The sequence below is a fragment of the Planococcus sp. TJ-201 genome (assembly GCF_058268495.1).
This window is the reverse complement of record NZ_JBZDOG010000001.1, coordinates 857,366-915,036: the sequence shown is the minus strand read 5'-3', so window position 1 is coordinate 915,036 and position 57,671 is coordinate 857,366. Positions and strand designations below refer to the sequence as shown.

General features: G+C 42.0%; 55 protein-coding genes (2 of these 55 running past the window's edge). 39 read left to right on the top strand and 16 right to left on the bottom strand.

Annotated elements, in window-relative coordinates; translation table 11 throughout:
• Nucleotides 1-944 carry the end of a DUF8508 domain-containing protein gene (locus AC4EG4_RS04705; protein WP_490987061.1) on the top strand. The gene continues 2,551 nt to the left of window position 1, outside the view, so 944 of the gene's 3,495 nt are visible here — the last part of the coding sequence; its start codon lies beyond the left edge, outside the window; the stop codon is at nt 942-944.
• Nucleotides 945-1,093: 149 nt separating this feature from the next.
• On the top strand, nt 1,094-2,254 hold the full coding sequence (locus tag AC4EG4_RS04700) for a S1C family serine protease (RefSeq protein WP_490987060.1): 1,161 nt from the start codon (nt 1,094-1,096) through the stop codon (nt 2,252-2,254).
• A 425-nt stretch (nt 2,255-2,679) separates the two neighbouring features.
• Here the strand turns inward: AC4EG4_RS04700 and AC4EG4_RS04695 are convergent, their stop codons facing one another.
• Nucleotides 2,680-3,423, bottom strand: a complete 744-nt coding sequence (locus tag AC4EG4_RS04695; protein ID WP_490977456.1) for a C40 family peptidase — start codon at nt 3,421-3,423, stop codon at nt 2,680-2,682.
• A gap of 493 nt (nt 3,424-3,916) precedes the next feature.
• On the opposite strand from AC4EG4_RS04695, the gene AC4EG4_RS04690 reads away from it, so the two are divergent.
• The 3 genes from AC4EG4_RS04690 (at nt 3,917) to AC4EG4_RS04680 (ending at nt 8,237) form a co-directional block, all read left to right on the top strand.
• Complete coding sequence (locus tag AC4EG4_RS04690) at nt 3,917-4,879, top strand: CBASS cGAMP-activated phospholipase (RefSeq protein WP_490987059.1); 963 nt, start codon at nt 3,917-3,919, stop codon at nt 4,877-4,879.
• A gap of 110 nt (nt 4,880-4,989) precedes the next feature.
• Nucleotides 4,990-6,015, top strand: a complete 1,026-nt coding sequence (locus AC4EG4_RS04685) for an acyltransferase (RefSeq protein ID WP_490977458.1) — start codon at nt 4,990-4,992, stop codon at nt 6,013-6,015.
• Between the two features lie 320 nt (nt 6,016-6,335).
• Nucleotides 6,336-8,237 carry a S8 family serine peptidase gene (locus tag AC4EG4_RS04680; RefSeq protein WP_490987181.1) on the top strand — a complete coding sequence of 634 codons (1,902 nt, stop codon included), beginning with the start codon at nt 6,336-6,338 and terminating at the stop codon, nt 8,235-8,237.
• A 115-nt stretch (nt 8,238-8,352) separates the two neighbouring features.
• On the opposite strand, the gene AC4EG4_RS04675 is transcribed toward AC4EG4_RS04680, so the two are convergent.
• Nucleotides 8,353-9,447, bottom strand: a complete 1,095-nt coding sequence (locus tag AC4EG4_RS04675; RefSeq protein WP_490987058.1) for an S-layer homology domain-containing protein — start codon at nt 9,445-9,447, stop codon at nt 8,353-8,355.
• A gap of 219 nt (nt 9,448-9,666) precedes the next feature.
• Here AC4EG4_RS04675 and AC4EG4_RS04670 point away from each other — a divergent pair, with 219 nt between their 5' ends.
• Nucleotides 9,667-12,027 carry a bifunctional 2',3'-cyclic-nucleotide 2'-phosphodiesterase/3'-nucleotidase gene (locus AC4EG4_RS04670; RefSeq protein WP_490987057.1) on the top strand — a complete coding sequence of 787 codons (2,361 nt, stop codon included), beginning with the start codon at nt 9,667-9,669 and terminating at the stop codon, nt 12,025-12,027.
• 111 nt (nt 12,028-12,138) lie between these two features.
• Here AC4EG4_RS04670 and AC4EG4_RS04665 read toward each other — a convergent pair whose 3' ends face one another.
• Together AC4EG4_RS04665 and AC4EG4_RS04660 are read right to left on the bottom strand one after the other, a co-directional pair.
• Nucleotides 12,139-13,182, bottom strand: coding sequence for a hypothetical protein (locus AC4EG4_RS04665; protein ID WP_490987056.1), 1,044 nt, complete (start codon nt 13,180-13,182; stop codon nt 12,139-12,141).
• 11 nt (nt 13,183-13,193) lie between these two features.
• Complete coding sequence (locus AC4EG4_RS04660) at nt 13,194-14,636, bottom strand: MBOAT family O-acyltransferase (RefSeq protein WP_490987055.1); 1,443 nt, start codon at nt 14,634-14,636, stop codon at nt 13,194-13,196.
• Between the two features lie 325 nt (nt 14,637-14,961).
• Here AC4EG4_RS04660 and AC4EG4_RS04655 point away from each other — a divergent pair, with 325 nt between their 5' ends.
• The 7 genes from AC4EG4_RS04655 (at nt 14,962) to AC4EG4_RS04625 (ending at nt 21,379) form a co-directional block, all read left to right on the top strand.
• Nucleotides 14,962-15,903 (top strand): glycosyltransferase family 2 protein, encoded by a 942-nt coding sequence (locus tag AC4EG4_RS04655; protein ID WP_490977461.1) that lies wholly within the window; start codon nt 14,962-14,964, stop codon nt 15,901-15,903.
• The gene (locus tag AC4EG4_RS04650; RefSeq protein WP_490977462.1) at nt 15,900-17,642 is read left to right on the top strand and encodes a DUF6020 family protein; all 1,743 of its coding nucleotides are present in this window, start codon (nt 15,900-15,902) and stop codon (nt 17,640-17,642) included. Before AC4EG4_RS04655 ends, AC4EG4_RS04650 begins: the two co-directional genes overlap by 4 nt.
• Nucleotides 17,635-17,973 (top strand): EamA/RhaT family transporter, encoded by a 339-nt coding sequence (locus tag AC4EG4_RS04645; protein ID WP_490977463.1) that lies wholly within the window; start codon nt 17,635-17,637, stop codon nt 17,971-17,973. The genes AC4EG4_RS04650 and AC4EG4_RS04645 overlap by 8 nt, the downstream gene beginning before the upstream one ends.
• Entirely contained in the window at nt 17,960-18,304 is a 345-nt protein-coding gene (locus AC4EG4_RS04640) for an EamA family transporter (protein WP_490987054.1), read from the top strand. Before AC4EG4_RS04645 ends, AC4EG4_RS04640 begins: the two co-directional genes overlap by 14 nt.
• 522 nt (nt 18,305-18,826) lie before the next feature.
• On the top strand, nt 18,827-19,768 hold the full coding sequence (locus AC4EG4_RS04635; protein ID WP_490987180.1) for a GDP-mannose 4,6-dehydratase: 942 nt from the start codon (nt 18,827-18,829) through the stop codon (nt 19,766-19,768).
• 28 nt (nt 19,769-19,796) lie between these two features.
• Nucleotides 19,797-20,960 (top strand): glycosyltransferase, encoded by a 1,164-nt coding sequence (locus AC4EG4_RS04630; protein ID WP_490987053.1) that lies wholly within the window; start codon nt 19,797-19,799, stop codon nt 20,958-20,960.
• Between the two features lie 179 nt (nt 20,961-21,139).
• Complete coding sequence (locus AC4EG4_RS04625; protein WP_490987052.1) at nt 21,140-21,379, top strand: hypothetical protein; 240 nt, start codon at nt 21,140-21,142, stop codon at nt 21,377-21,379.
• A gap of 169 nt (nt 21,380-21,548) precedes the next feature.
• Here AC4EG4_RS04625 and AC4EG4_RS04620 read toward each other — a convergent pair whose 3' ends face one another.
• A complete protein-coding gene (locus AC4EG4_RS04620; protein ID WP_490987051.1) occupies nt 21,549-22,472 on the bottom strand; it encodes an LCP family glycopolymer transferase in 924 nt (307 codons plus the stop codon).
• 15 nt (nt 22,473-22,487) lie between these two features.
• Nucleotides 22,488-23,270 carry an SGNH/GDSL hydrolase family protein gene (locus AC4EG4_RS04615; RefSeq protein ID WP_490987050.1) on the bottom strand — a complete coding sequence of 261 codons (783 nt, stop codon included), beginning with the start codon at nt 23,268-23,270 and terminating at the stop codon, nt 22,488-22,490.
• Between the two features lie 181 nt (nt 23,271-23,451).
• On the opposite strand from AC4EG4_RS04615, the gene AC4EG4_RS04610 reads away from it, so the two are divergent.
• The 15 genes from AC4EG4_RS04610 to AC4EG4_RS04540 all read left to right on the top strand — a co-directional run bounded on the left by AC4EG4_RS04610 (nt 23,452) and on the right by AC4EG4_RS04540 (nt 38,810).
• Nucleotides 23,452-24,174, top strand: a complete 723-nt coding sequence (locus tag AC4EG4_RS04610; RefSeq protein ID WP_490987049.1) for a YveK family protein — start codon at nt 23,452-23,454, stop codon at nt 24,172-24,174.
• A gap of 4 nt (nt 24,175-24,178) precedes the next feature.
• Entirely contained in the window at nt 24,179-24,880 is a 702-nt protein-coding gene (locus AC4EG4_RS04605) for a CpsD/CapB family tyrosine-protein kinase (protein WP_490977470.1), read from the top strand.
• Nucleotides 24,881-24,928: 48 nt separating this feature from the next.
• The gene (locus tag AC4EG4_RS04600) at nt 24,929-25,696 is read left to right on the top strand and encodes a tyrosine-protein phosphatase (protein ID WP_490987048.1); all 768 of its coding nucleotides are present in this window, start codon (nt 24,929-24,931) and stop codon (nt 25,694-25,696) included.
• A 125-nt stretch (nt 25,697-25,821) separates the two neighbouring features.
• Complete coding sequence (locus tag AC4EG4_RS04595) at nt 25,822-27,657, top strand: polysaccharide biosynthesis protein (RefSeq protein ID WP_490987047.1); 1,836 nt, start codon at nt 25,822-25,824, stop codon at nt 27,655-27,657.
• A 183-nt stretch (nt 27,658-27,840) separates the two neighbouring features.
• Nucleotides 27,841-29,205, top strand: a complete 1,365-nt coding sequence (gene wzy / locus AC4EG4_RS04590; protein ID WP_490987046.1) for an O-antigen polysaccharide polymerase Wzy — start codon at nt 27,841-27,843, stop codon at nt 29,203-29,205.
• Between the two features lie 23 nt (nt 29,206-29,228).
• Nucleotides 29,229-30,461 carry an oligosaccharide flippase family protein gene (locus tag AC4EG4_RS04585; RefSeq protein WP_490987045.1) on the top strand — a complete coding sequence of 411 codons (1,233 nt, stop codon included), beginning with the start codon at nt 29,229-29,231 and terminating at the stop codon, nt 30,459-30,461.
• Complete coding sequence (locus AC4EG4_RS04580; protein ID WP_490987044.1) at nt 30,458-30,994, top strand: acyltransferase; 537 nt, start codon at nt 30,458-30,460, stop codon at nt 30,992-30,994. Before AC4EG4_RS04585 ends, AC4EG4_RS04580 begins: the two co-directional genes overlap by 4 nt.
• On the top strand, nt 30,991-32,118 hold the full coding sequence (locus AC4EG4_RS04575; RefSeq protein ID WP_490987043.1) for a glycosyltransferase: 1,128 nt from the start codon (nt 30,991-30,993) through the stop codon (nt 32,116-32,118). Before AC4EG4_RS04580 ends, AC4EG4_RS04575 begins: the two co-directional genes overlap by 4 nt.
• Before the next feature lie 8 nt (nt 32,119-32,126).
• Nucleotides 32,127-32,681, top strand: coding sequence for an acyltransferase (locus tag AC4EG4_RS04570; RefSeq protein WP_490987042.1), 555 nt, complete (start codon nt 32,127-32,129; stop codon nt 32,679-32,681).
• Between the two features lie 4 nt (nt 32,682-32,685).
• Nucleotides 32,686-33,864, top strand: a complete 1,179-nt coding sequence (locus tag AC4EG4_RS04565; protein WP_490987041.1) for a glycosyltransferase — start codon at nt 32,686-32,688, stop codon at nt 33,862-33,864.
• A complete protein-coding gene (locus tag AC4EG4_RS04560) occupies nt 33,861-34,868 on the top strand; it encodes an NAD-dependent epimerase (RefSeq protein WP_490987040.1) in 1,008 nt (335 codons plus the stop codon). Before AC4EG4_RS04565 ends, AC4EG4_RS04560 begins: the two co-directional genes overlap by 4 nt.
• A gap of 3 nt (nt 34,869-34,871) precedes the next feature.
• Nucleotides 34,872-36,152 carry a nucleotide sugar dehydrogenase gene (locus tag AC4EG4_RS04555; RefSeq protein ID WP_490987039.1) on the top strand — a complete coding sequence of 427 codons (1,281 nt, stop codon included), beginning with the start codon at nt 34,872-34,874 and terminating at the stop codon, nt 36,150-36,152.
• Complete coding sequence (locus AC4EG4_RS04550) at nt 36,140-37,330, top strand: glycosyltransferase family 4 protein (RefSeq protein ID WP_490987038.1); 1,191 nt, start codon at nt 36,140-36,142, stop codon at nt 37,328-37,330. The genes AC4EG4_RS04555 and AC4EG4_RS04550 overlap by 13 nt, the downstream gene beginning before the upstream one ends.
• Nucleotides 37,331-37,361: 31 nt before the next feature.
• Entirely contained in the window at nt 37,362-38,228 is an 867-nt protein-coding gene (locus AC4EG4_RS04545) for an NAD-dependent epimerase/dehydratase family protein (RefSeq protein ID WP_490987037.1), read from the top strand.
• A 6-nt stretch (nt 38,229-38,234) separates the two neighbouring features.
• Complete coding sequence (locus tag AC4EG4_RS04540; protein ID WP_490987036.1) at nt 38,235-38,810, top strand: sugar transferase; 576 nt, start codon at nt 38,235-38,237, stop codon at nt 38,808-38,810.
• 322 nt (nt 38,811-39,132) lie between these two features.
• On the opposite strand, the gene AC4EG4_RS04535 is transcribed toward AC4EG4_RS04540, so the two are convergent.
• Nucleotides 39,133-39,411, bottom strand: a complete 279-nt coding sequence (locus AC4EG4_RS04535) for an S-layer homology domain-containing protein (protein WP_490987035.1) — start codon at nt 39,409-39,411, stop codon at nt 39,133-39,135.
• Nucleotides 39,404-39,706 (bottom strand): S-layer homology domain-containing protein, encoded by a 303-nt coding sequence (locus AC4EG4_RS04530; protein ID WP_490987034.1) that lies wholly within the window; start codon nt 39,704-39,706, stop codon nt 39,404-39,406. The genes AC4EG4_RS04535 and AC4EG4_RS04530 overlap by 8 nt, the downstream gene beginning before the upstream one ends.
• A 770-nt stretch (nt 39,707-40,476) precedes the next feature.
• On the opposite strand from AC4EG4_RS04530, the gene AC4EG4_RS04525 reads away from it, so the two are divergent.
• Nucleotides 40,477-41,073 (top strand): competence protein ComK, encoded by a 597-nt coding sequence (locus AC4EG4_RS04525; RefSeq protein WP_490987033.1) that lies wholly within the window; start codon nt 40,477-40,479, stop codon nt 41,071-41,073.
• Nucleotides 41,074-41,522: 449 nt separating this feature from the next.
• Complete coding sequence (locus AC4EG4_RS04520) at nt 41,523-41,729, top strand: excalibur calcium-binding domain-containing protein (RefSeq protein WP_490987179.1); 207 nt, start codon at nt 41,523-41,525, stop codon at nt 41,727-41,729.
• A gap of 109 nt (nt 41,730-41,838) precedes the next feature.
• Here the strand turns inward: AC4EG4_RS04520 and AC4EG4_RS04515 are convergent, their stop codons facing one another.
• The 3 genes from AC4EG4_RS04515 to AC4EG4_RS04505 all read right to left on the bottom strand — a co-directional run bounded on the left by AC4EG4_RS04515 (nt 41,839) and on the right by AC4EG4_RS04505 (nt 42,740).
• Nucleotides 41,839-42,003, bottom strand: coding sequence for a hypothetical protein (locus AC4EG4_RS04515; protein ID WP_490987032.1), 165 nt, complete (start codon nt 42,001-42,003; stop codon nt 41,839-41,841).
• Nucleotides 42,004-42,010: 7 nt separating this feature from the next.
• Entirely contained in the window at nt 42,011-42,322 is a 312-nt protein-coding gene (locus tag AC4EG4_RS04510) for a GRAM domain-containing protein (protein WP_490987031.1), read from the bottom strand.
• A gap of 67 nt (nt 42,323-42,389) precedes the next feature.
• Nucleotides 42,390-42,740 carry a winged helix-turn-helix transcriptional regulator gene (locus AC4EG4_RS04505; protein ID WP_490977505.1) on the bottom strand — a complete coding sequence of 117 codons (351 nt, stop codon included), beginning with the start codon at nt 42,738-42,740 and terminating at the stop codon, nt 42,390-42,392.
• A gap of 123 nt (nt 42,741-42,863) precedes the next feature.
• On the opposite strand from AC4EG4_RS04505, the gene AC4EG4_RS04500 reads away from it, so the two are divergent.
• A complete protein-coding gene (locus tag AC4EG4_RS04500) occupies nt 42,864-43,922 on the top strand; it encodes an LLM class flavin-dependent oxidoreductase (protein ID WP_490987030.1) in 1,059 nt (352 codons plus the stop codon).
• 12 nt (nt 43,923-43,934) lie between these two features.
• Nucleotides 43,935-44,501, top strand: a complete 567-nt coding sequence (locus tag AC4EG4_RS04495; protein WP_490987029.1) for an NADPH-dependent FMN reductase — start codon at nt 43,935-43,937, stop codon at nt 44,499-44,501.
• A gap of 183 nt (nt 44,502-44,684) precedes the next feature.
• Here AC4EG4_RS04495 and AC4EG4_RS04490 read toward each other — a convergent pair whose 3' ends face one another.
• Entirely contained in the window at nt 44,685-45,773 is a 1,089-nt protein-coding gene (locus AC4EG4_RS04490) for an S-layer homology domain-containing protein (protein WP_490987028.1), read from the bottom strand.
• A 394-nt stretch (nt 45,774-46,167) separates the two neighbouring features.
• Nucleotides 46,168-47,541 (bottom strand): LA2681 family HEPN domain-containing protein, encoded by a 1,374-nt coding sequence (locus AC4EG4_RS04485; RefSeq protein ID WP_490987027.1) that lies wholly within the window; start codon nt 47,539-47,541, stop codon nt 46,168-46,170.
• Nucleotides 47,542-47,767: 226 nt separating this feature from the next.
• Here AC4EG4_RS04485 and AC4EG4_RS04480 point away from each other — a divergent pair, with 226 nt between their 5' ends.
• The gene (locus AC4EG4_RS04480) at nt 47,768-48,829 is read left to right on the top strand and encodes an S-layer homology domain-containing protein (RefSeq protein ID WP_490987026.1); all 1,062 of its coding nucleotides are present in this window, start codon (nt 47,768-47,770) and stop codon (nt 48,827-48,829) included.
• 32 nt (nt 48,830-48,861) lie between these two features.
• Nucleotides 48,862-49,929, top strand: coding sequence for an S-layer homology domain-containing protein (locus tag AC4EG4_RS04475; protein ID WP_490987025.1), 1,068 nt, complete (start codon nt 48,862-48,864; stop codon nt 49,927-49,929).
• Between the two features lie 78 nt (nt 49,930-50,007).
• Here the strand turns inward: AC4EG4_RS04475 and AC4EG4_RS04470 are convergent, their stop codons facing one another.
• The 3 genes from AC4EG4_RS04470 to AC4EG4_RS04460 are packed head-to-tail and all read right to left on the bottom strand — an operon-like array spanning nt 50,008 to nt 52,939.
• Complete coding sequence (locus AC4EG4_RS04470) at nt 50,008-50,955, bottom strand: hypothetical protein (protein ID WP_490987024.1); 948 nt, start codon at nt 50,953-50,955, stop codon at nt 50,008-50,010.
• Nucleotides 50,955-52,184, bottom strand: coding sequence for a glycosyltransferase family 2 protein (locus tag AC4EG4_RS04465; protein ID WP_490987023.1), 1,230 nt, complete (start codon nt 52,182-52,184; stop codon nt 50,955-50,957). Before AC4EG4_RS04465 ends, AC4EG4_RS04470 begins: the two co-directional genes overlap by 1 nt.
• Nucleotides 52,181-52,939, bottom strand: coding sequence for a hypothetical protein (locus AC4EG4_RS04460; RefSeq protein ID WP_490987022.1), 759 nt, complete (start codon nt 52,937-52,939; stop codon nt 52,181-52,183). Before AC4EG4_RS04460 ends, AC4EG4_RS04465 begins: the two co-directional genes overlap by 4 nt.
• A gap of 314 nt (nt 52,940-53,253) precedes the next feature.
• Here AC4EG4_RS04460 and AC4EG4_RS04455 point away from each other — a divergent pair, with 314 nt between their 5' ends.
• The 5 genes from AC4EG4_RS04455 to AC4EG4_RS04435 all read left to right on the top strand — a co-directional run.
• Nucleotides 53,254-53,892, top strand: coding sequence for a nitroreductase family protein (locus AC4EG4_RS04455; RefSeq protein WP_490987021.1), 639 nt, complete (start codon nt 53,254-53,256; stop codon nt 53,890-53,892).
• 106 nt (nt 53,893-53,998) lie between these two features.
• Complete coding sequence (locus AC4EG4_RS04450) at nt 53,999-54,427, top strand: MarR family winged helix-turn-helix transcriptional regulator (protein WP_490987020.1); 429 nt, start codon at nt 53,999-54,001, stop codon at nt 54,425-54,427.
• 36 nt (nt 54,428-54,463) lie between these two features.
• Nucleotides 54,464-54,760 carry a putative quinol monooxygenase gene (locus AC4EG4_RS04445; RefSeq protein ID WP_490987019.1) on the top strand — a complete coding sequence of 99 codons (297 nt, stop codon included), beginning with the start codon at nt 54,464-54,466 and terminating at the stop codon, nt 54,758-54,760.
• Nucleotides 54,761-54,952: 192 nt separating this feature from the next.
• Nucleotides 54,953-55,426: a VanZ family protein gene (locus tag AC4EG4_RS04440; protein WP_490977517.1), complete on the top strand. Its 474-nt coding sequence runs from the start codon at nt 54,953-54,955 to the stop codon at nt 55,424-55,426.
• Nucleotides 55,427-55,598: 172 nt separating this feature from the next.
• Nucleotides 55,599-57,671, top strand: the beginning of a protein-coding gene (locus AC4EG4_RS04435) for a tetratricopeptide repeat protein (protein WP_490987018.1). 2,085 nt of this gene lie beyond the right edge of the window; only the first 2,073 of its 4,158 coding nucleotides appear in the window; the start codon lies at nt 55,599-55,601; its stop codon lies off the right edge, out of view.

The following is a 57,671-nucleotide window of genomic DNA, read 5'->3' as shown; positions in this document are numbered from 1 at the left end:
AAGGCGGAGACCAGCCCTTATTCGGCCAGAACCAGCCGCCAGTACTTGGCTCTGAACCTGAGCGCATCGAATTAGCAAAAGCCATCAACGGCTTTATTGCAGAAGGACTTGAACAAGATCCAGACTTGAACGTCGTGGTTGCAGGCGACATGAACGATTTCGAGTTCACGCCGGCAATGAACGCATTAAAAGGCGATATTTTGACGAATAAAGTCGAAGATGTGCCGCTTGAAGACCGCTACTCGTATTATTACCAGGGCAATTCTCAAGTGCTTGACCACTTATTGGTAACCAATAACTTGGCAGACCGCACAGAATTGGATATGGTCCACATCAATGCGATGTTTATGGAACAGCATGGCCGCGCATCGGATCACGATCCGCTGCTGGCACAAATTGCCTTTGAAAAACCCGCAACGCCAGGTAAACAGCAAGCAAATCCTGATTTTTCTGGAGACCAAGCTGTCGTAATTGCTGGGGAACCGGATAAAAAAGGCGAGCTCGCTATTACTTTCACAGAAAAAACAGTAGCTGAATTGTTGGAGAGCGGAAAAGACCTGTTGATCGACATGCCGACAGTGGATATGATGCTTTCAACTAAAAACCTTCAGCAACTGGCAACGGCTGCATCACAAGGGTTTGTTTTAGAAGTGGCAGTTGATGACGCTAAAGAAGTCGATAAACGCCCAACCTTAACAAATCAAAGCGATTTGGCATTGACCGACTTAAAAGGCAAACAACTGCCGTTGAAATTTAAATCACACCTTACACTGGCATTCGATACTACCAATGCGATTAAAGTCCAGTTTGGTGCATATGAAGACCATAAAGGAAAATGGAAAATTATCCAGGGAAAACTGAATAATGATGTTTTCACGCTTAACGTCAACGAACTGGGGAATTACACCGTCGTTACAAATAAAGGACAGATAAAGAAAAAGTAAGCTAGTGAAAAGTATTCGATTTGAACAGCCGCTCTCAGCAAGCGCTGTTCAAAAAGAATGCTTTTTTCTTTTTGTCCAAAGACCTTTGGAGCTGAAGTTGATATAATGAACACAAATCAACTGACAAGTCATAAAAGTGGGTGATATAGATGACAGGACAAAAACAAAACCAAATAGGAAGCTTTCCAAAAAGAGGATTGATGCCGCTGTTACTTCTTCTGATGCTGCTTTTAGGGGTTAGTGGATGCCAAGGAGGGGAATCAGCACCAGCAGAAAGTGAAATCGATTCGAACGTCGAAGAGGAAGAAGTAGTGGACGTAGAGGAGGAACTAAGCGAAGCCTCCATGATTGCGAATGCCAAGACACATGTGTATACCGTGTATACCGACTTGGAACAAGGGTCTGGCTTTTTGATCAACACGGAGGGGGACATTCTGACCAATGCCCATGTGGTTTTGGACGCATCTTACATCACCGTCAAAAACAGCGATGGCCAGGAATTTAATGGCCGGATCATCGGCATGTCCGACACGCAAGACCTTGCGCTAATCCGTGTCGACGAACTCGCCGGAAAAGAGCCGTTGGAAATTGAAATGGAGCCGGTTCCCATCGGCACGCCGGTTGTTGCCATCGGCAGTCCTAACGACCAAAGCAATACGGCCACTACCGGTGAAATCACTGGCACCGAGCTTGATTTTCTGGACGTGTACGAATACACCGGCTTGTACGAAATGAGCGCAGACATTGCTCAAGGTTCCAGCGGCGGTCCGCTAATTGCAACCGACACCGGCAAAATTCTTGGCATCAACTCAATCATTCTGGAAGAAAAACCAGGATCCGGCTATACCATTCCAATCTACAGTGTCTGGGATCTCTTGGTAGAATGGGTGGAAAACCCAATTGCTGCGGAAGCCCAGGAAGTTGTGCTGCAAGATGTGAGAGATGCCTATTTTGCTGATGACCTGTTGGCAAATTTCATCTCTGCTTATTATGAATTAATTCCTTATTCATTGAACGAAGCTGAATCTTCCTTTTACTTGTCTTATATTTTGCCAGACAGCGAAGCAGAGCAGGAAGCTACTGAATTGATTAAAGAACATGCTGAACAGGACCGGATTTACGGCGCGGTCGAGACGGCTGTCACCCGCGTGGAAATCCACGAAGATAGCGCAACGATCGAAGCGGAAGCTGAGTTTACGTACGAGGAAACCGAGAGTGGAGAGACGGCCACGGTTATGCACGAAGGCATTTATACGGTGGTGATTGACGAGTACGGAGATTACCAAATTGAGGACATTGTGAATGAATAACAGGCAGGCTCCTAGTGAGTCTGCTTTTTTTCTATGGTCTTCGTGTTTTAAAGCAGCTTCGGCCGCTTGGAGAGGACGCGCCTCAGCTTGAGTATAGCTTATATAGAAGAAACTCCATCTTTTATGGTTTGAAAAGGGAACGTGAAGTTTTGAAGTCGCTGGAAATGGGTTGTAGTGAGGATGTGTTCGTGTGATTTTAAAAGGAGCTTCGAAGAAGACTCACGCAATAAGCCAAGCAGCAATCTTATTTTTGATTACCGTCCTTTTATTCGGGGTAAAAAGAAGAAAGCGCATGCAACAGCAATATACGCTTCAGAATCAATTGGTCACGGAGCAGTGACCAATCTTTAGGAAAAGAAAAAAGGGGACCGGCAAATGCCTGCTATAGCAGACATTCGGGTCACCCTTTTGAAAATCCTATTTGATTAGAAACGTTTGTAGCTGTGGAACTTCTTGCCCCAGTAAGAGTCGTTCATGCTCTTGACTTCAGCTTTCGCTCCGCCAGAGTGGATGAACTGGTTGTTGCCAATGTAAATCCCAACGTGTGAAATTCCAGCCTTGTACGTGTTAGCGAAGAATACCAAATCGCCTGGCTGCGGGTTGCTGACAGTGTAAGTTTCAGCAAATTGTGTAGAAGTTGTGCGTGAAACGTTCTTGCCTGCTTGTTTGAAAGCGTATTGGATAAATCCGCTGCAATCAAATCCAGCGCGAGTTGTGCCGCCAAATTTGTACGGGATGCCTTTAAGTGATAATGCTTCTGAAACGACTGATGAAGAAGAAGCTGTTTTAACTGAAGCTTTCTTGACAGTAGTAGACGTTAGCAATGTGCTTAATACCCATCCTGATTTGCCGTTAACTTTTACTTTGTACCAAGTGGCGCTGCCGACTTTCTTTTGGTGAGTAGCTGTAGCAACTGACCCTTTTTTAGCCACTGTTACAACTTTGTTTTTTGTTCCCGCATCTGCGCGAACGTTTGTGTTGTATTTCATTTTAAACGTACCTGATTTTGCAGTTGCTTTGCTTGCGGCAACTTGCTGTACAGATGATGTCGTAGTTTCGTAAGAAGCGGTGTTGTTCGTTTGGACTGGTTGAGCGTCTTGTGCACCCGTGGCTGAGTTAGCAAATAGCAATGATCCTGCTGTAAGTAGCGTAAAGAAAAGTTTTTTCATTGTTGTTGGTTCCTCCAAGTTTTTATTATCCAAGTATATGAATTAATAATATTTTGCTCTGCCATTTACTATATAGAGAGAACACCTTAAAAACAACGTCAATTCAATTGCAGTTATATTACAGTTGTATAACAAAACAAATTCATGCGCTAAAAGCCTGTGACAGCAGCCTTTTCAACAGCAATAAAAAACGAAATAAAGGTTTATTTTAATGAAAAAGAGGTTATGAGTAAGAAATTTAGTTTTTTTGTAACAATTAATCGCCTAATAAATCCAAATTTTAAAACACTACCAGCTTTATTTTAACTATGCAAGCCGAACAAAATTTAGAAAGATTTTAGACTGAAACAAAGAACCTAGTATATAATCATTTTTTTATTAAAAAAATAAAATAATATCTAAATAGTTTGAATTTTTAATTGTAATAATATTTATTTGTTTTTTATTGATATAAATATGATTCTGTGTCCTGGATAATGAGGGAGGTGGAGAGGTGAAGAAGATTTTATCCATTGATGGTGGAGGCGTCCGGGGCATTATTCCAGCGATGTTGTTGACGGAATTGGAAAAACAGACCGGCAAGCCGATTGCTGAGCTGTTTGATCTGGTTGTAGGAACCTCAACTGGCGGAATTTTGGCGCTTGGACTGGTTGCACCGGACGAAAAAGATCCGACCCATCCTCGCTACACAGCTAAGCAGTTTCTTGGGTTTTATTTAGAAGAGTCGCATGAAATTTTTGATAAATCCTTGTTTTTCAAACTGACTCGCGGCATTTTTACCCGTCGCTACCACGCACGTGCGCTGGAAAGATCGCTGAAAAAATACTTTGGGCAGACGATGTTGTCTGAAGCCTTAAAGGATGTTGTGATTCCGAGCTACGAAATCCAAGGTCGCTTTACGGCTTTTTTCAAGAGCCGTGACGTGCACACGAAGAAAATTGAAAAGGATGTCTTGATGCGGGACGTGGCGCGTGCCGCTTCTGCAGCTCCTACTTATTTCGTGCCCAAAAAAATCAAAGCTTATCGGGGAGCGAGCTTTATTGATGGCGGGGTTTTTGCCAACAACCCGGCAATGTGCGCTTATGCCGAAGCAAGAGAGATCTTTCCCGATGACACGGATTTATTGGTCGTGTCACTTGGTACGGGAAATCCGCAATTGACCATCGAGTTTGGCGGCGTCCGAACATGGGGTCTGCTTGGGTGGGCGCGGCCGCTTTGGTATATCCTCATGGACGGCAGCTCGGACGTTGTGGATTATCAATTAAAGCATGTTCTGCCCGATCGGGAAGATGCCAAACGTTACTACCGCTTTCAAATCGAGCTGCTGGAAACGGGCACCGAAAAACTCGACGATGGTTCACAAGAAAATCTTGATGCGCTGGTTGGGCTTGGCCAGCAATTGCTTGATGCCAATCGGGCAGATATCCAAAAACTATGCCAACAATTGGCAGACTAAAGCCTGTCATACAGTTGTCATCAATTCGTATTGGTTCAAAACGCCGTGACAGGCTAAAATGATAAAGAGATTAGATTAGGACCAACATGTATATAGAAGGAGTTGCCCACATGGCCAGAAGGTATGACTATATGGATTGGCTGCGGGTTTTGTCGATTTTTGTGGTAGTCGGCATTCATGTAGTATCGAAAATCATCAACAGCACCTCCACAGACGACTGGATCTGGCATTTCGCCAATGTCTTTGATGCCGGTTTGCGCTGGTGTGTGCCAATTTTCTTCATGCTCAGCGGGGCATTGCTGCTGACGCGTGACAAAGAAGAAAGTGTTAGGCAATTTCTGAGAAAACGATTGTCGAAAGTCGTTATCCCGCTGATTTTTTGGAGTTTTATTTATACTTTGTACAACGTATATGAGCTGGGAGAGTCGTATACCGCGTATGAAATTTTGGTCCAATTTTTGACCGATGATGTGTATTTCCACTTGTGGTTTCTCTACACCATTACCGGGCTCTATCTCATGGCACCGTTTTTAAAAATATTGGTGCAGCACATGGACAAAAAAATGTTCCAAGCCTTTTTGCTGTTTTGGATCGGGTTTTCCTGTTTTCTGCCGTTTCTGCCGAAATTCTTTGAGTTTGAGCTCGCTGTGACCGCAGGCCTTTTTGAGCCTTACATTGGCTACTTCCTGCTTGGCGCTTATCTGGTGCTTTACCCTGTGCCGAAAAAATACTTAAAGCCGCTTGGCGTTCTCGCTGTTGTCGGCTATATCATCACGTTATGGGGCACTTATTACTTGAACGCTGGGTTGCCAGCAGACGAATTCGATGATTTTTTCTACGAACATTACCGGCCAAATGCCTTGTTTATTACTTTGTTTATCTTTATCGGATTCCAGCACATGAGCAAAAAGATCAAACCCAATGCCCTGATCACACGCATCAGCACGGCAACATTTGGCATTTACGTTATTCATCCGCTGATCCAAATTTCGTTGAACAAATTTTTTGGATTGAATGAAACTACTTTTAACCCAATCATTAGCGTGCCGCTCGTATGGCTCTTAATATTTGTCATTTCATTTGGAATCATTTTGGCGATGCAAAAGCTGCCGGTGATCAACCGATTGGTGCCATAGAATGAAAACCAGCTTTCTATAGGCTGGTTTTTGCATTTACAGGAAGATTCCGCTTGGCTCATTTTCGTATCTAATAAAATGAGGATGATAAAAATATGTTTTTTTAAATACAACTCGTGAAAAAGAATTTTTTTCTTGAGAAAGTGTCAATAAAGTACAATAAATCAACAGATGGATGCAATTAGCTTTGACGGTGGTAGTAACATCTTATATACTGTTATTGTAAACAAATCAATAAGTTTGTTAAATATTTCTTATCTTTTTGGAAAATATTATAAAAAAATCATGTGCAAGCAAAGGGGGACTTTTTGTTGAAACTGGTGTATAGCTTTTTTAGTGCTTTTCTTCTGTTAGTTGGTACGGGGTCATTAATGGTTTCAGCAGACGTCGATGAAGAAAAGCGCATGATTGTCATTTATGAAGAAGAACAAAAGAGCTTTTCAATTGCCGAGAAGACGGAAGATTTTGGCGGTTCTGATATTGAAGTTTTTGATGAAGTGTCTGTCGTTTCCGCGGAGATGACCGAGCAGGAAGTTCAAGAACTTTTAGCAGATCCATCCGTTAAAGCAATAGAGGAAGATATCGTCTTTACGTTAAGCGCACAATCAGAAGGTTGGGGAATTCCGCAGATCAAAGCACCTACAGCCTGGAAATCTGGTTTTACGGGGAAAGGCGTGAAAGTGGCTGTTATCGATTCAGGGATTGCGAGTCACAGTGACTTGCGCATCGCTGGTGGGGTTTCAACAGTCGACTATACCACTTCGTATTCGGATGACCAAGGCCATGGCACACATGTTGCGGGCATTATTGGTGCCCTTGATAATGGCATCGGATTAAAAGGTGTGGCGCATGAAGCGGAGTTGTACGCAGTAAAAGCTTTTGACAGTGAAGGAAATGCCTATTTGTCCGATTTGATTAAAGGCGTCAATTGGGCGATGGAAAACGATATGGACATCATCAATTTAAGTGGCGGATCTCCTGACGAATCAAGCGTTTTTAAACAAGTATTTGACCGTGCTTACGCAAATGGTTTATTGATAGTCGCAGCTGCCGGAAACGTTGGAGTATCTACCGGTTTGGGCGACAATGTTGATTACCCAGCTCGCTATTCTTCCGTTATCGGAGTCGGTGCAATCGGACAAAATTCCATTCGTGCCAGATTTTCTTCTACGGGTCCATCAGTTGAGGTAGTGGCTCCTGGAATGGATATCTACAGTACTGTGTTGAACAATCGCTTTGGTTATATGTCAGGCACGTCAATGGCGGCACCTTTTGTGGCTGGCCAATTAGCTTTAATGAAGCAAGCCTATCCGAAATTGCCAAACAAAGACTTGCGGGCCGTGTTAACAGAAGATGCGAAAGATTTAGGGCAAGCGGGAAGAGATCCGCTTTATGGCTTCGGATTGGTACAGGCCTCTTCCTATACGGCTCCCAGAGTCTCTGAAATAGGCAATCCACTGGCTAAGCTTGCTTTTGACAAAACATCGATTACCAGTTCCATCGGAAAATCAGTTCAGCTTGCACTAACTGCAACCTATACCAACGGGGAAGCCATCAATGCAACAGAAACTGCTACTTGGGTTTCTGCCAATCCGGCAATTGCTGACGTATCCAAAGGAAAAGTAACAATGAAATCAGTTGGCAGTACAACTATTAAGGCAACGCTTGGAAGCAAAACGGTGTCATTGAAAGTAACAATACCGCAAACGGCAGATCTTTTTACTGATGTTCCGGCAGCGTATGTGCCGGCAGTCGGTTATTTGGTGGAAAGAGGACTCACCAATGGGGAGAGTTCCACTAAGTTTGGTTTCCAGAACGATATTCTCCGCGTAGATGCCGCAATTTGGCTGGCAAAAGAACTTGATTTAGATCTGGAAACGGCTCCTGCATCTGGATTTAGTGACGTTCCAACTCGTGCGGTGTCAGCTGTAAATGCTTTGAAACATGCTGGCGTCATCAACGGCAAAACCGCAACGAGCTTTGGAGCTACTCAAAAACTGACACGTGGTGAAATTGCTTTGATTCTTCAGAACAGCTATGATCTTCAGCCAAATGGCGAAAAATTGCCGTTTACGGATGTAGGACTGCGTTATGAAGAGGCTGTAAATGCATTGGTAGCAAACCAAATCACCAGTGGATTGACCGCTACGCAATTCGGTGTTGATCAATATGTAACACGTGGACAACTGGCCATTTTTATTTATCGATTATCTTCTCTGTAGATTACAGTTTTGCGATATACACCAGTGAATTAAGACCAAATTGAATCCGAAAAAAAAGCCGGAAGCTGCTGCTTCCGGCTTTTTTCTATTGAATTGTGTGCGTGCCTGGCACGCATTACTCTACTTTAAACAACTCAGAGGTTACCGTACCATCTGCATTTACTTGTTTTACTTTGCCGTATCCTTCGACCATATAGTATTTATAGCCGGTGCCATGGTTAACAGACGGATCTGCTGGAACGGTCACTTCGACTGCGTTGGTAAAGGTTTTGTAAGGTGTTTCGACCGTGACATTCACGCCTGTGATTGTGCTGACAGGTGAGTAATTATTATCTATATTGAAGACTTTGCCTTTTTGGATCGGGTAAACCAGTTCAGTGGTAAATTCAGAGAACGGATAGCCAATGATGTACATATCATAGGTTTCGTCTTCTGTATAAAATATGTCTCCAGTTATTCCTTCGCCAAAGTTTTCCCAAAGGAATCCAAGCGGCTCACCGTGAAGTTCTGAATCATCTGTATAACGCGATTTTAGGACCATATCAGTCTCTGTTTGATAGGAATAAACTTTTGTTTTGTCCCGCAAGTATGAATTTTCCATGTGGGTATCATTTTTGAAAACCGGTTCCAATCCACGGGCAAGGAATGCCGAGAATTGACCACGAGTTACATTGGTCATTGGGCGGTAGGTTTCATCAGAATAACCAGCTGTAATATTGTAAGAAACAATCGCTTTCACCGGCTCGAAAGCTTTCATATTCACCGATACATCCTTGAATTTATTATTACTCGAAAGAGGCATCGTGAAAATATTTGACAGCAAAATCGCCATATCTCCACGGTTGATTACTGCGTCCGGACGAAACGTTCCGTCTGGATACCCATTTAAAAATCCTGCTTCTTGTGCAGCAGCAATATAACCGCTTGCCTTGCTGCTTTTGCTGACATCGGTAAAGTTAGTCGCTTTTTGCGTGCCGTCCAAGTTTTTTAATTGGCCGATCATAATCGCCGCTTCGGCACGTGTGACCACCTGATCCGGTCGAAGAGTTCCATCCTCATATCCGGTAATGACTTCTTTATCGACCAGGTAGTTCATCTCGTCATAAAAACGGTGGTTCTCTGACAAATCAGAAGCGGCCAATGCAGGTGTTGCGATTAAACTAAGAGCCAATACAGCGCTGCTTAGAAACATTGTTTTTTTCATGTTCATCCATCCTCTCTCCTAAAATTTTTCCAGTACATCTTTAGTATACACGGAATAGTTACATAATTGGGATTTATATGTAAAGTTCTTAATTGTGTGCGTGCCTGGCACGCACACAACTCCCAAACAATTCACAAATATTTTCTTTTTGTAAATGTCTTCTATTATTTCGGTTCTCGTATATAATTTAGTTGTTGTACTATTTAGTCAAAGGGAGATGGAAAGATGACGATCGGCAAAAAGGTTTCGGTAATTCTTGCAGCTTTTGTTCTGGTACTCAGCAGTTTAGTTACAGTGGCGCCAACACAAGCAGCAGCGAATGAAGTGACGAGAGGCGAGTTTATTCAACATTTAGTGACTTCTTTAAAACTTGATCTAGGGGATGGTTCGACGATCAGTTTTAAAGATGTTAATAAGGAATTGGCTCCATACGTAGAAGCTGCTTACAACTTGAAGTTGACAAGTGGTAAAACTAAGACGGTTTTTGCACCAAATGAAAAATTGTCACGCGAGCAGGCGTTTTCGATAGCTTCCCGCGCCGTAATGACAGATAAAGTGTATTCGACTGGCTTGCTAAGAGGATTTAAAGATAATCGCTACTTGAGCCAGAGCTTGTTGAAAGACTTGGCCAAAGGGGTAGGCATTGGTTTGCTGATTGGTTATGGAGACAATACAGTAAAACCATCGAAGACGGTTTCTCCAGGTGAGATGCGGGCAATTGTCCAGCGTTTGCTGAAAGAATACCAGCCGGTGGGCAGCAATAATGTCACATTGCGCATTTTGGGAACATCTGATTTGCACACAAACTTCGTCAACTATGATTATTATCAAGATAAAGTGTCAAACAGCCTCGGGTTGGCAAAGACAGGTGTCCTGATCGAACAGGCACGCGAAGAAAACAGCAATTCACTGTTGTTTGATAACGGAGACTTGATTCAAGGAACGCCTTTTGGCGGCTATAAAGCAACAGTTGATCCGATCGAGGAAGGCGAACTGCACCCTGCATATGCGGCACTTGAATCACTGGATTTTGATGCCTCCACTTTAGGGAACCATGAGTTTAACTTCGGTTTGGATTATTTGGACGAAGCATTGGATGATGCACCGTTTCCTGTGTTGAATGCCAACGTTTACGATGCCAAAACAAATGAAAACCGCTACGAGCCTTATACCATTATCGACAAAGAAGTGGTCGATGGCAAAGGCAAAAAACACACGATCCAAGTAGGTGTCATCGGAATCGTCGCTCCAGACATTATGAAGTGGGACCGCGCGCATCTTGAAGGAAAAGTAATCGCTAAAGATGCAGTAGAATCGGTCGAGAAATTCCTTCCGGAAGTGAAAAAAACAGGAGCCGATGTTGTCGTGGTCCTATCGCATTCTGGAATGGGCGATGAAACGCATGAAATCGGAGAAGAAGACATCACGTACCAGCTTACAGAAGTGGATGGCGTAGACGCCATCATCACGGGCCATAACCATGATGTGTTCCCTGGGTCTTATAGTGACTTGAAAAACGTCAATCAAGAACAAGGGACAATCAATGGTACACCTGTCGTCATGCCTGGCAACTTCGGAAGCCACTTAGGTGTTATCGATTTGCAGCTAGCGCAAAAAGGCAAGGAATGGCAAGTGGGATCAGGCAAAGCACAATTGCGTGAAATTGATGCAGAATCTGATGCTGTTTCGCAGCAAGTGATTGACGCTGTCAAAGAAACGCATGAAGCCACAATCGACTATGTCCGCAGTCCAGTCGGTGAAACTACAGCACCAATCAACAGCTATTTCTCATTGGTACAGGACGATCCATCTGTCCAAATCGTCAACAATGCACAGACTTGGTATGTCGAGCAGCAAGTAGCCGGCACAGCCAACGCAGACTTGCCAATTTTGTCAGCAGCAGCTCCGTTTAAAGCAGGCGGACGCAACGGCGGCAATTACTACACAGACATCAAAACAGGTGAAATCGCTATTAAGAACGTCGCCGACCTTTACGTTTTTGACAACACGATTTACGCCTTGAAATTGACAGGCAAAGACGTAAAAGAATGGTTGGAAATGGCAGCAGGCCAGTTCCAGCAAATCAACCCAACAGCGACAGGCGAACAGCAATTGATCAACAACGATTTCCGTACCTATAATTTTGACGTCTTGGATGGAGTCACATATGAAATCGACGTGACCGTACCTGCGAAATACGACGCAGAAGGCGTTCTTATCAATGCGGCTTCAACCCGCATCAAAAATCTTTCTTATGATGGGAAACCAGTTACCGATGCACAGGAATTCCTGGTGGCTACGAATAACTACCGCGCTACTGGAAACTTCCCTGGCGTGACCGATGCTAAAGAAGTCATCGACTATGCATATGAAAATCGCCAAGTCATCATTGACTACATGCTGGAAGTCGGAACCATCGACCCTTCGGCAGATGCCAACTGGAAGTTCGCACCTATTGCGGGCGACCAGAACATCGTCTTTGAAACTTCGGCCAATGCACAAAGCCTGATTCCAGAAAACAGCGGCATCAGCTATGTTGCACCTTCTGCCAATGATTTTGGCAAATACAACATCGTGATCGAATAAAATCAAGACAAAAGAGCTTTCCGCGATAGGCGGAAAGCTCTTATTTTTTTATTGTGTGGGTGCCTGGCACCCACACAATTTTTTATCGAAACATACAAAAGCCAAAGTCGCTCATTTTACTTCCGCAGCTAACGTTCTAACCATAGCCAAATGTTCTTCAATGTTATCTTCCGTGACCAGTACACCAAAATCTTCCGGCACGTCTGCATCTTCACCTTGTTCCATCCGTTTGGAAATCAATTCTCCGATTTCAGGGTAAAAGTGGTGGCCATCGTAATAATTCATAATGTCATTTGTAACCGTGTTCGGGTACATGAAATTCCATACACCGCCATAGACATCCACTAAATCGCGCAGCCATACTTCATATTCATCCAATAAGCCGGTCGAAGTCAGTGACTTGAACAGTTCCGTAGAAATCGGAGTTGTATATACGATTTTTTCGGCTTCTGGATGGCTGTCGTGCACTTTTTGCATGATTTCTTTGTACTTGGAGTAATAAGTGTAATGGTCGCCATAGAAGGTTTCTTCAAAACGAGTAATTTTGGCAGCTGTATCCTGCTCGATTTCTTCTTCTGATAGTCTCTTCGCAAACGCATCACCTTCCCGATTATACAAGCGGTCAGCATTTATTTCATTTGCTGCTGACAACTCCAGGTTGTCGACCGCATAGCCCAGTACATCAAATGACAATAAGTTTTTTGCCCGGTAAAACGGCTCCTGCACCTTTGTTTCATAACCAGTAATCGCCCGGGCATTCTTCGCTTGCTCTTCACTGGATTTGAAAAAGTCAACGCCGAGTACCACACGTTCGTAATCAGGGTTCTGATCAAAGGCATAAAGCTGCATTGTGTAATACTCACGCATCGAAAGGTTGGCTACTGCAAAGTTGTAAACATTCCATTCCTGAAATCCTGCAGGTTGTACATACGTACTGCGGCTGGAACCAAGCAACAAAGTATCCGCATCTGTCGGGTGATACAGCTGCTGTGCAACTTTTTGTTCGCGTTCATCAGCGACAATCTGTACATCGTTTAGGCCATGGGCGTGGCTGTAATGCCACAAAGGATCAATCCAAAAATTAAAAGCGGCGACTATAAACGTCAAACTGGCGAAAATCGCCATGACGGCAAAGCTGAATTTTTTATCGTTCATGGGATCATCTCCTAAAAATTAAAGTACAGGAATTCGCTGACTTGCTGCAGTTGCATAACACTGTAAAAAAGAAGGACGGATATGAAAATGGCCATACGCGTATTGCGCTGTTTTTGTTCCATGATCTCAACAGAGTTTTTCGTGAAGAATACCAGGGCCAAACCAATCATCAATGTTAAAGTGATTTCCCAAGTAGACGTCGTAAAGGGCAGGGTCAATACCCAGTCTTTATTGATGGAAGGAAACAATGAAACAAAACCGCTTGGTAGATAAAATCCGTTAAATCCGAACATTGCTTTCAAGACAGTCACAGCGTCTGACAGTGTCAACGCGCGGAAAAATACCCAGGATAGGTGGACGAACAAGAACGTCACTATCCATGCCGCCACTTTGTTCATGCTATAGCCGGCAAGCTTCCACCAGCGGCAAATGACACTGGCCAGGCCGTGCATCGCACCCCAGATTAGAAACGTCCATCCGGCACCATGCCAAATGCCGCTAATAAAGAAGATGATCAGGATATGCAAATAAGTGCGTACAGGTCCTTTTCGATTTCCCCCAAGTGGAATGTAAATATACGTTGTCAAAAAATGCGACAGCGTGATATGCCAGCGTCTCCAGAAATCTTGGATATCCAAAGCTTTGTATGGAGAATTGAAATTGATCGGCAGACGGATATTGAACAGCAAGGCAAGTCCAATGGCCATATCAGAGTAACCGCTAAAGTCAAAATACAATTGCAGCGTATAGGCCAGAGTTGTGAACCAGCTGTCCACGAACGTCAGTGACTCCACGTTTCCATAGCCTTGATTGGCCCATTCGGCAAAAGTATCCGCAATCGCCACTTTTTTGAAAAGGCCGATGGCGAAAATCAACAATCCTTTGGAGATGTTTTCATAAACAATCCGATACGATTCTTTGGCCGAAAACTGTGACATCACTTGACGGTGATGAACAATCGGCCCTGCAATCAATTGCGGGAAAAACGACACAAACAATCCGTAATTCAAAAAATTATACTCTTTCGTTTCCAACCGGTACGAATCCACCAAATACGCAATTTGCTGGAATGTGTAAAAGCTGATTGCCAATGGCAACAAGATATTTTTCAGCACCAAATCTTCGCCAAAAACCACATTGATGTTCTCGACAAAAAAGTCATAGTACTTATAATAGCCAAGCAACAGTACATTAAAAAGAATGCCGGCAGTTAAAATGCTTTTCCGGTAAACGCCGCCTTTATTGCGCCCAAGAAAAACCCCGATTGCATAATTGAGCAGCATCGAAACCAAAATCAACGGCAAATAAGCAGGATTCCAATAGCCGTAAAAAAACAAAGAAGCGATCAGCAGCCAAGTTTTGGCAAACGGAATGTGGATGCGGCCAAGAATATAATACAAAATCCAAACAATTGGTAGGAATAAAAAGATAAATTCAAAAGAATTGAAAATCATGTCCGGACACCTTCACTATACTCGTATTAATCGCTCGAAAAACGCCAATATTCCATTCGATCAAGCTTAATAACCAGCCGGCAGGAAAGCGATTATCATGCCATACCGACTTTATAAAGTTTCATAACTCATCTATTATAACTTGCCTAAAAAAACTTGTCATAATTATTTAATGGTCTTATAGACTCAAAAAAATTGTGTGGGTGCCTGGCACCCACACAATTCAAAATACACATAAATCCAAATTCAAAACCTATTTCACTAAATCCTGTAATCATGATATGATAGTTTAGTTAATGCTTATGATTAAAAGGAGAACATGTCTATGAAAATTGCAGTACTACTGCCTTGCTACAATGAAGAAATGACGATTGGAAAAGTAATCGAAGATTTTAAACGAGAACTCCCAGAATCTACAATATACGTCTATGACAACAATTCGAGTGATAAAACCACGGAAGTTGCACTTTCTCATGGTGCGGTGGTCCGTCAAGAGCCTCGCCAAGGAAAGGGCAACGTGGTTCGGTCGATGTTCCGTGAAATCGATGCGGACGTCTATGTAATGGCGGATGGCGACGATACATACCCGGCAGAATTCGTCCACAACATCATCAAACCCGTGATTGCAGGGGAAGCTAACTTGGTGATTGGGGACCGTTTGTCGAACGGCACTTATTTCAATGAAAACAAGCGGAAATTTCATGGTTTTGGCAACACCCTTGTCAAAAACTTGATCAACCGCCTGTACAAAAGCAACATTAACGACATCATGACAGGTTATCGTGCGTTTGACCGTTTGTTCGTCAAATCGCTTCCGGTAACAAGCCCAGGTTTTGAAATCGAAACTGAGATGAGCATTCATGCGTTGGACAATAATTTCCTCATTAAGGAAGTTGCCATCGATTACCGTGACCGCCCTGAAGGCAGTGAATCCAAACTGAATACCATCCAGGATGGCATCAAAGTGCTGCGGATGATCTTCACATTGTTTAAAGACTACAAACCTATGCTGTTCTTCTCATGTTGGGCAGTGCTATTCTTTATTCTGGGCCTTGCTGCTGGCATTCCCGTGATTATCGAATACGTTCAAACCGACTTTGTCACACGCATCCCGTCAGCAATCTTGGCAGTGGGCTTAATGATGCTTGCCATGTTGGCGTTTGCTTGCGGACTTATCCTTGATACCGTTGCCGGCACACATCGAAAACAGTTTGAACTCGAATTAATCCGGATCAGTGACCGGATAAAAGGTGAGAAAACTCTATGAAAAAAACGTACTTAATAGGTGCTGCATATTTTGTTGCAGCACTTTTCCTTGCATTTACAGCCATTTTCTACTTCCAGCCGATCCGTAACGCGCATCCTTTGCTCATCGGAGCTGTCACACTCGGGCTTTTTGGTTTGCTTGTGTACAGCCGTTCGTTTATCCACACGGTCAAAACGTGGCCGCGCGGGAAAAAGGTCAGTCTGGCCATATTCATGCCGTTGTTTACAGTATTGGCAGGACTCAGCCTATTAGGCAATCAGGAATATTTAGCCGATAATCATGTGCTTGTTAAAGCAGCGGTTTTCATCGGCCTTTTCCTGACAATCGCTCTTATTGTGCTAGCGATCATCAAGTTGCTCCTTAGCATCAAATCACCAGAAGGCGAGCAAAAAGTATCACTGCTGTATGTGCTGCTCTTCATGCTGCCGATGCTTGGTGCTTCACTTGTCATGTTCATCGCCTTTTATCCAGCTGCCATGACGCCGGATTCCTTATCGCAATGGGAACAATCCCAAACCCGCGAGTTCACCAACTGGCATCCGGTCATGTTCACCTGGCTCATCATGTTCCTGAGACAAATATGGGACAGCCCGGGCATCATCGCCTTATTCCAACTATTCGCTTTGGCGTTGACGATGGGGTATATGGGCTACCTAATGAAACGCTTTATGGTCAACACGTGGATTATCTGGGCTGTGCTAATTGTCGCTGCCGTTGTTCCGGTTAACTCGATCATGTCGATTATCATCTGGAAAGATGTGCTGTACAGCACTTCTTTATTGTTCTTTTCGCTATTGATTTTACTGTTGGTCAAAACGAAAGGACTGGAAGCAAAAAAAGTTTCTTTCATCCTATTATTCCTGTTGGGCTCGTTCATGCTGGTGTTCTTCCGGCATAACGGCTTTCCGGTATTCGTCATTACCATGATTGCGGCATTGATCATGTATCGCCACATGTGGAAGCAGTTGCTGCCTATGGCACTCGGCATCATCATTCTTCACCAAGTTGTTACCGGTCCCGTATACACGTCGCTTGATGTTGTGCCATCAGACCCGCAGGAAGCACTTAGCATTCCAACGCAGCAAATTGCCAACATTGTCACGAAAGAAGGTGACATGACCGAGGAGCAGCGCGCGTATATTAACGACTTGATGCCGCTCGAACTATGGCCGGAGAAATACAATCCGTCCAGCGTCGACCCCATCAAATTTTCATGGGGCGAGTACGACCGCTTTGTCATTTATGACGACCCAGCGCAATATGCCAAACATTGGGCGCAGCTGGTCGTTCAAAATCCCGGTCTTGCAGTAGAGGCCTTTCTCGATGAAACGGCTTTGGTGTGGCAGATGCGCTTGGAAGAAGACGGACACATGAACCGTTTTGTCACCAACATCTACTATGGCAATGAATTCAACTTGCTCAACCAAATCATTTACCCAAGAGTTACTTCTGCCGCGCAGCAGTACTTGAATGTTGATACGGAGGCAGAAGAGTTTCTGTGGCGTCCAGCGGTTTATTTGTTCCTAATTACGCTGTTCATCTATGTCGCGTACTTGCGAAACAATTGGCGAATTTGGTTGATCCTGTTGCCGATTGCTTTAAATACCGCAGCTGTCATGGCCACCATGCCGGCTCAGGATTTCCGCTACCTGTTCAACACGTCGTTGTTCATGTACGCGGCATTCCTGATCAGCTTGATCAATTTTGGTCCCAAAGAAGGTGGACCTGCCCGTGAATAACACTGAAAAAACAGCTCCCATCGGCATCCTGCTAATGATCTTTGCCGCCATCTCAACGGCGACCGGCCAATTGTTGTGGAAAATGTCCGATGCCATCCTGGATTTGCACATGCTCGGCGGCTTCGTGCTGTACGGCATGGGAGCGGTGCTGATGACCGCAGCTTTCCGTTTTGGCAAGCTGTCGGTTTTGCATCCGCTGCTGAGCATCGGCTACGTTATCGCCATCTTTTACGGAGCTGTGTTTTTGGATGAAGCCATCACGATGAACATTTCCATTGGCACGGGGCTGATTTTGATTGGCGTGATTGTAATAGGGGGTGACAGCGATTAATATTCTGTTGATCCTCTTGCTGGTCACCATGACCTGGATTGGTGCATTTGGCGGCTATTTCCTGAAAAAAGCATCGTCTTTGAATATTAATATGGAGCGGAAAGCATTTATGCTGCGCTTGCTATTCGGGGTTTTCCTGTATGGCGTCGGTGCTATCTTGAACATTGCGGCACTGAAGTTCCTGCCCTATACGGTAGTGTTCCCGTTAACGGCGATCACGTATATTTGGACCATGGTCCTATCCTATTTTCTTTTAAAAGAACGCATCGGCACCCGTAAAATAATCGGGGTCTTGCTGATTGTCACAGGGGCTTTTGTACTTGTGAGCTAAAAAAAGCTGCAGATAGTCTTGGCTACGCCAAACTCTATCTGCAGCTTTTTTTATTTGTGCTCTATTATATAGAAGGAAAATAAAAAACGTACACGAAGAAAGGCCGTATTAGTTCAACATATCTTAATTAGCAATAGCATTTTAGACTTCTTTATCATTAGATTGCGAATCTATTGAACGCACAACTAATCTTTAAGGTACATGATCTGCCTGCAAAATTTGAAGGTTGATCCATTTTTTTGAAAAAATAAGTTAAATTATTCCCGATTGTACATATAGTCATGACTTTTTAAAATAAATATGAACAAAAAGATATAAATTTTACATAAAGTATAATGCAAAATATCTAAAAATCATGTATACTAATTAAAAATTTAGAAAATAACGTCTTTTAACCTATTTTTAACTTCAATATCCTAGTATAGAGATTATTCCTGATACAAATGGCACGGTTCAGCTTTTAAGAAAGCTGTTTTACGCCAATGAGTGTTCTTCAATAATCCAGCAAGGAGGTGAACGGTTATAAGCGCTAAAACTATACTTGTTACCGGAGGCCACGGATTTATCGGATCCCACATGATTCATTATTACATGAACAAATACCCGCATTATCAGATCATCAATATCGACTACAATACCGATGCTGCAAATCCGGATAATATCGAATGTCCGGACCAGGCAGACCGTTATGCGTTTCACCGGGTGGACATTCGGAATGCACACGCAATTAGCCATCTGTTCGAGCTTTATGACATTACCGATATCATCCACTTTGCGGCAGAAACGCGGAGCATGGAGCGGGTCGGGGAAATTCGTCTGTATGAACAAACCAATGTGCTCGGCACAATGAACTTATTGCATGCTGCTCAAAATGCCTGGATGTTTGGGCCGCATCAGCCAAATCCCAACTATGCAGGCTCACGCTTTCATCAGCTGTCACTGGCTGAGGCTAAGGACAATAGCCTGTACAGCGACAGCAAGCAGCGAGCAGATGCGATGATCCAAAACTTTTATGAAGAAAGCGGCTTGGGTATCGTCACTACAGCGACTCCTGAAAGTTTCGGGCCAAGGCAGCAGGAGGACGAACAGGTTCCGAAGTTCATTCGTCAAGCGCTGGAAGGAGAGCTTACACTGCCAGATAGCGGTCCACCGCATGATTGGCTGTTTGTCGGTGATTTATGCGAAGCCATTGATACGGTGTTTCACCTTGGAGATGCAGGGCAGCGCTATACGATTGGCTACAGTGCGCGTTTGGATGACTGGGAGTTTTCCCGGCAAATCATCGCTGCCGTAAACGCATATTTCCTGGGAAATGATAAGGATCAAGTGAAACCGGTGCGCCCGCCCGTTCAGCAGCAAGTTCTTGGTTTTGCACCGTTCACGCCTTTTGAAGAAGCCTTGCGCATGACGACCGAATGGTACATCAAAAAATACCAATACGCTGACTTTATGAGAAAACAATAGAAGACATTCCGCCAGATGAGGTGAAGGTATGATTTCATTCAGTAATGACGTATTCTTTGATTTCGAAAAACAAGCGCGTCCCATCAAGTCAATCGCACTTATTCATAAAAACATGAAACCCGGTGGAGTGGAAATGCTGGTCGTCCGTATGGTCAAATGGCTGTGCGCCCATGATTACAAAGTGACCCTGTTTTTGTTCAGCAGCGGGGGACCGTTGCTGAACCAATTGGACAAAGTCAAAGGTGTAACGGTTGTTGTAGATGAAGATACCAGCGAGCCTTCAGTCAATCTGTGGCTTGTTACCAAAATGATGCGAATGCGCTTTGATGATAAATTCGATTTGGTGTACTCATTTGGTCCAAAGTCTTTCCTGTTGTCTTATCTACTGCCGGCAAAAAAACGGCTGTCCGGTGTCTACCATCCAGAAAGCTACAAGTTGGACCGAGTAACAAGCGTGGTCAAAACGCTCAAACTGATCGATCCGAAGTTCCATACAAAACTGCTTTTCATGAACCCCACGATTCAAAAAATGACTGAGCAGGCGATTGGCGAACCGTTGAACAATTCGATTTTTCCCATGCCGCTCGATCTTTGCGAACCGACGAAAATCCAAGGCAATTTCAAGTCGCGCCGTATTGTCTCCATGGGCAGGCTTGCGCATTTCCGGACGTATAACTACTACATGATCGACATTTTAGAAAACCTGATCCAAATTGATCCTAAATTCACCTTTCATATTTACGGGGATGGGCAGGACGAAGACAGTCTTCGTGAGAAAATCGCAAATTCCCCAGCCCGTGATCATATTTTCATGCACGGCGCTTTCACGAGCATGGGCGACAGAAAACGCGCATTGGAAGACACATTCTGTTTTGTCGGGATGGGCGTCCCGCTAATTGAAGCAGCAGGCTGCGGCATTCCGGCTATTGCTGCAAAAATCAATGACTCTTTTAGCTTAACGGAAGGCTTTCTTCACCAATTGCCGCCCTATGAAAGCGGCGATTCATTTTCTCAAGAAAGCGAGCTTTACAGCGTCCAAGAACAGATTGAAGAGCTATTGTCCAGTGAAGTAGAGTATCGGAAAGTATCCAATCTGGATCGCATCAAAGCAAACGAATTTGAAAGCAATCACGTGATGGAAAACTTTATCAAGCAGGCGGAAACCATGAACTTGTTGGCGCGGCTTCATTAATTGCCTGGAGTAGATTGAAAGTTTGCTTAACAGCAAATTAAAACAAAAATAAGGAATTTTACAAAGAGTATGCCATTTAGACTAGCTAAAATGGGTTTCGGAAACTATAATGGAAATATAAGTAGATAACAGATACGCGAGACCTATACTAATAATGAAGAAAGCGAGTTGAAAGGCTTATGACGGAGTATGACTCATACAAGGAAAAAGTTGAGAGACGACATAACAAGCCCTTAATAGAAGTCATGGAGGATCTTTATATCAAAAATAATTTTGGTGCTTCGGTAAGTGCAAAACAACTTGGCATACCACGGCAAGCCTTTATGCACTTTGTTCAAAAATACGAGTTAAAAAAACATAAGTTTGGTGAATATAAAAAAAAGATGATGATTTTGCCGGATCGTCAGAAGGCCCGGTAAAATAGCCCGCAAAACCCGTTCCCTAATCCCAGGAAGCGGGTTTTTGCGTGATGAAGTAAGAGGAAGCAGATATAGGTGATGTCTTAATTGAGAACTCCTTGTTCATCCAGCTGCAACGAAATTCCGAAAAGAAAAGCGCAACCCCATAAAAGGATTGCGCTCATCACCTCTACATATTCAAATGCTCTTTCAAGGTCGACTGAATCTCTATCAATTCGGCATCATCCATCATATAATACCAAACCCCGTTGATCGTCTCACCATATCCATCTTCTACCATAATCTGATCAACGGTCCCGATGGCATCGCGGTAATTCGACTGAACATCCATCATTTCGTCAAACGTCATGTTCGTACGGACGTTGTCGCCAAGAGCGGTAAAAATCTCTCTGAAGTTGAGCAGGCTGTTAACCGATGCTCCTTCTTTCATGATGCCTTGAATCACTTGCTTTTGGCGATCCTGGCGGCCAAAGTCACCGTTTGGATCCTGCTTGCGCATTCTGACATAAGCTAACGCTTCCTCGCCGTTCAACTCAAGGTTGCCGGCAGCAAACTCGTCAAACGCCATCGCGTTGTTTACTTCTACACCACCAACTGCATCCACAATGTCTTGGAAGCCTTCCATGTTTACTTGCATCACGTAGTCAATCGGAATGTCCAATAAGTTTTCCACGGTTGCCATCGACATTTCGATGCCGCCAAATGCGTAGGCATGATTAATCTTGTCCATCGTACCGCGTCCAACAATCTCGGTGTAAGTATCACGCGGAATGGAGACCATCTTGGTGGATTGTTCAGCCGGGTTCACCGTCATGACAATCACGGTATCCGAACGGCCACGGTCGTCTTCGCGTTCGTCGACACCCAACAACACAACAGAAAATGGATCTTGGTCATTTAATACGACTTCCTGGTCAGTCGCTCGTTTGTCTGAAGCTTCGCGTTCAATAGGTTCGTGGATTTCTTCCAATGTATTGGTGAAACTGTTGTAGACGGTAAACAAATAAATGCCAAGACCGATGACAATCAGCCCAAGTATGCCTAAAACCCATGGCCATTTTTTCTTCTTATTCTTTTTCTCTCTTCTGCTCATCACATAATTCCCCTTTTAGTCAGCGATAAAATACGCTTCCAGTTCTTCTGCCCACAATGCTGCGCCTTTGTTGTTCGGTAAGCCGTCTTCTGTTAAATAGTCTTCAAGAAGTTCATCTTCAGTATCAGGCCATGCGGACCAATGGTTAATATAAGCATAACCGCTATTCACCGCGTACTCTTCCAAAGCAATGACTTGTGCCAAATAATAACCAGCACCGTAAATCGGCTGCGGCGGATGAAGCACAAGTACCGCATCTGCCACTTCAACAGTGACTGCAGATTCAAACGCAGTAATGTGTTCGCGCTCCTGCTCAATGGCGATGCGGCCATTGTTCATCAACGTCATCGGCTCCAGCAACACCAAATCGTAACCTGCCGAAAGATCAACATTGGCCAAGGCTTCGGACGTTCCTTCTAATGAAACGACGCTAACTTCGAGAAAGTTGCCGTACGCTTCTTCCAAAGCACTTTGCAGTTGTGCCGCGTAGCCCGGTTCCCCCGACTCAAGAGCTGCAGAGCCGGCAATGAGCATCTTCAAGTTGCCACTGGCGCTTCTTTTTTCAAAAAGCTCTTGGACTTGTCTATCCATATTATCCGTCAACCCATCAATGTTCACAAGTTCGACATCAGCAGCGGGTTCCGGTTCCTCTTCTTCCATTTCTGCCGTTTGTGCATTTGCGCTTTCCGGTTTTTCCAATACATTTGCCAATTTGTCCTGCCACGTCAAGTAGCTGAAAACCAGTACAACTACACAAACAATAACAGCCAATACAGCACCAATTTTATACAAATTCATGAGAAACTCCTTTCAAAAAACATCCATTCTTACAAATAAAGATAGCATAATTCCTTCTAATAGCCTATATAACTTTTTAAAATTGGAAGTTCTTTCGGCTCCTACCTATGCTATACTATTTTAAGTTGTTTATGAATAAAAAAATGATAAGAATTTGAAAATAAAAGGAGATAATCACCAAATGGAAGAAACCATCAGCTTACAAGACCTGTTCAAAACCTTGAAAAAACGAGCGGGATTAATTGTGCTCCTCACCATTTTAGCCATCACCATCGCAGGCGTTGTGTCGTTTTTGGTCTTGACCCCGATGTATGAAACGTCTACACAGATTCTGGTCAATCAGGAAGAGACAGAAGCTTCCCAGTTAACCAACCAAAACATCCAAACCGATCTTCAATTGATCAATACATACTCAGTCATCATCAAAAGCCCGGCTATTTTAGACGAAGTATCGAGCCAGTTGAACCTAGATATGTCAGTCGAACAGCTGAACAGCAAAATCACGGTCGCTACGGCAGAAAATTCGCAAGTGGTGAACATCACGGTGCAGGATGAAAACCCGGCAGTGGCAGTGGACATTGCCAATACGACCGCAGAAGTATTCGAAAGCGAAATTACGGAATTGATGAATGTCGACAACGTGTCCATCTTGTCTCCAGCGGTACTCAAGGAAAATCCGGCTCCAGTTGCACCCAACCCGATGCTCAACATGGCCATTGCGGCTGTCATCGGATTGATGCTCGGCGTAGGAATCGCGTTTCTTCTGGAATACTTGGATACTTCCATTAAAACCGAGCAAGACATCGAAGAGTTTCTTGGCATTCCATTGCTTGGCATCATTTCTCCGATAAAAGAAGAAGCCAAACTGGAACAAGCAACAGCAACAAAGAGAAGGGCGGGATAACCCAATGGCAAGAAAGAAAAAAGTCCTGCAGGAAACTGCACGTAAACTCATCGCATTTACAACACCACGATCGTTCGTGTCGGAGCAATTCCGCACTTTGCGAACCAATATAAATTTCTCATCACCAGATGCTGAAATCCGCACCATGGTGGTCACGTCGGCGGCTCCTTCTGAAGGAAAGTCGACAACGTCTGCAAACTTGGCCGTAGTTTTTGCGCAAGAAGGCAAAAAAGTCCTGCTGGTGGACGGGGATATGCGCAAGCCCACTACGCATTATACGTTCCGTATGGGAAATACGGTTGGCTTGTCGAGCGTGTTGACCCGCCAAAACACCATTCAGGAAGTGATTCGTCCAACTGCCGTTGAGCGATTGGATTTGATGACGTGCGGCCCAATTCCGCCAAATCCGGCAGAACTGCTTGCGTCCAAGTCAATGACAGCCTTGATTGACCAGCTGAAAGACATGTATGACTTGGTCATTTTTGACGCACCGCCTGTTCTTTCCGTAACGGATGGACAAATTTTGGCGAACAAATGCGAAGGCACAATTCTGGTGGTCAGTTCAGGCAATACGGAGAAAGAAATGGCGCTAAAAGCAAAAGAAGCAATTGAATCTTCCAACAGCCGCCTCATTGGCGCTGTGCTAAATAATTACGCGCTGGCAAAAGACAGCTACTATTATCAATATTATGGAAATGCAGAGTAAAAAGGACCCCCTTTTTACTTTTTTTAAAGCCCAAAGGAGGAAGAAAGAATGATCGACACGCACGCCCATATTCTGCCCGGACTTGATGACGGAGCGGAAACAATGGATCAGACAAAGCGCATGCTGGAAAAAGCTGTAGCCGAACAGCTGACGGGCATTATCGCCACGCCTCACGCTTTTCATCCCAATTTCAATACAAACCTCGCTGCATTAAAGAAGCAGCTGGAACTGGTCAACAGCTGGATCGCACAAGAGCAGCTGCCGTTGACCATCTACAGCGGACAAGAATGCCGCTTGAGCGAAAAATTGCCGGACAAATTGGTCGCAAAAGAAGCGCTGACTTTAGCTGAATCCCGGTATGTCTTACTGGAGCTGCCATCATCCGGAATTCCGGCATATACCGTGCCGATCATCCAGCAATTGATCACGCGCAATTATGTGCCGATCATTGCGCATGTTGAGCGTAACCAAGGCATTATTGAAAAACCAGAGCGGCTCAAGAAACTGTTGATCCACGGAGCATTGGCACAAGTGACAGCCGGTTCGGTTGCGGGCAGCTTCGGCAAAGCGATTCAACGCACAGCGATGAGCTTGATTGATGCGAACTTGATTCACGTCTATGGCTCTGATGTCCACAGCTTAGACAAGCGGCCATTCCTGTTTAACGAAGGTCTGGACTATTTGGAAAAAAAGAAACAGCACGATATGGTCGACATATTTTTGGAAAACAATGAACGGATACTCCTGAACCAGCACCTTCATGTATTGGAGCCGGAAGATATCCAAAAAGGGAAATGGTGGAATATTTTTACTTAATAATTAATAAAAAAGTATTTTTTTGTTTTAAAAATCCTATCATTTCCAATCCATAATATGTTAAATTTAAAAAAGACCGTGAACATATGTGTATAAAGTACTGGATATTGAAAGGGTTGAATGTTTTGTCGTTGAAAAATCGTGTTTCTTTATTACTAATTGTGGACTCACTTATTGTGTTTTTCTCTATCTTTGTCGGTTACTACGTATTGTACCCTTATACAGCAGTTCTTCATAACCAATTCTTGATGGCCAGTGCATTGACGATATTCGTGGCACACCATGCCTTGGCGATGTATTACGGCTTGTACCGAAAAGTATGGGAATACGCTTCAATCGGCGAATTGGCGTCTATCTTTAAAGCGGTCAGTTGGTCAATCGTCGTCATTGGGCTGGTCCAATACATGTATAGAGGCGATGTGTTGTTTCGTGCGTTGGCGATTACATGGATGCTGCATTTGATTCTGATTGGCGGATCACGGCTGTCGTGGCGCTTGTTGCGCGACAAAAAGATTAAACACAAAAGTTCAGAACTCAAGCGTACCTTAGTGGTTGGTGCCGGAAAAGCAGGCAGCTTGGTAACCCGCCAACTCTTGAGCAATCCTGAAAATGGACTACTCCCTGTATTGTTTGTCGATGACGATAAGAACAAGCAGGGCTTTGATATATATGGCGTCCGGGTGGTACAAGGCGGCACAAAAGACGTTACCAGTATTGCGAAAGACAACAAGATCGATACGATCATCATTGCCATTCCTTCACTCGGCAAGCAGGAAACTGCAGAGCTAATTAAAATGTGCATGGATTCAGGCGTCCGAACCCAAACGATTCCGATGATTGAAGACGTCATGACTGGCAAGTTATCGGTAACGGATATTCAGGACGTCAAGATTGAAGATTTGTTGGGACGCGACGAAGTGAAGTTGGATATGGACAAAATCGCGAGCCAACTGACGAGCAAAACGGTTCTCGTAACCGGTGCGGGCGGTTCGATTGGCTCTGAGATTTCGCGCCAAATTGTTCGCTTTGGACCGAAGAAACTGTTGCTTTTGGGGCACGGAGAAAACTCCATTTACTTAATCGATATGGAGCTGCGCCAAAAATTATCCGCTGATACGGAGATCATCCCGATTATTGCAGATGTTCAGGACCAAAAACGCATCCTGGAAATTATGGAAACTTATAAGCCGGATGTTGTCTATCATGCGGCGGCACATAAGCATGTGCCGCTCATGGAAGGAAACCCAATGGAAGCCGTTAAGAACAATGTATATGGTACGAAAAATGTGGCAGAAGCTGCGCATTTGTGTGGAGTCCGTAATTTTGTCATGATATCAACGGACAAAGCAGTAAATCCACCGAATATCATGGGGGCGACAAAACGCTTTGCCGAAATGATCGTACAAAATTTGGCGAAGCGAAGTGATACGAAGTTTGCAGCAGTACGATTCGGCAATGTTCTTGGGTCACGTGGTTCCGTAATTCCGTTGTTTAAGAAACAAATAGCAGCAGGAGGTCCAGTTACGGTGACAGATCCTCGTATGACACGCTATTTTATGACCATTCCTGAAGCTTCTCGACTTGTTATACAAGCTGGGACTTTAGCTGAAGGCGGAGAAGTTTTTGTGTTGGATATGGGCGAACCAGTTAAGATTGTTGATTTGGCACAGAACTTGATTCGTTTGTCTGGGTATACAGAAGGCGAGATTGGCATCAATTATTCTGGGATTCGTCCTGGAGAGAAATTGTTTGAAGAATTGTTAAATGATAACGAGATTCAGACTGATCAGGTGTTTCCAAAGATTTACATCGGGAAGGCAAATCCTGTGAGTGAGGGTGAGTTGACTTACCTTTTAGATAAGCTCCCTGAGATGCGGAATGATGAGGTTAAGGATGTGTTGGTCACGCTGGCTAATCGAAAGAACGTGGCAATTCCAAAAGTCGAAGCTGGTACTGCTTAGAAAAATAACGAGAAAATTAGAATAAACTAGTAAGATTAAAAAGGTTTTAAACAGAACAGAAAAAGTAAATAATAATATTTATATGAAGTTTTTTCTATTTTTAAATATAGTAGCATATAAAGAAAACAAATATTTACCGAATACTAATACTGCTGTTCAAAATACTTGATTTGGGAGAGATATATGCTACTTAAAAAAAATAATTTAATAAATATTACATTTACTTTAATAACTTTAATATTTTTATTTGTTTCATTAGACAAAGAAATCTATTATTTGAATATACTTACAATAGCTACTATATTTTGTGTGTTATTAACATTATTAAATCTATATAAGAATAAAAATGGTTTGATATTTGTTTACTTAATCTATTTGTTTTTATCTTGCCTAAGTATCCCTTTTATAGAACTTTTTGTTGAGGATCCTCTGTCAAAATTATCTTTAAATACAAGTTGGTACTATCTTCCTTCAGCTGACAAGAGTATATTGATCGCCTTGATATTCGTAACTGTTTTTTGCTTTTTTGCTAATTTTTTTACTTGTATAAAAAAAGAAAAACAAAGAGAATCTTTAGATTTAAATTATATTGAAGTAAATAAAAAATACTATGTTTTTGGATGTGTCTTAGTAATAAGTTTTTTTGTATACTTGGCTTTTCAATTCACAAGCGGAAATCTGCCACTATTTTCAACTTATCAAGAATATTTTTCAAAACTGAATAATGTCCCATTTTATTCTACTTTTCTGTTTTTATATGCTATAGGAATAGTGTCACTCATAGCTACCAGCGATTCTAAAAATTATAAATATACAATTTTACTTATATTGCTGCCTGGTTCATTATTGCTTATTACAGGTAATAGAGGAGAGTTGCTTTATCCTTTAATGGCTGGGATGGGTATATTAATATTACGAGAGGTAAAACTTAATTTTAGAATTCTCCTTCCATTACTCTTGATTTTCTTTTTAATAATTCCTTTAGTAGGACAAGTTAGAAATATTGATAAACTTAGTGATATTAGCGAAATCAATATTTCACCAATCGATCCATTTTTAACTATTGGTTACACTTTAAGACCTCTAATTTATACTGTAAGTTGGATTGAAAACGAAGAAGAATTAGTTTATGGAGAATCTTTTTTTGTCCCATTTCAAAGAGGGGTAGCAAACAATTTTCCGGGTATAAAAGCTATTGAATATACAGGGAAACCATATAATTATAGAGAACGACTTCCAACAATGGGGTACTCAATAATTGCGGAATCTTATCATAATTTCGGTAAATATTCTTCTTTGCTAATTACACCCCTAATAATATTAATATTGTTAATAGGAGAAAATAAATCTACACCATTAAGAATAATAATTTCTGGAGGTATAGGAGCAATATTAATTAACAATGTTAGAAATGCTTTTTCCTTTGTACCCGCTCAAATAGTTATGTTGTTACTTTTATTGATTGTATTTAATTTGGTCTGGAAATTAGTTAAAAAAAATAAAAAAATAAAAATTCACAGTAATAAAAGTGTGCTAAAAAATATATAGTTTTTAGAAACCGGGGATTGAAAATGAAAAGTTTTTTGGGGAAATTTTCCTGGACATTTTTAAGTAATATCTTATATGCAGCTACTCAATTTTTTATACTTTCTATTATTGCAAAAATTGGAGGTCCAGAAGAAGTAGGCATTTTTACTTTTTCAATGGCAATCACTTCACCCTTTTTCTTGTTTTTCAATGTAAAGCTAAGGTCTGTATTACTAACAGATCACGAGGAAAATAATTCATTTTTAGAGTATTATAGTTTGAGAAATATTACGAATGTTATTTCTGTATTCTTGGTTCTATTTGTGGCTATTTTTGGGAACTTTAGTTTTCACTTATCATTAGTTTTATTACTATTAAGTTTATCCAAAGTTTATGAAATGAAGAGTGATATATACTATGGACTATATCAAAAAAATAATAGATATGATTTAGTAGGTAAATCTACTGTACTAAGAGGATTAGTAAGTTTTATATTAGCTGGGGCTAGTTACTACTACTTTGAAAACCTCGTAATTGTTATGTTTTCCTACCTCATATCAAATTTTTTAATATTTACTTTTTTCGACAAGAAAAATGGCCGTTCTTTTTTACCTAAAAAAATTGTCAGGGAATTCAATAAAAAAAGAACGTATTCGTTATTTATACTAGCACTACCCCTAGGGGTTTCAACCGTTATAGGATCACTTAATACTAATTTCCCAAGATATTTAATTGAGTCACAATTAGGATTGTACGAACTGGGAATTTTTTCAGCTCTAACTTATTTACTTGTTATAGGTAGTACACTTTTATCGGCTATCTCACAAGTTGTCACTCCAAAATTAGCGAAATTGGCAAGCGAAGGACAATATAGAATATTTTTGAAATTACTACTTAAAATACAAGCGTTTGGAATATTATTAAGTTTCGCTTTCGTTATAATATTTTATTATTGGGGAGAATGGATAATCACTTTAATTTATACAGAAGAGTATGCGGCCTATAATGATGTTTTAATGGTAATTATTTTTGGCATACTATTTTTATACAGCTCTGTTTTCTTAGGAACCGCAATAACCTCTCTAAGATTGTTTAAGGTACAACCTTTAATAAACGGATTTGGGCTTATTGCCACAGTGGTTTCAGGAGTTATTCTAATAAAAACAAATGGTTTAATTGGCGTAGCATATTCCTTACTACTAAATAATATAGTTGTATCATTTCTTTATACTACATGTGTAGTATATATATTTTGGAAAAGGAGAGTGTTCGTGTGAGAAAATTATATAAGTATCTAAATGAAAATTACTTAATAAAAAAGAATCCGGTTATTTATGCTCGGAAAATTGGAGTTGAAGTAGGTGAGAGGTGTAGATTTCTAGGTCTTACAAGAAGTACATTCGGTTCAGAGCCATTTCTAATTAAAATGGGTAATCATGTGACAATAACAGGAGGCGTACATTTTATTACTCATGATGGTGGTGTATGGGTATTCAGAGAAATGGAACCAGATATAGATGTTTTTGGATCTATAATTATAGAAGATAACGTGTTTATTGGTCTAGGAGCAACTATAATGCCGAATGTCAAAATCGGCAAAAATTCCGTGATAGGAGCAGGTTCTTTAGTAACTAAAAATGTTGAAGCTAATTCAATAGTGGCAGGGGTACCTGCTAAGTTCATAAAAAATATAGAAGACTATAAAAAAAGTGTAGATGCTTCCTCTCTTCATATTAGAAGTAGAAACTATGAAGAGAAAAAAGAGATTCTAATTAAAAAATTTTTTGGTAGTCAGGGAAATGGAAAATGATTAGAATTTTAAAGACCTTCAGCAAGTTAGATTCTGGAGGAGCAGAAACCAGAACTTTAGAATTAATAGAAGAGATAAATAGAAGAGGAATATCTGATCTGAATTTTCATATACTCTGCTTAAAAGGAGAGAAAGGAAGTTTAGACGAGAGATTCATTAAAGCTGGAGCAAAGATACATTACATGAAATTAAAAAAATTTTCATTTCTTTTAAAATTCCCTAAACTTATAAAAGAAGAGAAAATTGATATATTACATTCAAATCTATTCCTTTTCTCCGGAGTTTTTATGCTATTTGGAAAATTGCTTAAAGTCCCTATAAGAATTTCTCATATACGAACTTTATATGATGAGAAAGAAGGTTTTGTAAGAAGTGTTAGAAATAATGTTTTGAAATTACTATTGATAAATTTTTCCTCTGTAATTATTGGTGTAAATGAATCTGTATTAACAAGAAATTTTTCAAACTTTAATTTAGAAGACACAAAATTTAAAGTTCTTTATAATGGTATATCATCAAAGAGACCTTTAGAAAATGATATCGATAGAACAGATGAAATTAATATTGTTCATATTGGAAGACAAGTTAGAGCAAAAAATCATTTTAAACTTATTGAAGTTTTTATTGCATTTAATAAGCTTTATCCGCATTCAACTTTAACTTTAGTTGGAAAGACAGACGAGAAAATCACAAGAGAAATAGAGAATTTAATCACCGAAGCTTCTATTCAGAGAAAAGTCAAATTCCTTGGAGTACAAAGTAATATAAGTGAAATATTAGTAGGGAAAAATTTGTTGATTTTTCCGTCTAAACGAGAAGGCTTGCCAGGAGTTATTTTAGAGGCGCTTTCTAATGGAGTTCCAGTATTAGCGAGCAGTATTGAACCTCACAAGGAAGTTAGTTTTTTTTTCTCACACGTGAACTTATTAGATTTGAATGTTGAAAGTGAAATTTGGGCAGAGGAAGCTTTAAATATTTGTTTAAGCAACGAAAAGTTAAATAATAGCGGTATTATAAAAGAGTTTGAAAATTCCCCTTTCATCTTGACCAAACACGTTGATGAATATTTAAGTTTAGTTTATGGATTATATGGAGTTTTCAATACTAAGGAGTGTTTAAAATAAGCGGAAGAATGCAATTCTCAAAATACTCAAGATTGATTAGTTTTTTTTATTTTCTATATAAACTTATTCCTAATAAATTGATGTTATTATTTCTAAACTCCCTAGATGGCTTGGAATTAAAAGGTGTACTTCTGCTAAGATATTTTTATGTTAAAAGAAATGCAGAGCGTTGTGGCGAAAATGTTTTTATTGGAAAATATGTAACTTTAAAAAATTTGAAGGGCATTGAGATAGGGTCGAATGTTAGCATTCAAGCATACTGTTATCTAGATGGTCATGGAGGAATAAAAATTGGAGACGAGGTTTCAATTGCAAATCATACATCATTAATTTCTTTCGAACATACTTGGGGGAATGAAAAAGTTCCAATAAAATATAATCCTATTAAAATTGGAAAGATTAATATTGAAAATGACGTTTGGATTGGAAATGGATGTAGAATATTATCGAATGTTACCATCCGTAGCAGATCTATAATAGCTGCCGGCGCTGTAGTAAATAAAAATGTGGATAGTAATTCGATATTTGGTGGTGTTCCTGCAAAAAAAATTAAGGAGATATGATCTAATGACAATAAGAGCTGCTTTCGTACATAGTCATATTTTTATTTATGATAAAGAAGGTAAAGCATACTCAGAGGGAAAACTAACCTATGAAACTTGGAAGCGCTACTTACCAAGTTTCAGCAGTTTAAATATAATTGGAAGATTTGAAAATAAAGATGAAATTTCAAATTACAACATTTCCAGTGGTGAAAATGTACAGCACTTTAAGTTGTCTAAAATTCCACTCTCCTCAAAGAGATTTGAAGTAAAAAAGAAAAACGAAGAAAAATTAAAATTCATTATCAATAATAGTGATATTGTTATAGCTAGACTACCGAGCCAAGAGGGAACACAAGCTATAAAAATAGCCAAGGATCTAAACAAGCCTTACGCCATTGAATTAGTAGGAGATATTTTTTCAGCTCTATGGTTTCATGGAAGTTTATTAAGAAAAGTTTATGCTCCATTTGCTTATTTTAAAGAGCGACAGACTTTGAAAAATGCACCTTATGTTTTATACGTAACAGAAATGTACCTACAAAAAAAGTACCCTTCAAAAGTCCTTAAAATAACAAGTGCTTGCTCTAATGTTGAACTTGCTAGTGGTATTGAGATATATTCACAGATGGAAAAAAGTTGTGAAGATATATTTACAATAGGCTTGATTGGTTCATATAGTTCTAAGTACAAAGGTATTGAGAATGCACTAAACGTAATTAAAAAATTATCGGAGAATAAGATAAATGTTGAGTTGAGAATTCTAGGTACAGGCGATTCAACAAATATTATAAAATTAGCAGAAAAACTTGGTATAGAAGAAAAAGTAAAACTTGATGGTTCACTACCTGGTGGTTCGAAAGTTTTTGAATGGCTAAGTCGCTTGGATTTGTATATACAGCCAAGTTTAACGGAGGGACTTCCAAGATCCCTTATAGAAGCAATGCATATGCAATTACCATGTATTGCTTCCAATGTAGGAGGAATACCTGAATTACTATCGAATGCGGAAATGCACGAACCTAAAGATGAAGATGCGTTGTATGAAAAAATATTTAATATGTATACTAATGAGGATTATAGAAAGGTACAAGGTATATATAACAGTGAAAAAGCTAAGTCTTACACAAAAAGTAATTTAGATAAAAAAAGAACTATATTTTGGGATTCAGTAATAGAAGATATATGGGGGAATGAAAAATGAAAGTTTTAATAACAGGTGTGGCAGGATTTATAGGTTCTACATTAACTAAAAAACTCTTAGAGTCAGATTATAAAATTATCGGAATTGATAATTTAAATGATTATTATTCAGTTTCGCTAAAAGAGTCACGTTTGAAATTACTAAAACACAATAACTTTAAATTCTATAAAACCGACTTAGAAAACAATAAACTTATTACTGAAATATTTGAAAAAGAACAGCCGGATGTGGTAGTGAATTTAGCTGCTCAAGCAGGAGTTCGTTACAGTATTGAAAATCCACGTGCCTACATAGACTCTAATATAGTTGGATTTATAAATATACTTGAAGCTAGTCGTCACAATAGAGTCAAACACCTAATTTATGCTTCATCGAGTTCAGTATATGGTGCAAATACCTCCTTACCTTTCTCGGTTCACGATAATATAGATCACCCGCTCAGCTTATACGCAGCGACAAAAAAGGCCAATGAGTTAATGGCTCATACATACAGCAGTCTATATAATATCCCTACTACTGGATTAAGATTCTTTACTGTATATGGTCCATGGGGTCGTCCAGATATGGCACTATTTATGTTTACAAAGAACATCCTTGAAGGAAAGCCAATCAATGTTTTTAACAATGGTGAAATGATGAGAGACTTTACCTATGTAGATGACATTGTTGAGGCTATTGCGCGTTTGGTCGAAAAGCCTGCTCAGCCGAACTCTGAATGGACAGGTGAAAGTCCCGATCCTGGTTCGAGCTATGCACCATATAAAATCTATAATATTGGAAATAACAGCCCTGTCCGTTTAATGGATTTTATAGAAGCTATCGAAGAAAAAACTGGCCAGAAAGCGATTAAGAACTTTATGCCACTACAAGCAGGAGATGTTCCAGCTACTTATGCAAATGTAGAAGACCTTTATAGGGATATTGATTTTCAACCAGAAACAAATATTAAAGATGGCGTAGGGAAATTCGTTGACTGGTATGTCAGCTATTATGGAGTGAAATGAAAAATGAACAGAAAAATTGGTGTTGTAGGATTAGGATACGTAGGATTACCAGTAGCAGTAGCATTTGGACATGAACATCATATTGTAGGATTTGATATCAATGCAAACCGGATTTCTACTTTAATTGGTGGGACAGATTACACAAATGAAGTAACGGATGAAGAACTGAAAGAAGTAAACATCGACTTTACGGCTGATGCTTCAAAATTGAAAGATACAGATTTTATCATTGTAGCTGTACCAACTCCTATTAATGAGCACAACCAGCCAGATTTGACACCTCTTCTCAAAGCATCAGAAACTGTTGGTAAAAACATGACTAAAGGAACAATTGTAGTTTTTGAATCTACAGTCTATCCTGGAGCAACTGAAGAAGACTGTGTACCGGTACTTGAAAAATTCTCTGGATTAAAATCTGGCACAGACTTTTTTGTGGGCTACTCTCCCGAGCGTATCAACCCAGGTGATAAAGAGCATACGTTTACAACGATCACTAAAGTAGTTTCAGGACAGACTCCTGAAGTGCTTGAAATAGTAGCTGATACCTATTGCAGTGTGGTGAAAGCTGGAGTGCATAAAGCTAGCTCAATTAAAGTCGCAGAAGCTGCAAAAGTTATTGAAAATACACAGCGTGATGTGAACATTGCTTTGATGAATGAACTGGCACTAATTTTTGATCTTCTTAATATCGATACAGCTGAAGTATTGGCAGCTGCAGGAACTAAATGGAACTTTCTTAACTTTTCACCAGGATTAGTGGGAGGACATTGTATTGGCGTAGATCCTTATTATCTCACTCATAAAGCCCAAGCTGTTGGGTACCAACCAGATGTGATTTTAGCAGGACGTCGAATAAATGATGATCTTGGAAAATATATTGCCAGAACTCTAGTTAAAAAATTAATAAAACAAGGTGTAGGTGTCCAAGGTGCGAAAGTTACTGTGTTAGGCCTTACATTTAAAGAAAATGTTCCGGATTTGCGCAATTCAAAAGTAATTGATGTTATTCGCGAACTCCAAGAATATGATATTGACGTACAAGTGACGGATGCAGAAGCTGGCTCAAAAGACGCAGAGCGTGAGTATGGAGTAACATTAATTCCATATCACGAACTGGAGAGAGCTGATGCTGTGGTGCTGGCCGTACCTCATAGAGAATATGTTAAAAAAAGCTGGAGTACAATAAAGTCATTATTGAAAAACGAAAAAGGAATACTTGTGGATGTAAAAAGTATTTTACCGCTAAATGAGAAACCTGAAGAGATTGAATTATGGAGACTTTAAAAAACCCTTTAAAACCCAAGATTTTACAACTCTCAGCTATTGATGTCAGTATAGAAACCCTTATGGTACCTTTAATTAATAAGTTGTCTGAAAAGGGATTTGATGTGAATTGTGTATGCAAAGATACTGGGAAATTTGAGTATCTAAATTCCATAGGTTTAAAAATGCATAATATTGACATTCCAAGAACAGTTCATCCTTTAAAAATTACTAAAGCAATTTATTATATTTATAAGCATTTGAAGAGTGAGCGATATGACATAATACATGTTCATACTCCAATTGCTTCAGTGATTGCTCGGGTAGCAGCAAAGTTAGCAAATCAAAAAAATGTTATATACACTGCTCATGGTTATTACTTCCATGATGAGATGAAAAAAATTCCATATAAAGTTGTTTATGCAGTTGAGAAGTTTTCTGCGAAATACTTAACGGATTATTTGTTGCTTCAAAGTAGGGAAGACTATGAGCTATCAATAAATAAAAAATTTAAAAACAAAGATAAAATCATTCATTTAAGTAACGGCGTTGATATTTGGAATAACTTCAAGTTATCAAATTTTAAACAAGAAGAATTGAATGAGATAAATGATGAACTCAAAACTCAAAACAGTTTCGTTTTCACTTTTGTAGGTAGATTAGTAGAAGAAAAAGGAATATTTGAATTGATTGAAGCATTTAAAAAAGTTTTTGAAACGCATAAAAATGCAAAATTATTACTTATTGGCGGGTTTATAGAAAGTGAAAGAGATACAGAAAGCTACGAAAAGTTAAAAAAGGAAATTCTTCACCCGGGTATAATATTTTTGGGTTATAGAAAAGACATAGCTAAATTAATGGCGGTAAGTAATGTTTTTGTGCTTCCCTCACATCGAGAAGGTTTACCTAGGTCTATTATCGAAGCAATGGCGGTAGAAAGAGCGGTTATTGCAACAAATATTAGAGGATGTAGAGAGGAAGTCATCCATGGAGAAAACGGTTATCTTTTTGAAAAAGGTAATGTAACTACATTAACTGAGTATATGGAAAATCTGATCTCTAATCCTTCGCTAGCATTAGAATTCGGAATTAAAGGTAGAGAATTTGTAGAACAGAACTTTGATGAAGAAAAAGTTCTAGCCAAACAAATTGATTTGTTCAATCAGATTTTATATCCGTTTAAAAGTAAAGAAATTTAATTTTTAATTTTGAAATTCTTAAGAGAAAGAAATGGTTCAATTGAAAATAATTATTTCAGGAAAAAAAGGATATTTAGCAAACCAGTTAAAAAAATACATTAGCAATAAAAATAATCATCATAAAATAAGTTTAATATCTCTTCGGGATGAAGAAGTCAAATGGAACCTAGACAATAATGATGTTTTTATTCATACTTCTGCACTTGTTCATAAAAAAGAAGCGAAGTTCTCAATTGAAGATTATTACAAAGTAAATACAGATTTAACTATTGGTTTAGCTAAAGAAGCAAAAAAAAATGGTATTAAACAATTTGTTTTTATTAGTTCTATGTCTGTTTTTGGAACTAATGAGATACGTATAAATAAAAAAACAAAGTTAGAACCAACTAGCCATTATGGTAAGAGTAAACTAGCTGCAGAAGAAGAACTAAAAAAATTAGAGTCGCCCGATTTTACGATTACAATTGTAAGACCACCAATGATTTATGGCTTAAATTGTCCGGGGAATTATAAAAGTTTAAGTAAATATGCAAAACTCACATTTGTTTTTCCATTAACGAAAAATAAAAGAAGCATGATCTATATAGATAATTTATGTGAATTTATTTTTCAAGCGATTAGTAATAATGATAGTGGTATCTACCATCCTCAAGATAGTGAGTATATTAACACCAGTTCAATGGTAAAAGAAATAGCTTTAGTAAATAAGCGGAAATTATATTTGAGTATAGTAGCAGGAAGATTTTTAAGAGTTTTTATAGGGAAAAGCACTATTTATAAAAAAGTTTTTGGTAATCTTTATTATTCGAAAGAGCTTTCAATGTATAGAAATAATGAATATCAAAAGTTTTCTTTTAAAGAAGCGATAAATATTATTGAAAGTAGCGAAAGGAAGTAGGGAAATTTGTATTTAATAGTTAAAAGATTATTGGATATGGTGCTTTCTTTAGGAGCTATCATTATTTTTTCTCCACTCTTTTTAATGGTTTCTTTAGTAGTGAAAATTGACTCTAAAGGTCCAATTATATTTAAACAAAAAAGACCAGGTATAGATAATGAAATATTCACTATATACAAATTTCGTACAATGAAAGTTGAAACTCCAAATGTTTCAACTGAAGAATTGGGCGATCCTTCTAATTATATTACCAAATTAGGCTTGTTTTTACGAAAATCTAGTCTAGACGAAATTCCTCAATTATTTAATATTCTTAAAGGTGATATGAGTATTGTTGGTCCACGTCCGGCGCTTTATAACCAATATGACTTAATCTCAATGAGAGAATTTGAAGGAATTGACAAAATCAAACCGGGCTTGACAGGCTATGCTCAAGTTATGGGAAGAGATGAAATATCTGACTTAGAGAAAGTGATGTATGAGAAATACTACAAAGAAAATATGAGTTTAATTTTGGACTCGAAAATTGTTTGGTGGACAGTAAGAAGTGTTATTAAGTCAGAAGGCGTTAGAATTAATTAAATTTAAGTAAGATGTTATTGACGCCTGATTTTGTTTAGAATTTGATGGTTCTCTCATGTCTTAAGTGGTTCTATTTTTTGTCCGTACTGGTTCCGAACTGTGGCACATGTGGTTCTATTAAGTGGCTGTATTTATTCGGAAACCGGCTCTAATAAAAAACCACACCAAGAGGTATGGCTAATTTTATTTATTAGTTTGGAGGATTTCCGTCCCACGGAACAAGTTCTTCGTCGCGGTCGTCTATGATTGCACCGTTATCGAGCATGGCTTCTGCAACATAATCTGATACTACTGTGCGAGTCATCTTGTGATCAGGTTTAAATTATGTGCCTTTGTCTGTGATGATTCTAGCCGCGAATAAGATCTTGACGGCTTGTTCGTACCATCCGTTGGTTTTCACATCAGTATATTTAAGTTTCACATTGGTGGCATTTTCCATTTGGAACGCGTCCGAGATTATTCGAGCAAGTTGTGCTTTGGTGACTGTATCGCCTGGACGGAATGATTTGTTAGGGAATCCATTGATAAGGCGGTTTTCGAACATACTCTGGATCGGCTTGGTGTACCAATGATCAGCTTTAAGGTCAGTGAACTTAATCATTGGGCGTTTGTTTTTTTGCAGAATATTTGATACCTAGTGCGTCAGCGCCGCCACTGATGATACGGGATGCTTCTGCGCGTGTTACAGGTGTTTCAGGTCTGAATGTATTATCAGGAAATCTTGTAATGATGCCACGCTGCGTCAGGAATTTGATGTTTGGCTCTGATTTGTGTGTTTTCGGTACGTCTAAGTAGCTTTGTGATGCATTTATGCATCCTGCGTTTCCTACTGTCAGGCTGATTAACAATACAGCTGCAAGAAATCCTTTCGTAATTAGGTTACTCGCCTTCTTCATAATTGAATCACTCCCATTTCTTTTTCTATGTTGGTGATTATTTGTTGCTCATTTCACAGTGCATCGCATGAAAAGACGAAAAAATCGAATCAGCTCTTTTTCTTTTTGGAACTTTTTGGATAATTTCTTTTTTCATTATGACTAATAAATAGGTATAAAGAAATGTTTTTAATTTAAAATTTTCTATCTAATGTCAGGGTCGATTGATTATATGAGCATCAATTCAAAGCGAATAAACAACCCCTTAACTCAAGTTGAGAAGACCTTCTCATCTTGCAAGTAAAGGGATGAAGCTTTCCAGTCTTTTTGTCTGGTGCGGCATCAGATGAAGCGATTCGCTAAATGATTATAGGGTCAAATAGAATCTAGCAGTTAACACCTAAAGAAAATGCCTTCTCGATTTTAATCGAAAAGGCATTTTCTTTAGGCAGAGCTCATCCAAGTCTAAAGCTATAAAAGACGAGACAAACAAAAAATAGCGCTAAAAAGTTATTAAAAAAGTATTCAAAATAGTTAGATTTAAATTAGGTATAAATATATAATAAATAATGTAAGAAATGGGAGTAAAGACATGTTTCAGGCGAGAGAACTTTATTCATCTAAAGGAGGTGAGGTAGATGTGAAAGACAAATGGACAGCAATAGAAAACCCACAGGTGTAGAAGTCTGGCCGACACCCACCTGTGGGAAACAGTTGGAGTATACCAACTACTTGTTAGTATACTCCAAATGGCTTTAACTTTTAAGCGTTAAATCAAAGGGGGATTCTAAATGAGACAGAAAATAAGTAAAAATTGTGAGATGAAACCCGAGTACGCCATCAGTTCCGAGACCATCATCATCTTGCCGGAATTTGATGGTGACGGATTTTTGAATTCATTGATCTGCAAAAGCGATGGAATAATAACCAAGGCTGGATTAAGTCCGTTGAACTTGATTGATACGAATTTACGCTTCCGCGGTTCGAGTTTGAGAGGCGCATTGGACGGAGCCCGAACCCTGTTGGATAAAAAGAACATGAACCCGGTCATTCTGGACAAAGAACGTGATATCATCCTGTTTCCCTGCCGGTCGCCATTCCGGGAAGATTGCGTCTGGCTGTCACTGCGGCATGTGAAAAGTTACCGACGCTCGAAAACCGGCCATACAAAAGTCGAACTGAGCAACGGCAGCACCATTCTTCTGGATGTCAGCCTCCACACGTTCAGCAAAAAAATCCAACGGGCCTACGAACTGCGCTACAAAATGCAAGTGCAGACCATGGAGTTTGAAGGGCAAGTGATGGAAAGAGGTATTGGCTACCATCTGACAAAAGGAAAAAACGGGATGAATTATGTGGGTGTGGGAGTGCAAGGGCCAGAAAAGTAAGGTGACTAAGCTAGCTGCTCTTTGAGCTTATTGCCAGTAGCCACTCGCTAAAAGGCACCTGTATGCAAAAGATGCCGTATCCAGAGAATGGATACGGTTTTTATATGCAGATAGAACGGGGAAGTTGTGCTGGATATAATAGAACTACTGATTAACATAACATGTGTATAGTAGTTAAATCTCAATAAAAGCGGAAGCAAAATGGTGAAAATTTATTAAGTGGTACTGTATTTTAAATAATCTTTTTGAGTCTATAGTCGTGAGCATAAATAACTGATACACTAAATTGGCTAACAATATTTGGATGATATTACTTCATTGTTATTAAAGTTAGTAATATGAAATTTCAATGGGAGTAGTTGAAAAAGGAGGAGTTTATGATGAAAAAGATTGGTTTTGCAATTATGTCTTTAACGGTGGCCATCAGTTTTACGGTCAGCACAGCACCTATGCCAGCGGATGCTGCCGAAGCAAAAGCAAAGACGTATGCCAACTGTACAGAGATCAATAAAAAGTATAAAGGTGGCATTGCCCGCACTTCAACAGCGAAGAACAAAGGCGGCACATCAAAGTACAAGCCGTTTGTTTCCAAAGCCCTGTACGATGCGAATAAAAAAAGCGATCGTGATAAAGATTTGATTGCTTGCGAGCGATAAGCATTTAAGGCGACGGTATATAGTGGACATTGACACTGGGAAAAATCAGGTTGTTAATTGGACTGTTAAAAAGCAGAAAACCATTCCAGAGTGTTGGAATGGTTTTTTCTTAGAGTTGGCATCGTTTCCGAACGTACAAGCCACACAGCCATCTGTTTATCCAAAACGAACTCTTCACCTGGTCTGGCTTCATCATTTTCCGTACCGTATGCTTGGCTTCCCAGTCGTGCATGGCATCCAGAACGGGCTCGAAACTGCGGCCATACTCGGTCATGGAATATTTAAGCTTTCCCTATCAAGTGGCTTAAATACTCAATGATCCTATTTCTTTTAAACACCACAAACTTGTACTCTTTCCCCTCCATGTCTTTGATATAAAACCCGTTGGGGACAAGCTTTAGTGTATTTCGCTTTCCTACTTCAACAATAGCGTCCAATCTGATTTCTACTTGTTTAGTTTGGAAGTTGATTTTATGCGGGGTGAAGACCGCCATCTCTTCGGTAATGACAAGCCTTCCGCCTACACCTTCCCACCCTTTAAATAAGTTGGCAGGAGTGTTGAAAATTTCTTCTTTTCCTTTAATTTTTCCCATGATTGGATCGCCTCACAATAAGGATTTTGTATAACGGGTGCCAGGCACCCGCTCAATTCTCGCTCAATTACGAACTTTTCACCTGATCCGCCTTCACCATCTTCCGTACCGTATGCTTCGCACCCCAGTCGTGCATGGCATCCAAAACAGGCTCGAGGCTGCGGCCATACTCGGTCATGGAATACTCGACTTTCGGCGGCACTTGGGCATAGACGACGCGTTGGATGATGTCTTCGTCTTCCAGTTCGCGCAGTTGTTTGGTCAGCATTTTTTGGGTGATGCCGGGCATTTTGCGTTTGAGTTCGCTAAAGCGTTTGGTGCCTTCTTGCAGCAGAAATAACAAGATGACCGGTTTCCATTTTCCGACAAGAATGCCGAGTGCGTCTTCGACTTGGCAATTTTCTGGTTTCTTTTCCACAGTTGGTTCCCCCTCAGTATCTTTTTGTATACTATACCACTTTAAAGTGCGTACTTATAAAGAAAAAGGATAATGGGTATACTAAAGGGTAGAGGCATTTATTTAGAGAGGTGGATTTACTTTATGGAAAAATATCGCATCAATCCGGACAACGGACTGGAATTTGGCATTTATACGCTGGGGGACCATCTTCCAAACCCGGCAACAGGAGAACGCATTTCTGTTAAACAACGGCTTCATGACATTATCGATTACGCGGTGCTTGCCGAACAAGCGGGCATTGATTTCTTTAGTGTAGGGGAAAGCCATCAGGAGTATTTCGCGACACAAGCGCATGCGGTGTTGCTGTCGGCCATTGCACAAGCGACTTCGAAAATCAAAATTGCCAGTTCGTCGACGATTATCAGCACGTCCGATCCGGTTCGCGTCTACGAAAACTTTGCGACGCTTGATTTGATTTCTGATGGGCGCGCTGAGCTTGTGGCAGGACGCGCTTCACGTGTTGGCCTGTTTGACTTGCTTGGCTATGATCTTCACAATTATGAAGATTTGTTTGAAGAAAAGTTTGATTTGCTTCGCTTGATCAATGAAAACGAAATCGTCAATTGGAGCGGCGAGTTCCGCAAGCCGTTGCGTGATGCACAAGTGCTGCCGCGTCCGGTTGATGGATCGCTGCCGATTTGGCGGGCAGTGGGCGGAACACCGGCCAGTGCGATGAAGGCTGGGTACGCAGGTGTGCCGATGTTTATGGCGCATTTAGGTGGAGCCGCGTCGCAATTTAAAAACACGGTGGACGGCTACCGCGAAGCAGCGAGAGCAGGCGGACACGATCCGGCGCAATTGCCAATCGCCACGGCCGGCTTTTTCTACGCGGCTGAAAATTCCCAACAAGCATTGAAAGAATTATATCCGCACATTAACGAGGGCATGAAAAAGACCAACGGCGGGGGATTCCCGAAGCAATTGTTCGCACAAGGCGTGGATCCGCACAACATCATGAACATCGGCAGCCCGCAACAAATTATCGAGAAAATCCTGTATCAGCACGAAGTATTTAACCATCAGCGCTACGTCGCCCAAATCGATTTTGGCGGCATGCCGATGGACAACATCAAAAAGAACTTGGAAATGATCGGCACGGAAATCCTGCCGGCCATCAAAAAATACACAGCAAAAAAGTAAGGAGAGGTCTAGATGAAAATTGTGGGATTATCCGGTTCGCAAATCGGTTCGAAAACAAGAGTCGCTGTCACAGCAACCCTTCAGGCGATTTCAGACAAATACCCAGATGCCGAAACGACCTTGATTGATTTGGCCGATTACAAAATGGAGTTCAGCGACGGCCGCAACTACTTGGATTACCAAGGGGACACAGGCTTTGTGACGAAAACCATCATGGAAGCAGATGCCATCGTCATTGGCACGCCGATTTTCCAAGCCTCGATTCCGGCGGCGTTGAAAAACGTTTTTGATTTGCTGCCGGTCAATGCATTCCGCGACAAAGTGGTCAGCATGCTGATCACAGCTGGCTCGGCCAAGCATTACATGGTGGCTGACACACAGCTCAAGCCAATTTTGGCTTACATGAAAGCGCAGATGGTGCAAACTTTTGTGTTTATCCAGGAAGAAGATTTCCACCAAAAACAAATCATCAACCACGACGTGCTGTTCCGCCTCGAACGCTTGGCAGAAGACACCGTTGTGTTGACGGAAACGTTCACGAAAATCCGCGAAGAAAAAGAAGCGGCATATGATTTTTAACTGAATAAAGAGAAGGCGCTGGATTTCAGCGCCTTCTCTTTATTTTCGGTCGATCAGTGATTGGACCATTCACGGGTGCAAAAGTGACACTGGCGGGAGGTATTAACCGTGCAAATAATCTGCATAACGGCAAAAAGACAACCGGCTTTGACGAGCCGGTTGTCTTTTTGTGGGAAAACTTCTTTAATTCACATCAGTCAATTCGAAAATCGTTCCGTTGCTGTTAACGACTTTCACTTTTCCAAAACCTTCGACAAAGTATTCTTTGTAACCGAATTCTACCGTCACTTCAACGGCATTGGTGAATGTGCGGTAAGGTGTTTTTAACGTTACGCCAATCTGTGTAATGGTATGGGTGACATCGTCTGCCACTTGAGAGCCAGGTGGTGGTGGATTGATGCTGTAAGTGGTGCCGACTTTAATTGGGTACGCTAGAAGCGGCGTGTCGAAAATATCGACCACTGGATGCGCTTGAATCAGATTTTTTCTAGTTTCCACTTCACCGTACAGGTATGTTTCATCGATACTTGGGATTGCCCGTGACCAGATAAAGCCAATCGGTTCAGCAGCCGTACCATTCGCATATTTGTACGTATGTGTTTCGATTCCGTGTGTTGCGGTATTATACGTATAAGTTTTGGTCTTATCCTTCATGTACGAATTGGGAATCCGTGCATCGTTCTTAAATGCCGGTTCCAGTCCGCGTGCCAGGAATGCCGCAAACTGTCCACGTGTCACGTAAGATAATGGCTTATACGTGTTGTCTTCGTAACCAATTGTGATGTTGATTGACAAAATATCTGAAATCGCTTTGTATGCTTTCATGTTCGGTGACAGATCCGTAAAGTCGGCTGTCACTGAAAATGGTGTCGGGAATACCCGTGATAAAATAATCGCCATGTCGCCGCGCGTGATCGGTTCATAAGGACGGAATGTGCCATCCGGATATCCCGTGATATAACCGGCTTTTTGAGCCTCGGCAATATACCCACTCGCTTTTTGGCCTTTTGTTACATCTGTAAAAATGGAATCTCGCTGTGTGCTGTCCAATTTCTTCATATGGCCGATCATGATCGCCGCTTCTCCGCGTGTCACGACCGCATCAGGGCGGATCGTTCCATCCGGATATCCGTTCATAATTTCTTCTTCCATCAAATATGTAATCTCATCATAAAAACCATGACCCTGCTTCAAATCCGTTGCAGCACTTGCGGCAGAACCAAACACCCCGACAAATAACATCAACACAATACCCATGCTTAACTTTTTCACTACATCACTCCTCCAAATAAAATAATTTTCTTATTTCCTATTATAACCATAAATGTTACGAATAAAACATCTTTCTGTAATATTTGTAACATTTATTTTTTTACAAGAAATCCTGCTCTTGATTAATAATAGATCGACGGAGGGAAAATGTGATTATTTTGAGTATGACGCTTGTGTTTGCTTCTTTGTTCCAGTGGTTGCGATTGCTGTGAATGGTATAGAGGTGGAAAGAGGGGGTTTTCGGGTAGAAATGGCGAACACCCGGGTTGTCTGAATGAACACCCGGGTATACCAAAAAAACACCCGGGTAAGCACCAAGAACACCCGGGTTAAAAACAAAAAACTACACAAAAAAAGCATCCCAGGGAACCCTCGGGATGCTTTCCACTACAATTTATTTCTTCTCCAAGCCAATCGCAAATCCTAAATACATCAGCGCGTTGCGCGCTTTAAAAGTATTCGACAAAGCCATGCGTTCGAGCTCAATCTGCGTCATCTGGTGCTTGCGCAGTTCACCGGTTTTGGCGATTTCGTCTTGCTTGGTGATGACTTGGACAAAGCTGCGTTCCATCTGGTCGCGCAACAGCAGCGCGCGGACAGTGGCAAGGTTTTGCGTATTGGATTGCTCGTAGCCGAACAGTTCTTTGGAATGCCAGAACAAGGCTTTCAGCGCACCGTTTTTGGTGTCGCGGATAAATGGCTTTAGCGGATTTTTCGGCTGTTCGCCTTCAAACCAAATGCGCTGCATGCCGGCACGCGAATCTTTCATTTCCAGCTGGTAGTAATGACTGATAAACTGGGCAGACTTTGTGAATAAGGAAAACGACTGGCGGTAAACGGTTTTGAGGCGTTCGTTGCGCTCCGGACTCGGTTCTTCTTCCAACGCTTCAAACAAGTTCCAGCGAAGCGTCGTGTATTCCGACACAATCGATTTCATAAAGGTTTCGAGGAAAAAGCCGCGTTCTTTGTCTTCCGGATCTTTGTGTCGGTAGATGAGCGTGTCTGTTTTCATCGTGCCCACCGGATCGATTTCGTTGTCGTCGTTCAACAACAGGTGCTGTTTGGCGCACCAATCGCGGTACTCGCGCTCGCGGCCATCGAAAAAGTTCGGCTTGTAGTTGCCGGTCACATCAACCGGACCGATATCCTCCAGCATTTTCACCGCAAGCTTCAGGCGGTCTTCGTACAGGGCGCGTCCGTTTGCAGTCGTAATTTTATCCATGCCTTGTTTGATCAAGTCACGCGACAAGTGAAGGGCTTCGGCTCGTTGGTCTTTGTCTTGCAGGAACGTCGAGTAGAACAACAGTCCCCAGCCGCGCTCGGCGTCTTTGCGTTCGTAAGACGGATCATTTTCCGCTTCGGTCATTTGCTCCAACACGTCCAGCCCGTCAAGCGAGCGGCCGACGTAAATCAACGCCTCAGCATAGTTCAGGCAAATTTGATTCCAAATAGTGGCCGGCACTTTCGTGCGAAACTGGGCATACAAACTTTCAAACAAGAACAACTGGCGTTGCTTCATCGGGCTGTTCCAATCTTTTTGCAACTGGTGCATGATGCCCATTTGGCTCGTTTCCAATAAAATCGCCAACGGATATGAGGCTTGACCTTCTAGGCGTTTTTTCAAGTGGTTGATAATCGCGTTAAGCTTTAAAGGTGCAGTGCGGGTTTTTTGAAACTCCTGCAGCAGCAATTGTGCGGCTTGGTATACTTCTTTCAAATCAAATTGCCCGTAATCGTCTGATTGGGCAATCTCGTGTAATGTCGACATCGGGTTTCCTCCTTGATGGGTGCTTCTACTATTATTGTAACGAACTCAGAGGAAAGGGTCACCCTTGTTGTCGGAATTTTATGGGTTTTTCTTTAAAGAGGGAATTGTGTGCGTGCCAGGCACACACACAATTTATTTCCTGAATATTCAATAAATAAATGATGTAACCACAACTTTCAGCTGTTAAAATAGAGGCAAGAAGCAAGATAACGGAGGAGTGACGACCGTGAAAAAGCTGATGGGTGTGCTTGTCGTACTGCTGTCATTGGTTTTAATCCTACCTGTTGCCGCTGCCGCACCAGATTTGCACCAAAAGCATGCATTCTATGAAGAAATCACTTATTTAATGGAGAAAGGAGTGATTACTGGGTACGCGGATGGCAAAGTGCGGCCAGATGCGGAAGTGACCCGTGCTCAAGCGGCTGTAATGATTGGCCGATTAAAAGGACTGGATGGCACGAAAAAAACGACAACGTTTCGTGATGTGCCAGCAGGCTATTATGCCAGCGGCTATATTGCAGAAGCAGCAGAAGCGGGTTATTTGCGTGGCTATGGAGACGGCACATTCCGCCCTGAAGCACCAGTTATCCGGGGCGATATGGCCTTAATTGTGGAGCGGGTTTTTGACTTGGCATTTACATTCAATGTATCTTTCACGGATGTTTCGCCCAACGCCTATTACGCAGAGGCCATCAGCAAAATTCTGGCGGCGAACATCACCATTGGTTATCCAGACAACACGTTCCGGCCAGGACAGAACGTGACGCGCGGCCAATTTTCAGCATTTTTGGCACGAGCTTTAGAGCCACGGTTTAAAAATGATGCGGTTATTGCCCGGTCTTACCAAAAAGATAAGACCAAAGTTTATACCTACCGCATGTCAGACGGAACCACAGCCGTTCATCGGTTTGTGGATGTGCCGGACCGCGGCGGGCTGACATTTGGTTTTATGTGGACCGCAGAAGTGGACGGCGATCGCTACGAATACTTGGAGCTTGAAAATCAGCAGTTTTTTGCATTTGGCTACCCGTATTCGGAGTACGATGCCGTGCTCGTTTACCCGGTTCGCCTCGGCAAAACTTTCGAAGTTGGACTTGGAGATGACACCCTTACTTACACGATTACCGGTGTCAATAAAATCGTAGAAACGCCATACAAAAAATTTGTGAACGCTACAGAAGTGACCACAGAAGATGGCTTTAAGTATTATATGGCAGAAGGATTTTCAACAATCAAATCCATTAATGCTCAAGGAGTCATCGAAAGCGAATTGGTGAGCCTGGAGTAGTCCTATGAGAAATGCAAAAAGGGGTGTTGGCATTGAAGAAAACGTGGATGTTTATCGTGATTGTGTTGTCGCTGGTTCTCGCTTTTTCTAACTTCCAAACTGCACAAGCTGCGGCTGACTTGCCGGAAAACCATCCGTTTTATGACGAGATGATGTACTTGGTTGACAAGGGAGCTGTAACGGGCTATCCGGATGGCAGCATCCGACCTGCGGCCAACGTGACCCGTGCAGAAGCGGCGACGATGATTGGCCGGATCAAAGGATTGGATGGGACAAAGAAAGTGACGCCGTTTAGTGATGTGCCAGCTGGAAGTTTTGCCAGTGGCTATATTGCGGAAGCAGCTGAAGCAGGGTACTTGCTAGGTTATGCAGATGGGACTTTTCGTCCCAATCAAGCTATTACGCGCGGTGACATGGCGTTAATTATCACACGAGTATTTGATTTGAATTTTATATATTTTCATGACATCAAAGATGTGCCAGATGTCAGTTACTATTATGACGCCATTTGCCGATTGGTTGCCGCAAATATCGCCATTGGTTATCCGGACGGTAGTTTCCGTCCACAGTTAAACGTGACGCGCGCCCAATTCTCTGCATTTCTGGCACGTGCACTGGAGCCAGAGTTCAAAAACCAGGCGTCCATTGCCGACTCTTACAAGCGGGACAAAACCAAAACCTACACATATAAAGGAGATCAGGGAAGAGTGAGCGTGGACCGGTTTGTCAAAGTTCCTGCGTTTGAAGGTGGAGAAGAATTTGTTTGGGAAACGCAAATTGGCGAAGAACGATATTCGGAGCTGGAGTATGAAACCTATAATGCTTTTGCGATCGGCTATCCTTATTCAGAATACGAAACGCATCTTGTGTACCCGGTTCAAGTTGGCAAAACCTTTATAGGTGGCTACAATCCAGATGCCGTGTATTACACCATCACTGGCATAAACCAAAAGGTAGAAACCGAATACCGGACATTTACCAACGCTGTAGAAATCACCACGCCCGACGGAGGCAAGTATTACATGGTCGAGGGCTATGCGGTTGTGAAGTGGATCCAAGCGGATGGGGCAATTTACTCGGAGCTAACTAGCGTAGAGTAGTGCCTGGCACCCACACAATTCCCACACAATTTAAAAGACCGCTTAAGAGGCAAACTCTTAAGCGGTCTTTTACTGAACTTATTGTTCCTCCAGCAAGAGCTGGTAATGAATGTAATCGAAAAAATGAGCCCCGCTCAACATATCTTCTGTAGCAATGTCTTGCGCGCGCTGGACGACTTCAGCCGCCAGCTCGTTTTCTCCCATGATCGACAAATACGAATGCAAATAATAATAGACGGCGAGAGATTCGTATTCCACGCTTGGTTCACTGGTTTCCCGGTTGTAGCGGCCATACAGTTGGTGTTCACTTGTCCATTCTTCTTTGACCCAAGTAAAAAATAGCTCCGAATGTTGGCCTGCTTTTTCCCGGTTCAAGGCGATCAGCAGTTGGTCGATGAGGTGGACTTCGTCGCTATTCAAGTAGGTTTCCTCACTCGTGTCATAATACTCCGGGAAAAATATACGGGTGGCATCGGTGTTTTTCAACAGTTCAATCGACTTCTCGGAAATGGCCTCAGATGTGTTTAAGTAACTTAAGGTCAACCGTTGGGCGGGCACAGCAAATGACCAATCGTACAAATCTACGGTGTAGCCGTCATGAACTTGGACCGTGGAGATGGCTTGGCTCAGGTTGGCTGCCATAGCTGCATACTCTTGATTGCCGAATAGATCCGCTCCACGTTCTAAAGCCGCAATGATGCGGATATCATCGATTAAGGCGTTGGTCGCTGCACCTTCGTTCAAGCGCCATAGTACGAAAGAAGATCCATTTTCTGTTTCCACAAAATGCTGTTCCAATAGCTCGTACTGTTCTTGGAATCTTTTTTCGTCTTCTGCGAGCAGCAAGTAATCCATATACAAGCCGATGCTTTCCGATAAATATTCAGAATCCGGATCCTGTGGATAGGCATGAATCAGGCCATCGGAATTTGTATAGTTTTCTTCTACTTGTTCTTGTACAGACTCCATGTTTCCACACCCGCCAATCATTAATAGAAGAAATAACAGTAAAATCCCTTTTTTCATCAGCCAACCCCCTTAAAGCGCTTGGTTTTGTCCCAAGCAATGGTAGTGCCGCGGATGCGGCTCCACACGTAAGTGGAAAAGCTGCGAATCAACAGAATGATAAACAACTGGGCATACGTAAAATACATAATGAATACATACAGCACATTTCGCAGCGAAACGTTCCGGTCAACGACTAAAGCGCTGAGCAACTGGCTTGTGTACACAATATAGCTCATGAACCACAAGATGAGCAAAGGAGCTTGCATATTGGGCAATTGGTAACCGGCAATGCTCATAATAAAGAAAATATCCGAGAACAGCAGCACCACAACAAAAATAAGATAGGTCAATACGTGCTGAAGGCTGAGGAAGAAAGTCTTTCCTCTCCAATGCGTCAAATCCATCAAGGATTTTTCCAACAAGTAAATATTGCCGGTCAGCCAACGCGTTCGCTGCTTAATGAAGGTTTTGACTTGTTCGGGTTCTTGTTCCCACGTCCGTGACGTCGGCACAACCGGCAGTAAATAGCCTTTGGCGGTCAGGCGGACGGTCAATTCCGCATCTTCTGCCAGTGCGAACACATCGTAGCCGCCGAGTTCTTCCAGCACCGACCTCCGCAACAGCATATTAGTTCCGGCAAGCGAACCCAGTTTGAACATTCTCCAGCGGCCGCATTGCATCAGCAGCTGAAACACTTGGAATTCTAAACCAATCATGCGGGTCAGGGTATTGGCCTCGGCATTTTTGGTTTTTACATAGCCGACGGCACCCGCGGCGTTCTTCGTTGTTTCAGCCGACCGCACCAATTTCTCAAGGGCATCGGATTCGGGTTCGTTGTCTGCGTCGTAAACAACAAAGTAGTCCGAATCTGAAATGCTCAATCCGTAATTCAACACACGTGATTTGCCGGAAGGAGATCCTGGCGGCACGGGAATGTAATGAATTCTGGAAAACACACGGGCAAAATCTTTTCCGATTTCAGCGGTGTTGTCTTTCGAGTTGTCATCCAATACATAAATATCGAGTTTGCCTTTGTACTGAAGGCGGGCCATAGCATGCAAAGTGTTTTCCAGCACTACGCCTTCGTTGTGGGCAGGAATCAGCAAAGCCACACTTGGGTAGGCTTCAAGCGGTTCCGCATCTTTGTAGGTCAAGCGGTACCAAATGCCGGAAAGGGTCATTAACGAATAAAAAATCAGCAGCAGCCAGAAAAAGATCATGATGACTAAAATCACAGAAGACATCATGTGGCCTCCACCAAACTGGCCAAATGATCGGCATCGTCTATCTGCACTTTCATAGACGTAAAGGGTGGATCGACAAAATTAAGATCTGCCTGTACTTTTTCGTGGAACCGATCCAATACCCGCTGAACGCCCTCAGCATGAGTGTTTTTCAATAGAAGGTAGATGACCCCGTTGCTGCTCGTGATCAAATCAAACTTTTGGCGGATGGTTTGCAATGCCAAATGCTCCAGATCTTCCTGCAAAATAGCTTTCATTCGGTTATTCGTTGAGCTAATATCCAGTTCAACAAACCAAACTTGTTCATTGTTTCGCGCACTCGAGTTCAACAGCCACTTGGATTGCTCTTCAAATTCCGAAAGTGTCAAGACTTTGGTAACGCCTCGGTATTTTTGAAGCAACTCAACTTGCTGTTTTAATTCGGTGTTTTCGTAGCCAATTTTTTTAAGGAAGTTCAGCAATACCCAATACAGCACCATCAAACTGGTCAGCAACAGGTGATCATATGCATACAGCAATTGCATTTCGGCCGGCTGCTGATAATAAAAAGAATATCCAGTCAAAAATGCGCCGTAAGTCAGAGTGACAATCATAGCATGCAAAAACACAAAACGTTCATGCACTATTGTCATAATGATGAGGGATGCCCCACCAATCACCAGTGCGGCTTTGTAAAAAGGGAGTGCCAGAAAAACAATGGCCCAGCCATTCAGCAAAATCGCAATAAGTAAACTAGCTAAAATTAAGTTCTTTTTCATGATCATCCTCATTTCATTTATTCATTAATAGTTCAAAAGATGCCTTTGAACTAACGTGCGATTGCTCAACAATATCATAGGATTAGGATATTAGCACCGCTTATGCACTAGGCTTGCTTAAGTCTAACTAGTTGGATTTTTTGGAATAAAAAGTTTTTAAATTCACAACAAAGAACCATTTTAAAGATGCTTTGGGAAATTGAAACCACCAGTTCATAACAGTTGCATCCCCATAAAAATCCCGTTATATTGATTGATGTATCAATAATTGATGTATCAATCAATAATTTCTCACAAAAAGGAGCACCTACATTATGCAAACCATTCAAAAAACAAATGACTTTAACGAGATCGTCAACGGACGCCGTTCGATCAAGCAGTATGACCCAAGCGTAAAAATCAATCGGGAAGAAATGACGGAAATTTTGGCTCAAGCTTCAAAAGCACCGTCTTCCATTAACATGCAGCCGTGGCGCTTTCTTGTCATCGACAGCGACGAAGCAAAAGAAAAGTTGGCACCTCTCGCTTCATTTAATTTAGACAAAGTCATGAGTTCTTCCGCAGTTATTGCTATTTTTGGCGATCGCCGAAACTACGAATATGCTGAAGAGATTTACGGAAAAGCCGTTGAACACGGATATATGCCGGAGGAAGTGAAAGAGTTTCAGTTAAATTATTTCAAACCCTTGTACGAAGGCTTGTCTGACGAACAAATGAAGGACATTGTTATGCTGGATTCAGGTCTTGTCGCCATGCAGTTGATGTTGGTAGCGCGTGCTTACGGCTACGACACCAACCCGATCGGCGGCTACGAGAAAGACAAGCTTGCAGAAGTATTCGGCATGGAAAAAGACCGTTATGTTCCGGTGATGCTGATCACAATCGGCAAAGCGCTGGATGAAGGCTATCAATCGTACCGTTTGCCTGTCGACACCATCACAACTTGGCGCTAACAGAACGCTTGTCCAGGTTGAGTATTCACCATTTTTGTATCATATTGGACTGGTCAATACATAGTGGACATCGCTATCAATTGGCTAGCAGGTAGGAGGTCCATGTATGTCGTGTTCATTTTCAAAGCAGGAACAAGTGCTGCAGCAGTTTAAAGGACTGACAAATCAGTTGAGCCCGAAGTTTGAACGCTGTACGGGTATTAGTGCATCGCGCTATGAACTATTGTCACAGCTATATAATACAGAAGAAATCAACCAGTCGACGCTTCAAAAAACGGTCAACATCGACGGCGCCGCTATTACGCGCCATCTCAAACAACTGGAAACGAGCGGCATGGTCATGCGGCGCAGAAACCCGGAAGACAATCGGGTGATTTTTGTCAGCCTGACCGATGCAGGGCGCAGAAAGATCGTTGAATACCGAAAAGAAAACATGGGCTTTGTGAAGCAAATGCTCAATGATTTTACCCCTGAAGAAGTCGACGCATTGTCTGACATGCTCGAACGCATGCAAACCAATATAAAGGAATACTGATCCACCAAATACGATTAAAGGATGGTTGATTTTATTATGATGATTATTCACGCGCACTTGCAGATAAAACCGGATCAAGAACAAGCCTTTTTAGATGCATGCAAACCCTTGATCGAAGCATCGAGAGCAGAAGCGGGCAACGGCAGCTACGACTTGATGAAGTCAACAGAACACGATGGCCACTTTACCATGGTTGAAACGTGGAAAGATGCCGAAGCGATTGCCGCTCATAACACGAGTGACCATTTCACCACTTTCGGCCAAAAAGCCACTGCTTTCATGGCAGCACCTATGGACGTGAAAGTGTTTAGCGGAGAACCTGTACAACTGTAAATTCTCGATCATTTATCGCCGTTCTGCTTTTAGCAGGGCGGCGATTTTAATTGTGTGGAGATTGTGTGAGTGCCTGGCACCCACACAATTCCTGGGAAAAAGAGACTAGTCATTGCGGACCCGCAGATTTATAATGAACAGAAGGAAAATAAGCCAAATAAATATATAAAGAAAATCGAAGGGAAGGGTCTTTTGAAAGCCAAGTACATACCGGTTATTCTGTGGGCTTTTGGCATTTTGCTGGCCACCAACAATTACAATTTCCAGTCACTGCTATTTGCCCAGGATATTAGCTTTAACATTCGCTTGTTCCCGGATCTGTCGGATCTCTTCATCACCAGCGACATCTACTTGGACAGCGCAGCGTACGTATTCCAAAAAATTGGTCATGCTCTGTCTTTTGGCATCTTGTGGTTGATACTTGCCAAAACCATCAACCACAAGGGAAAAGCAATTATACTGTGCAGCCTGTTTGCTTTTTTTACGGAATTTTTGCAGCTGTTTTTTGAACGCAGCGGTAGGTTAAGTGATGTTTTGATCGATATGGGCGGGATTTTTCTGGCATACCGTTTGAGCGTCTATGTAAAGGCTCAGGGCGGTGTGAGTCCGGCCTTTTGGCACACGGTGCAGAAATTTTCCAGATCTGAAGACGGCAAACCGCGCTGACCCTTTTGAATAAAATCGCCGTTCTGCTTTTAGCAGCGCGGCGCTTTTTTTGATGGCTCTAATTGTGTGGGAATTGTTTGGGTACCAGGCACCAAAAAGAGTATTGCACCCTAGAATTTTCCACTATATAATAAATCAACCACATTTATATGGGGCTTAGGGAGAGGCGGGAATGGGAAGAATGACAGCTACAGAGATAACGACAGCGCAGCAGGCAGTTGAGGCAATCCGCAGGTTATGGGCGGGGCATTCGATTCGGGAATTGCGCAGCTTTTTAGGGGAACTGCAGACAGAAGAGGAATTTTACCGCTTGATGCGTTTAACGGATCAAGCGGATTTATATACGTACAGCCATTTGTTGGCGACACAGGCGCACAAACGTTTCGGCACGCTTCGGACTTTTGCATGGCAATGCGCGCGCCTGTTGGAAACCGGCCGCAGCCTGGAAGCGGAAGAGCGCATGATGGCGAGGCTGCAGGGGATTTCGTCCGGCGACGATTCGTCAGAAGAACTGGCATCGGCGCATCAATTGCTGCTGCGGGTGTTTGCCCAATTAAACCGGCTGCCGGAAGCAAAAGCACAGCTCGACCGCTACGCTGAATTCAAAGGCTTTGTCTGGCCGGACCTTCAGGGCTATTATTTTATCCACAGCGGGCAATGGCTGGAAGCGGAACAGGTGCTCGAGAAAGAATTGAGTGATACGGCAACAGAACGCAGCGATTATGTGCGGTTGTTGTATGCGGATGTGCTGGCAATGACCGGGCGGCCGAACGAGTCGCTTGCAGTGCTCGAAAGGGGACGGGAACTGGAACCCGGTACATGGACGTTCCGTGCCGACATCATCCGGACTTCCTTTTTCTTGGGGCAATACGAAAAAACACTCCAGGAAATTGCCCATTATAATGAAGAAAATCCATACCATGTGTTCCATTCGGCGTGGATCTATATAACGGCAGAGTGTTTGTACAAGCTGGAGCGCTGGGAAGAGTTGGCGGAATGGGTGCGTACCCATTCCAAACAGCTCCAAAAAACGGTTTACGGCAAAGGAGAAATCCAGCGGGACGCCAAGCGCCGAGAGTTGCGCTTGACGCCAAACATCCAGAAACTCAATTACTGCGTCCCGGCGTCACTCGCGCTAATGCTGGAAGCGTATGGCATGAAAAAAGGTCAGGACGAAATTGCGGAGCATGTGTTTGATGTGACCGGATCCGATTTGCAGAAAACCATGGAATACATGGAGTCGCTCGGATTTACGGCACGCTATTTCAAAGGAACCATCGATCTCTACAAGCAAATGATAGATGCAGGCATTCCGGTGCTGCTCAGCATGCTGATTGAAAACAGTGCGCACGTTCAAGTGGTCATCGGCTATGACGACCGGCTGCAGGCATTGATCATTCAAGATCCAAATGACCTTGGTCCGATTTTGTTGTCCTACACGGATGTTGCGGACACCTATAAATTAAGTGATTCGCTCAGCATGCTGTTTGTCACGCCAGAACAGGAAGAACTTTTGGAGCTGCTCGACAGCAGCGAGCACGATTTTTTCAACGAACTGTTCTCAATCTGGAGCCTGGAAGAAAAGGCCAAAGAAAAAAACCAGGCGGTCGATTTTCTGAAAGCCCATCCGGACGAACGCTATGGTGCGGTGGTTGGACTGGTTACGCAGTTTTCGGAAGAAGCGAAAGCTCTTCATTCCGTCTGGCTCAACAAGCTCCATCGGGATCTGGGGGCAGAAGATACCGAAGTGGCGCTGCTTGCGGCGCATATGCATTACCAAAAAGAAGAGTGGGCACAGGCGCTTGAAAACCTGTCCCGTGTAAAAGAAAAAACGTCCCCTTATGCGCTGTTTTTAAAGGCGGCGATTTTGATGAGCCGCAACGAACACGAAGCAGCCGTTCCGCTCCTGAAGCGGTCGCTCGAGCTGGATCATTACCAGCCAATGGCATACAGCCACTTGGCGCGCTGCTACTTGGAAATCGGCAAAACCTATCAGGCATTCAAATGGTCGAGCATTGCGCTCGAGCAGGAACCGTCCGACGTGTATGCCCGCATTACGCATGCATTGGTCCAATACGAATCTGGAGCTTATGACAAAGCGCTGGCGCGGTTCCGCGAGCTGTCGGCAGAACAGCCGGAAGATGGTTATTTCATTTATGAAATTGGGCGCTGTTTGCTTGCACTTGGTGAGGAAAAAGACGCCATTGCGGCATTCGAGCAGGCGCGGGACATTGATTCGACAGAG

Bases quoted from the DNA above. Each gene is read 5' to 3' on its own strand.
- AC4EG4_RS04700 (WP_490987060.1), top strand. From the start codon at position 1,094: ATGACAGGACAAAAACAAAACCAAATAGGAAGCTTTCCAAAAAGAGGA.
- AC4EG4_RS04695 (WP_490977456.1), bottom strand. From the start codon at position 3,423: ATGAAAAAACTTTTCTTTACGCTACTTACAGCAGGATCATTGCTATTT.
- AC4EG4_RS04685 (WP_490977458.1), top strand. From the start codon at position 4,990: ATGGCCAGAAGGTATGACTATATGGATTGGCTGCGGGTTTTGTCGATT.
- AC4EG4_RS04675 (WP_490987058.1), bottom strand. From the start codon at position 9,447: ATGAACATGAAAAAAACAATGTTTCTAAGCAGCGCTGTATTGGCTCTT.
- AC4EG4_RS04670 (WP_490987057.1), top strand. From the start codon at position 9,667: ATGACGATCGGCAAAAAGGTTTCGGTAATTCTTGCAGCTTTTGTTCTG.
- AC4EG4_RS04665 (WP_490987056.1), bottom strand. From the start codon at position 13,182: ATGAACGATAAAAAATTCAGCTTTGCCGTCATGGCGATTTTCGCCAGT.
- AC4EG4_RS04660 (WP_490987055.1), bottom strand. From the start codon at position 14,636: ATGATTTTCAATTCTTTTGAATTTATCTTTTTATTCCTACCAATTGTT.
- AC4EG4_RS04655 (WP_490977461.1), top strand. From the start codon at position 14,962: ATGAAAATTGCAGTACTACTGCCTTGCTACAATGAAGAAATGACGATT.
- AC4EG4_RS04650 (WP_490977462.1), top strand. From the start codon at position 15,900: ATGAAAAAAACGTACTTAATAGGTGCTGCATATTTTGTTGCAGCACTT.
- AC4EG4_RS04630 (WP_490987053.1), top strand. From the start codon at position 19,797: ATGATTTCATTCAGTAATGACGTATTCTTTGATTTCGAAAAACAAGCG.
- AC4EG4_RS04625 (WP_490987052.1), top strand. From the start codon at position 21,140: ATGACGGAGTATGACTCATACAAGGAAAAAGTTGAGAGACGACATAAC.
- AC4EG4_RS04620 (WP_490987051.1), bottom strand. From the start codon at position 22,472: ATGAGCAGAAGAGAGAAAAAGAATAAGAAGAAAAAATGGCCATGGGTT.
- AC4EG4_RS04615 (WP_490987050.1), bottom strand. From the start codon at position 23,270: ATGAATTTGTATAAAATTGGTGCTGTATTGGCTGTTATTGTTTGTGTA.
- AC4EG4_RS04610 (WP_490987049.1), top strand. From the start codon at position 23,452: ATGGAAGAAACCATCAGCTTACAAGACCTGTTCAAAACCTTGAAAAAA.
- AC4EG4_RS04605 (WP_490977470.1), top strand. From the start codon at position 24,179: ATGGCAAGAAAGAAAAAAGTCCTGCAGGAAACTGCACGTAAACTCATC.
- AC4EG4_RS04600 (WP_490987048.1), top strand. From the start codon at position 24,929: ATGATCGACACGCACGCCCATATTCTGCCCGGACTTGATGACGGAGCG.
- wzy (WP_490987046.1), top strand. From the start codon at position 27,841: ATGCTACTTAAAAAAAATAATTTAATAAATATTACATTTACTTTAATA.
- AC4EG4_RS04585 (WP_490987045.1), top strand. From the start codon at position 29,229: ATGAAAAGTTTTTTGGGGAAATTTTCCTGGACATTTTTAAGTAATATC.
- AC4EG4_RS04575 (WP_490987043.1), top strand. From the start codon at position 30,991: ATGATTAGAATTTTAAAGACCTTCAGCAAGTTAGATTCTGGAGGAGCA.
- AC4EG4_RS04570 (WP_490987042.1), top strand. From the start codon at position 32,127: ATGCAATTCTCAAAATACTCAAGATTGATTAGTTTTTTTTATTTTCTA.
- AC4EG4_RS04565 (WP_490987041.1), top strand. From the start codon at position 32,686: ATGACAATAAGAGCTGCTTTCGTACATAGTCATATTTTTATTTATGAT.
- AC4EG4_RS04560 (WP_490987040.1), top strand. From the start codon at position 33,861: ATGAAAGTTTTAATAACAGGTGTGGCAGGATTTATAGGTTCTACATTA.
- AC4EG4_RS04555 (WP_490987039.1), top strand. From the start codon at position 34,872: ATGAACAGAAAAATTGGTGTTGTAGGATTAGGATACGTAGGATTACCA.
- AC4EG4_RS04550 (WP_490987038.1), top strand. From the start codon at position 36,140: ATGGAGACTTTAAAAAACCCTTTAAAACCCAAGATTTTACAACTCTCA.
- AC4EG4_RS04545 (WP_490987037.1), top strand. From the start codon at position 37,362: ATGGTTCAATTGAAAATAATTATTTCAGGAAAAAAAGGATATTTAGCA.
- AC4EG4_RS04535 (WP_490987035.1), bottom strand. From the start codon at position 39,411: ATGATTAAGTTCACTGACCTTAAAGCTGATCATTGGTACACCAAGCCG.
- AC4EG4_RS04530 (WP_490987034.1), bottom strand. From the start codon at position 39,706: ATGAAGAAGGCGAGTAACCTAATTACGAAAGGATTTCTTGCAGCTGTA.
- AC4EG4_RS04525 (WP_490987033.1), top strand. From the start codon at position 40,477: ATGAGACAGAAAATAAGTAAAAATTGTGAGATGAAACCCGAGTACGCC.
- AC4EG4_RS04520 (WP_490987179.1), top strand. From the start codon at position 41,523: ATGCCAGCGGATGCTGCCGAAGCAAAAGCAAAGACGTATGCCAACTGT.
- AC4EG4_RS04515 (WP_490987032.1), bottom strand. From the start codon at position 42,003: ATGACCGAGTATGGCCGCAGTTTCGAGCCCGTTCTGGATGCCATGCAC.
- AC4EG4_RS04510 (WP_490987031.1), bottom strand. From the start codon at position 42,322: ATGGGAAAAATTAAAGGAAAAGAAGAAATTTTCAACACTCCTGCCAAC.
- AC4EG4_RS04500 (WP_490987030.1), top strand. From the start codon at position 42,864: ATGGAAAAATATCGCATCAATCCGGACAACGGACTGGAATTTGGCATT.
- AC4EG4_RS04495 (WP_490987029.1), top strand. From the start codon at position 43,935: ATGAAAATTGTGGGATTATCCGGTTCGCAAATCGGTTCGAAAACAAGA.
- AC4EG4_RS04485 (WP_490987027.1), bottom strand. From the start codon at position 47,541: ATGTCGACATTACACGAGATTGCCCAATCAGACGATTACGGGCAATTT.
- AC4EG4_RS04470 (WP_490987024.1), bottom strand. From the start codon at position 50,955: ATGAAAAAAGGGATTTTACTGTTATTTCTTCTATTAATGATTGGCGGG.
- AC4EG4_RS04465 (WP_490987023.1), bottom strand. From the start codon at position 52,184: ATGATGTCTTCTGTGATTTTAGTCATCATGATCTTTTTCTGGCTGCTG.
- AC4EG4_RS04460 (WP_490987022.1), bottom strand. From the start codon at position 52,939: ATGAAAAAGAACTTAATTTTAGCTAGTTTACTTATTGCGATTTTGCTG.
- AC4EG4_RS04455 (WP_490987021.1), top strand. From the start codon at position 53,254: ATGCAAACCATTCAAAAAACAAATGACTTTAACGAGATCGTCAACGGA.
- AC4EG4_RS04450 (WP_490987020.1), top strand. From the start codon at position 53,999: ATGTCGTGTTCATTTTCAAAGCAGGAACAAGTGCTGCAGCAGTTTAAA.
- AC4EG4_RS04445 (WP_490987019.1), top strand. From the start codon at position 54,464: ATGATGATTATTCACGCGCACTTGCAGATAAAACCGGATCAAGAACAA.